Source organism: Ruegeria sp. H3, assembly GCF_056533095.1.
In genome coordinates this window covers 113,551-170,534 of sequence record NZ_JBQFOD010000010.1, presented here as the reverse complement: position 1 = coordinate 170,534, position 56,984 = coordinate 113,551, and the positions used below count along the sequence as shown (strand labels likewise).

52 protein-coding genes, 1 pseudogene and 1 riboswitch (2 of these 54 only partly in view) are annotated in these 56,984 nt (G+C 58.1%); of the genes and pseudogenes, 32 read left to right on the top strand and 21 right to left on the bottom strand.

Annotated elements, in window-relative coordinates:
• Positions 1 to 68, bottom strand: partial view of an IclR family transcriptional regulator gene (locus tag ACR0JE_RS13500; protein ID WP_480547990.1) — the 5' end (the start) only. 739 nt of this gene lie to the left of the window's left edge; 68 of the gene's 807 nt are visible here — the first part of the coding sequence; the start codon lies at positions 66 to 68; its stop codon lies beyond the left edge, outside the window.
• Positions 69 to 208: 140 nt separating this feature from the next.
• Between ACR0JE_RS13500 and ACR0JE_RS13495 the strand changes: the two genes are divergently transcribed.
• The 10 genes from ACR0JE_RS13495 (at position 209) to ACR0JE_RS13450 (ending at position 11,462) form a co-directional block, all read left to right on the top strand.
• Positions 209 to 1,468 carry an ABC transporter substrate-binding protein gene (locus tag ACR0JE_RS13495; RefSeq protein ID WP_170534866.1) on the top strand — a complete coding sequence of 420 codons (1,260 nt, stop codon included), beginning with the start codon at positions 209 to 211 and terminating at the stop codon, positions 1,466 to 1,468.
• A gap of 94 nt (positions 1,469 to 1,562) precedes the next feature.
• The gene (locus tag ACR0JE_RS13490) at positions 1,563 to 2,489 is read left to right on the top strand and encodes a carbohydrate ABC transporter permease (protein WP_170736103.1); all 927 of its coding nucleotides are present in this window, start codon (positions 1,563 to 1,565) and stop codon (positions 2,487 to 2,489) included.
• A gap of 1 nt (position 2,490) precedes the next feature.
• Positions 2,491 to 3,339 (top strand): carbohydrate ABC transporter permease, encoded by an 849-nt coding sequence (locus ACR0JE_RS13485; protein ID WP_480547991.1) that lies wholly within the window; start codon positions 2,491 to 2,493, stop codon positions 3,337 to 3,339.
• A gap of 23 nt (positions 3,340 to 3,362) precedes the next feature.
• On the top strand, positions 3,363 to 4,703 hold the full coding sequence (gene melA / locus ACR0JE_RS13480; protein ID WP_480864512.1) for an alpha-galactosidase: 1,341 nt from the start codon (positions 3,363 to 3,365) through the stop codon (positions 4,701 to 4,703).
• Between the two features lie 12 nt (positions 4,704 to 4,715).
• Positions 4,716 to 6,425 (top strand): IlvD/Edd family dehydratase, encoded by a 1,710-nt coding sequence (locus tag ACR0JE_RS13475; protein WP_480864511.1) that lies wholly within the window; start codon positions 4,716 to 4,718, stop codon positions 6,423 to 6,425.
• A complete protein-coding gene (locus ACR0JE_RS13470; protein ID WP_480864510.1) occupies positions 6,425 to 7,192 on the top strand; it encodes an SDR family NAD(P)-dependent oxidoreductase in 768 nt (255 codons plus the stop codon). The genes ACR0JE_RS13475 and ACR0JE_RS13470 overlap by 1 nt, the downstream gene beginning before the upstream one ends.
• 4 nt (positions 7,193 to 7,196) lie before the next feature.
• The gene (locus tag ACR0JE_RS13465) at positions 7,197 to 8,090 is read left to right on the top strand and encodes a 2-dehydro-3-deoxygalactonokinase (protein WP_480864509.1); all 894 of its coding nucleotides are present in this window, start codon (positions 7,197 to 7,199) and stop codon (positions 8,088 to 8,090) included.
• Positions 8,087 to 8,692 (top strand): 2-dehydro-3-deoxy-6-phosphogalactonate aldolase, encoded by a 606-nt coding sequence (locus ACR0JE_RS13460; protein WP_480864508.1) that lies wholly within the window; start codon positions 8,087 to 8,089, stop codon positions 8,690 to 8,692. The genes ACR0JE_RS13465 and ACR0JE_RS13460 overlap by 4 nt, the downstream gene beginning before the upstream one ends.
• Positions 8,689 to 9,549, top strand: a complete 861-nt coding sequence (locus tag ACR0JE_RS13455) for an SMP-30/gluconolactonase/LRE family protein (protein ID WP_480864507.1) — start codon at positions 8,689 to 8,691, stop codon at positions 9,547 to 9,549. The genes ACR0JE_RS13460 and ACR0JE_RS13455 overlap by 4 nt, the downstream gene beginning before the upstream one ends.
• Complete coding sequence (locus ACR0JE_RS13450) at positions 9,546 to 11,462, top strand: beta-galactosidase (protein ID WP_480864506.1); 1,917 nt, start codon at positions 9,546 to 9,548, stop codon at positions 11,460 to 11,462. The genes ACR0JE_RS13455 and ACR0JE_RS13450 overlap by 4 nt, the downstream gene beginning before the upstream one ends.
• A gap of 39 nt (positions 11,463 to 11,501) precedes the next feature.
• Here ACR0JE_RS13450 and ACR0JE_RS13445 read toward each other — a convergent pair whose 3' ends face one another.
• The 9 genes from ACR0JE_RS13445 to ACR0JE_RS13405 all read right to left on the bottom strand — a co-directional run bounded on the left by ACR0JE_RS13445 (position 11,502) and on the right by ACR0JE_RS13405 (position 22,968).
• Positions 11,502 to 12,770, bottom strand: coding sequence for an ABC transporter permease (locus tag ACR0JE_RS13445; protein ID WP_480864505.1), 1,269 nt, complete (start codon positions 12,768 to 12,770; stop codon positions 11,502 to 11,504).
• Positions 12,767 to 13,687 carry an ABC transporter permease gene (locus tag ACR0JE_RS13440; RefSeq protein ID WP_480864504.1) on the bottom strand — a complete coding sequence of 307 codons (921 nt, stop codon included), beginning with the start codon at positions 13,685 to 13,687 and terminating at the stop codon, positions 12,767 to 12,769. The genes ACR0JE_RS13445 and ACR0JE_RS13440 overlap by 4 nt, the downstream gene beginning before the upstream one ends.
• Before the next feature lie 12 nt (positions 13,688 to 13,699).
• Complete coding sequence (locus ACR0JE_RS13435) at positions 13,700 to 14,812, bottom strand: ABC transporter ATP-binding protein (RefSeq protein WP_480548000.1); 1,113 nt, start codon at positions 14,810 to 14,812, stop codon at positions 13,700 to 13,702.
• Positions 14,813 to 14,928: 116 nt separating this feature from the next.
• Positions 14,929 to 16,053, bottom strand: a complete 1,125-nt coding sequence (locus tag ACR0JE_RS13430) for an extracellular solute-binding protein (RefSeq protein ID WP_480544024.1) — start codon at positions 16,051 to 16,053, stop codon at positions 14,929 to 14,931.
• A 561-nt stretch (positions 16,054 to 16,614) separates the two neighbouring features.
• Complete coding sequence (locus tag ACR0JE_RS13425; RefSeq protein WP_170534840.1) at positions 16,615 to 17,706, bottom strand: sn-glycerol-3-phosphate ABC transporter ATP-binding protein UgpC; 1,092 nt, start codon at positions 17,704 to 17,706, stop codon at positions 16,615 to 16,617.
• A 3-nt stretch (positions 17,707 to 17,709) separates the two neighbouring features.
• Complete coding sequence (locus ACR0JE_RS13420; RefSeq protein ID WP_480864503.1) at positions 17,710 to 19,365, bottom strand: alpha-glucosidase; 1,656 nt, start codon at positions 19,363 to 19,365, stop codon at positions 17,710 to 17,712.
• Positions 19,366 to 19,374: 9 nt separating this feature from the next.
• Positions 19,375 to 20,523, bottom strand: a complete 1,149-nt coding sequence (locus ACR0JE_RS13415; protein ID WP_480864502.1) for a carbohydrate ABC transporter permease — start codon at positions 20,521 to 20,523, stop codon at positions 19,375 to 19,377.
• A gap of 12 nt (positions 20,524 to 20,535) precedes the next feature.
• Positions 20,536 to 21,543: a carbohydrate ABC transporter permease gene (locus tag ACR0JE_RS13410; protein WP_480499858.1), complete on the bottom strand. Its 1,008-nt coding sequence runs from the start codon at positions 21,541 to 21,543 to the stop codon at positions 20,536 to 20,538.
• Positions 21,544 to 21,609: 66 nt separating this feature from the next.
• Positions 21,610 to 22,968: an ABC transporter substrate-binding protein gene (locus tag ACR0JE_RS13405; RefSeq protein ID WP_480864501.1), complete on the bottom strand. Its 1,359-nt coding sequence runs from the start codon at positions 22,966 to 22,968 to the stop codon at positions 21,610 to 21,612.
• Positions 22,969 to 23,258: 290 nt separating this feature from the next.
• On the opposite strand from ACR0JE_RS13405, the gene ACR0JE_RS13400 reads away from it, so the two are divergent.
• From ACR0JE_RS13400 to ACR0JE_RS13360, 9 genes and pseudogenes are all read left to right on the top strand, one after another.
• Positions 23,259 to 24,290: a LacI family DNA-binding transcriptional regulator gene (locus ACR0JE_RS13400; protein WP_480864500.1), complete on the top strand. Its 1,032-nt coding sequence runs from the start codon at positions 23,259 to 23,261 to the stop codon at positions 24,288 to 24,290.
• Between the two features lie 2 nt (positions 24,291 to 24,292).
• Positions 24,293 to 25,597: pseudogene (locus tag ACR0JE_RS13395) on the top strand (GH1 family beta-glucosidase); the annotation flags it as partial.
• Positions 25,598 to 25,660: 63 nt separating this feature from the next.
• A complete protein-coding gene (locus tag ACR0JE_RS13390; protein ID WP_480864523.1) occupies positions 25,661 to 26,620 on the top strand; it encodes a glucokinase in 960 nt (319 codons plus the stop codon).
• 34 nt (positions 26,621 to 26,654) lie between these two features.
• On the top strand, positions 26,655 to 27,581 hold the full coding sequence (locus ACR0JE_RS13385; RefSeq protein ID WP_480864522.1) for a carbohydrate kinase family protein: 927 nt from the start codon (positions 26,655 to 26,657) through the stop codon (positions 27,579 to 27,581).
• A 19-nt stretch (positions 27,582 to 27,600) separates the two neighbouring features.
• Positions 27,601 to 28,266 carry a D-lyxose/D-mannose family sugar isomerase gene (locus ACR0JE_RS13380; RefSeq protein ID WP_480548006.1) on the top strand — a complete coding sequence of 222 codons (666 nt, stop codon included), beginning with the start codon at positions 27,601 to 27,603 and terminating at the stop codon, positions 28,264 to 28,266.
• A gap of 58 nt (positions 28,267 to 28,324) precedes the next feature.
• Positions 28,325 to 28,541: riboswitch (cobalamin riboswitch) on the top strand.
• A 98-nt stretch (positions 28,542 to 28,639) separates the two neighbouring features.
• The gene (locus tag ACR0JE_RS13375; protein WP_480864499.1) at positions 28,640 to 28,996 is read left to right on the top strand and encodes a DUF1636 family protein; all 357 of its coding nucleotides are present in this window, start codon (positions 28,640 to 28,642) and stop codon (positions 28,994 to 28,996) included.
• Positions 28,993 to 29,769, top strand: a complete 777-nt coding sequence (locus ACR0JE_RS13370) for an ABC transporter ATP-binding protein (protein ID WP_480864498.1) — start codon at positions 28,993 to 28,995, stop codon at positions 29,767 to 29,769. Before ACR0JE_RS13375 ends, ACR0JE_RS13370 begins: the two co-directional genes overlap by 4 nt.
• Positions 29,770 to 29,781: 12 nt before the next feature.
• Positions 29,782 to 30,735, top strand: coding sequence for an ABC transporter substrate-binding protein (locus ACR0JE_RS13365; protein ID WP_480864496.1), 954 nt, complete (start codon positions 29,782 to 29,784; stop codon positions 30,733 to 30,735).
• Between the two features lies 1 nt (position 30,736).
• Positions 30,737 to 31,747: a FecCD family ABC transporter permease gene (locus tag ACR0JE_RS13360; RefSeq protein WP_353011184.1), complete on the top strand. Its 1,011-nt coding sequence runs from the start codon at positions 30,737 to 30,739 to the stop codon at positions 31,745 to 31,747.
• Between the two features lies 1 nt (position 31,748).
• Here the strand turns inward: ACR0JE_RS13360 and ACR0JE_RS13355 are convergent, their stop codons facing one another.
• Positions 31,749 to 32,768 (bottom strand): LacI family DNA-binding transcriptional regulator, encoded by a 1,020-nt coding sequence (locus tag ACR0JE_RS13355; RefSeq protein ID WP_480864495.1) that lies wholly within the window; start codon positions 32,766 to 32,768, stop codon positions 31,749 to 31,751.
• Positions 32,769 to 32,995: 227 nt separating this feature from the next.
• Here ACR0JE_RS13355 and ACR0JE_RS13350 point away from each other — a divergent pair, with 227 nt between their 5' ends.
• From ACR0JE_RS13350 to ACR0JE_RS13330, 5 genes are all read left to right on the top strand, one after another.
• Entirely contained in the window at positions 32,996 to 34,300 is a 1,305-nt protein-coding gene (locus tag ACR0JE_RS13350) for an extracellular solute-binding protein (protein ID WP_480864494.1), read from the top strand.
• Positions 34,301 to 34,372: 72 nt separating this feature from the next.
• Positions 34,373 to 35,254, top strand: coding sequence for an ABC transporter permease subunit (locus ACR0JE_RS13345; protein WP_170534813.1), 882 nt, complete (start codon positions 34,373 to 34,375; stop codon positions 35,252 to 35,254).
• An 11-nt stretch (positions 35,255 to 35,265) separates the two neighbouring features.
• Positions 35,266 to 36,159, top strand: coding sequence for an ABC transporter permease subunit (locus ACR0JE_RS13340; protein WP_480548013.1), 894 nt, complete (start codon positions 35,266 to 35,268; stop codon positions 36,157 to 36,159).
• Positions 36,160 to 36,170: 11 nt separating this feature from the next.
• Entirely contained in the window at positions 36,171 to 37,217 is a 1,047-nt protein-coding gene (locus ACR0JE_RS13335; protein WP_353011176.1) for an ABC transporter ATP-binding protein, read from the top strand.
• Positions 37,217 to 38,224, top strand: coding sequence for an endonuclease/exonuclease/phosphatase family protein (locus ACR0JE_RS13330; RefSeq protein ID WP_480864521.1), 1,008 nt, complete (start codon positions 37,217 to 37,219; stop codon positions 38,222 to 38,224). Before ACR0JE_RS13335 ends, ACR0JE_RS13330 begins: the two co-directional genes overlap by 1 nt.
• A 44-nt stretch (positions 38,225 to 38,268) precedes the next feature.
• On the opposite strand, the gene hutU is transcribed toward ACR0JE_RS13330, so the two are convergent.
• The 4 genes from hutU to hutI are packed head-to-tail and all read right to left on the bottom strand — an operon-like array spanning position 38,269 to position 43,482.
• Positions 38,269 to 39,951 carry a urocanate hydratase gene (hutU, locus tag ACR0JE_RS13325; RefSeq protein WP_480864493.1) on the bottom strand — a complete coding sequence of 561 codons (1,683 nt, stop codon included), beginning with the start codon at positions 39,949 to 39,951 and terminating at the stop codon, positions 38,269 to 38,271.
• A complete protein-coding gene (hutG, locus tag ACR0JE_RS13320; RefSeq protein ID WP_480864492.1) occupies positions 39,948 to 40,742 on the bottom strand; it encodes an N-formylglutamate deformylase in 795 nt (264 codons plus the stop codon). The genes hutU and hutG overlap by 4 nt, the downstream gene beginning before the upstream one ends.
• On the bottom strand, positions 40,739 to 42,277 hold the full coding sequence (gene hutH, locus ACR0JE_RS13315) for a histidine ammonia-lyase (RefSeq protein WP_480864491.1): 1,539 nt from the start codon (positions 42,275 to 42,277) through the stop codon (positions 40,739 to 40,741). Before hutH ends, hutG begins: the two co-directional genes overlap by 4 nt.
• Positions 42,274 to 43,482 (bottom strand): imidazolonepropionase, encoded by a 1,209-nt coding sequence (gene hutI / locus ACR0JE_RS13310; RefSeq protein ID WP_480544008.1) that lies wholly within the window; start codon positions 43,480 to 43,482, stop codon positions 42,274 to 42,276. The genes hutH and hutI overlap by 4 nt, the downstream gene beginning before the upstream one ends.
• Before the next feature lie 79 nt (positions 43,483 to 43,561).
• Here hutI and ACR0JE_RS13305 point away from each other — a divergent pair, with 79 nt between their 5' ends.
• The gene (locus ACR0JE_RS13305; protein ID WP_480544007.1) at positions 43,562 to 44,926 is read left to right on the top strand and encodes a formimidoylglutamate deiminase; all 1,365 of its coding nucleotides are present in this window, start codon (positions 43,562 to 43,564) and stop codon (positions 44,924 to 44,926) included.
• An 81-nt stretch (positions 44,927 to 45,007) separates the two neighbouring features.
• The gene (locus ACR0JE_RS13300; RefSeq protein ID WP_480544006.1) at positions 45,008 to 45,709 is read left to right on the top strand and encodes a GntR family transcriptional regulator; all 702 of its coding nucleotides are present in this window, start codon (positions 45,008 to 45,010) and stop codon (positions 45,707 to 45,709) included.
• A gap of 14 nt (positions 45,710 to 45,723) precedes the next feature.
• Here the strand turns inward: ACR0JE_RS13300 and ACR0JE_RS13295 are convergent, their stop codons facing one another.
• Entirely contained in the window at positions 45,724 to 46,341 is a 618-nt protein-coding gene (locus ACR0JE_RS13295) for a TetR/AcrR family transcriptional regulator (protein ID WP_170534794.1), read from the bottom strand.
• A gap of 187 nt (positions 46,342 to 46,528) precedes the next feature.
• Here ACR0JE_RS13295 and ACR0JE_RS13290 point away from each other — a divergent pair, with 187 nt between their 5' ends.
• From ACR0JE_RS13290 to ACR0JE_RS13270, 5 genes are all read left to right on the top strand, one after another.
• The gene (locus ACR0JE_RS13290) at positions 46,529 to 47,458 is read left to right on the top strand and encodes an AEC family transporter (RefSeq protein WP_480544005.1); all 930 of its coding nucleotides are present in this window, start codon (positions 46,529 to 46,531) and stop codon (positions 47,456 to 47,458) included.
• Between the two features lie 102 nt (positions 47,459 to 47,560).
• Positions 47,561 to 48,394, top strand: coding sequence for an S-formylglutathione hydrolase (gene fghA, locus ACR0JE_RS13285; protein WP_480864490.1), 834 nt, complete (start codon positions 47,561 to 47,563; stop codon positions 48,392 to 48,394).
• A gap of 3 nt (positions 48,395 to 48,397) precedes the next feature.
• Positions 48,398 to 49,849, top strand: coding sequence for a Si-specific NAD(P)(+) transhydrogenase (gene sthA / locus ACR0JE_RS13280; protein WP_480864489.1), 1,452 nt, complete (start codon positions 48,398 to 48,400; stop codon positions 49,847 to 49,849).
• A complete protein-coding gene (locus ACR0JE_RS13275) occupies positions 49,846 to 50,301 on the top strand; it encodes a YaiI/YqxD family protein (RefSeq protein WP_480864488.1) in 456 nt (151 codons plus the stop codon). The genes sthA and ACR0JE_RS13275 overlap by 4 nt, the downstream gene beginning before the upstream one ends.
• Before the next feature lie 143 nt (positions 50,302 to 50,444).
• Complete coding sequence (locus ACR0JE_RS13270; protein WP_480544001.1) at positions 50,445 to 51,065, top strand: HAD family hydrolase; 621 nt, start codon at positions 50,445 to 50,447, stop codon at positions 51,063 to 51,065.
• On the opposite strand, the gene ACR0JE_RS13265 is transcribed toward ACR0JE_RS13270, so the two are convergent.
• Positions 51,062 to 52,303 carry an MFS transporter gene (locus ACR0JE_RS13265; protein ID WP_480544000.1) on the bottom strand — a complete coding sequence of 414 codons (1,242 nt, stop codon included), beginning with the start codon at positions 52,301 to 52,303 and terminating at the stop codon, positions 51,062 to 51,064. The genes ACR0JE_RS13270 and ACR0JE_RS13265 overlap by 4 nt on opposite strands.
• A gap of 153 nt (positions 52,304 to 52,456) precedes the next feature.
• Here ACR0JE_RS13265 and zapE point away from each other — a divergent pair, with 153 nt between their 5' ends.
• Entirely contained in the window at positions 52,457 to 53,515 is a 1,059-nt protein-coding gene (gene zapE / locus ACR0JE_RS13260) for a cell division protein ZapE (RefSeq protein ID WP_480864487.1), read from the top strand.
• Between the two features lie 76 nt (positions 53,516 to 53,591).
• On the opposite strand, the gene ACR0JE_RS13255 is transcribed toward zapE, so the two are convergent.
• The 4 genes in view from ACR0JE_RS13255 to ACR0JE_RS13240 are tightly spaced (at most 59 nt apart) and all read right to left on the bottom strand, a layout consistent with a single transcriptional unit that may run on beyond the window.
• Positions 53,592 to 54,866 carry a bifunctional folylpolyglutamate synthase/dihydrofolate synthase gene (locus ACR0JE_RS13255; RefSeq protein WP_480864486.1) on the bottom strand — a complete coding sequence of 425 codons (1,275 nt, stop codon included), beginning with the start codon at positions 54,864 to 54,866 and terminating at the stop codon, positions 53,592 to 53,594.
• Positions 54,863 to 55,795 carry an acetyl-CoA carboxylase, carboxyltransferase subunit beta gene (gene accD, locus ACR0JE_RS13250; protein WP_480548028.1) on the bottom strand — a complete coding sequence of 311 codons (933 nt, stop codon included), beginning with the start codon at positions 55,793 to 55,795 and terminating at the stop codon, positions 54,863 to 54,865. Before accD ends, ACR0JE_RS13255 begins: the two co-directional genes overlap by 4 nt.
• A 59-nt stretch (positions 55,796 to 55,854) precedes the next feature.
• Positions 55,855 to 56,748, bottom strand: a complete 894-nt coding sequence (locus ACR0JE_RS13245) for a CPBP family intramembrane glutamic endopeptidase (RefSeq protein ID WP_480548029.1) — start codon at positions 56,746 to 56,748, stop codon at positions 55,855 to 55,857.
• On the bottom strand, positions 56,738 to 56,984 hold the end of the coding sequence (locus tag ACR0JE_RS13240; RefSeq protein ID WP_480864485.1) for an ABC transporter transmembrane domain-containing protein. It continues 2,861 nt past the right edge of the window; 247 of the gene's 3,108 nt are visible here — the last part of the coding sequence; its start codon lies off the right edge, out of view; the stop codon is at positions 56,738 to 56,740. Before ACR0JE_RS13240 ends, ACR0JE_RS13245 begins: the two co-directional genes overlap by 11 nt.

Here is a 56,984-nt window from a genome sequence, read left to right as displayed (position 1 = left end):
GGGCGTTCGAACGACGCCACCTGATCCAGCACATCACATGCTTTGCCTATTGTTCCGTCACCTGCCACGGGTGCGTGATCTCCTCCGTTTGACCCTCTCCATCCTCACGAGGGTCTTGACAAGACTAGCCGAGTCGATGTGTAGTTTTCAATATATAAAACTAGGTTTCAATATATGAAACCAAAATGGAAGCTTAAGGGAGGAAACCATGCATTCCATGTTCAAGCGCACTGCGGCTGCTCTAGCGGCTAGTGTGGCACTTGCTGCGCCCGTAGCGGCCGAGCTGACCGGCGAGCTGCGGATTTTCCTCGATACATCGAACCCGGCGCCTCGCGCGACCATGGAAGCGATGATCGAGCGGTTTGCGGCCGAGCACCCGGGGCTTGAGATCGAGACCACCGTGATCGACCGCGAAGCCTACAAGACCCAAATCCGCAACTTCTTGACGGCGGACACGCCTGATGTGGCAACATGGTACGCGGCCAACCGCATGAAGCCTTACGTCGAAGCTGGTCTGTTCGAAGACGTCTCGGACCTTTGGGCCGAGCCTGAAATTGCTGATAACCTTGCCTCGACCAAAGGCGCGATGACCATCGACGGCAAGCAATGGGGCGTGCCCTATACCTACTACCAGTGGGGTGTTTACTACCGCAAAGATATCTTTGATGAGCTGGGCCTGAGCGAGCCGACCACCTGGGAAGAAGAACTGGCGAACTGCCAGAAGATCGTCGACTCCGGCCGTGCCTGCTATACCATTGGCACCAAGTTCCTGTGGACCGCCGGTGGTTGGTTCGACTACCTGAACATGCGCACCAATGGCTATGACTTCCACAATCAGCTGGCCAATGGCGAAATCAGCTGGGAAGACGACCGGGTCAAGCAGACCTTCGCCAACTGGAAGCAGTTGATCGACATGGGTGCTTTCATCGACAACCACCAGACTTATAGCTGGCAAGAGGCCCTGCCCTTCATGGTCAACGGCGAAGCCACTGCGTACCTGATGGGCAACTTTGCTGTAGCGCCGCTGCGCGAAGCAGGTCTGACCGATGATCAACTGGACTTCTATCAGTTCGTTGCCATCAACCCCGATGTCGAATTGGCAGAAGACGCACCGACCGACACCTTCCACATTCCGGCCAACGCCTCGAACAAGGAAGCCGCGCGCGAGTTCCTGCGCTTCGTTGTTTCGGCCGATGAACAGACCGAGATCAACAATGGTGCAAACCTGGGTCAGCTGCCTGTGAATGCGCAATCCTCGGTGGATGACGACAAGTTCCTGCAGCAGGGCTTCACCATGCTGTCGTCGAACAGCCCAGGCGGCGTTGCTCAGTTCTGGGATCGTGACGCGCCTGCGGAAATGGCCAAAGTGTCGATGGAAGGTTTCCAGGAGTTCATGGTCAAGCCGGACGATGCTGACCGTGTTCTGGCCAAACTGGAACGAGCGCGCCAGCGCATCTACGACAACTAAACGGATCAGGCCGGGCTGAAGCCCGGCCTACCCAAAATGCTATCGCAAGGCGGGCGTCGGCCCGCCTTCACCACAACAAGCCCGGAATGCCGACATGACCATCGCCGCAGACGCTCCAGAACAGGAAAGCTGGTTCCACCGCAACCAACAGCGCATCGCGCCGTGGCTGTTTCTGGCCCCGGGTCTGCTGTTCTTTATGGTCTATGTGATCATCCCGGTTTTCCAGTCCTTTAACCTGTCGCTTTATGAATGGGACGGGCTGGGGGCTGCGGAATATGTGGGCTTCCGCAACTACGAGGACCTTTACTGGGAATGGGTTGATCGGGATGCGTTCTATATCTCGCTGAAAAACAACCTGATCTGGCTGCTCCTTTACTTGCTGGCCATCCCGGCGGGCCTGTTCATTGCGCTGTTCCTGAACCAAACGGTCTGGGGCATTCGCCTGTATAAATCGTTGTTCTTCTTCCCTTTCGTGATTTCTCAGGTCGTTGTCGGCCTCGTTTTCACATGGTTCTATGATCCGACCTTTGGCCTGCTGAACGAATTCCTTGGCTTCTTTGGCATGGGCCCGTTAAACGTTCTGGGCGATGAGAGGTTCGTCACCTACGGCATCATCTTCGCTGGCCTTTGGCCGCAGACCGCATACTGCATGATCCTGTACCTGACCGGCCTGAACGCCGTGGACCCCGAACAGATCGAGGCCGGACGTCTGGACGGCGCAAAGGGCGGGCGGATGCTGTGGCACATCATCCTTCCGCAACTGCGCCCTGCGACCTTCATCGCCTTTGTTGTCACCATCATCGGCGCATTGCGGTCTTTCGACCTGATCTCGATCATGACCCAGGGCGGTCCCTTTGGATCGTCTCGCGTGCTGGCCTACTACATGTTCGAAGTCGCCCTATCCGAATATGGCTTCCGCATGGGATATGGCGCTGCCATCGCGGTGATCCTGTTCCTGATCATGCTCTGCTTCATCGCCTACTTCCTCTGGTCGATGTACCGCGAAGAAAAGGGGCACTGAGATGTTTCCCAAACCCATCGAAAAACAACCCCGAGCGGCGCAGATTACCTATCAGGCCATGCTGCCATTGGCGTTGCTACTGTGGCTAGGGCCACTTCTGGCGGTTGCCCTGTTCTCGGTCAAACCCGCCGCGGATTTCACCAACGCAAACTACTGGGGTATGCCCTCCAGCTTTGAAGGCGCGTTCAACTACGGGCAGGTTTTCTTCAACTCGGACATGCCACGCTATCTGATGAACTCGTTCCTGATCACCGTTCCAACGGTGATCGGCTGTGTCGCGCTCAGCAGCATGACCGGGTTCGCTCTGGGCATCTACAAGTTCAAATCGAACCTCTGGATTTTCTTCATGTTCGTTGCGGGTAATTTCGTGCCCTTCCAGATTCTGATGGTGCCTGTACGTGACCTGACGCTGGAGCTGGGTCTCTACAATACAAAAACCGGCCTTGTTCTATTCCACATCGCCTTCCAGACCGGGTTCTGTACCCTCTTCATGCGCAACTTCATCCGTGCCCTGCCTTTTGAGTTGATCGAGGCCGCACGGGTCGAAGGCATCAGCGAATGGCGCATCTTCTGGTATGTTGTCCTGCCGCTGATGAAACCTGCAATTGCCGCGCTCAGCGTGCTAATTTTCACCTTCATCTGGAACGACTATTTCTGGGCTGTGGTTTTGACCCAAGGCGCTGAAAGCCAACCTGTCACTGCAGGCATCACCAGTTTCAACGCACAATTCCGCGCCGCCTATCAATTGATGAGTGCCGGTTCTATCGTAGCGGCCCTGCCGCCGGTAGCCATGTTCTTCCTGATGCAGAAACACTTCATCGCGGGTTTGACCCTCGGTGCCGTAAAATAACGTCAAACCAAAGGTTTGCCTCAATGACAAAGATCGCCTTCATTGGTGCGGGCTCCACGATCTTCATGCAGAATATCGTGGGCGACGCGCTGCTCACCCCTGCGCTGGCCGACAGCCATTTCGCGCTGATGGACATCAATCCAGAACGTCTGGCCGAAAGCGAATCCGTGGCCCGCGCTATGATCCGCTCGGTCGGCACGGGTGCGACCGTTTCCACACACACCGACCGCCGCGCGGCGCTGGACGGGGCGGATTTTGTGATCACCGCCTTCCAGATTGGCGGGTACACGCCTTGCACGGTCGCCGATTTCGAGATCCCAAAACAATACGGTTTGCGCCAGACTATCGCTGATACGCTGGGTATTGGTGGCATCATGCGCGGATTGCGCACGGTTCCGGTTCTGTGGGACGTCGCGCGCGACATGATGCAGCTCTGCCCCAACGCGACACTGCTGCAATATGTAAACCCGATGGCGATCAATACATGGGCGCTGGCTGAACGTTTCCCGACCCTGAAGCATGTTGGCCTCTGCCACTCGGTCCAGAACACGGTCGAGGAACTGGCTCATGACCTGGACCTGCCCAAGGATGAATTCCGCTACAAGGTCGCGGGCGTCAATCACGTCGCGTTCTTCCTGAAACTGGAACATCAGGGCCGCGACCTTTACCCCGCTCTGCGACAAGGATATGCCAGCGGGCGCTTGCCCAAAGCTCCACTGTTGATGCCCCGTTGCCCCAACAAGGTGCGGTACGAGGTAATGGATCATCTTGGCTACTTTTGCACCGAAAGCTCCGAACATCTTGCAGAATACGTTCCGTGGTTCATCAAGGACGGACGCGAAGATCTGATCGAGCAGTTCTCGATTCCGCTGGACGAATACCCCACCCGCTGCATCGAGCAGGTTGAAAGCTGGAAAGAACAAGCCAAGACACTGACCGATGGTCGGGATATCGAAGTCTGCCGCAGCCATGAATTCGCTGCCGACCTGATGAACTCCATCGTCACCGACGCGCCCTATACGGCCTATGGCAACTTGCCCAACACTGGCCAAATCCCACAATTGCCTTTGGGTGCCGCGGTCGAAACCCCCTGTCTGGTAGACAGCAACGGCGTTCAGCCTACGGTGGTTGCCGATATCCCGCCTCAATTGATCGCCCTGATGCGGACCCAGATCAACGTGCAGGAACTGACGGTGCGCACGCTGGTTGAGCAAAACCCAGAACACATCTATCACGCCGCAATGATGGACCCGCACACCGCCGCCGAACTGGACTTGAGGCAAATCCGCAGCCTTGTCACCGACCTGCTGACAGCTCATGCCGACTGGCTGCCGGATTGGTGCCGCCCGGCCCGCGCCGCTTGAAAGGCCCCGCATATGACGAAGAAACGCCGTTCACAGCATTGGTACGGAAAACTCGACAAGGATGGCTTCATCCACCGATCGTGGATGAAGAACCAAGGCTTTCCCGACCACGCCTTTGACGGGCGTCCAGTTATTGGCATCTGCAACACCTGGTCCGAGCTAACCCCCTGCAATTCGGGCCTGCGTGATCTGGCCGAGGGCGTCAAACGTGGCGTTTGGGAGGCCGGGGGCTTCCCGGTCGAATTCCCGGTCATGTCGCTAGGCGAAACCCAGATGAAGCCCACCGCCATGCTGTTTCGTAACCTGCTGGCGATGGATGTCGAGGAATCGATCCGCGCCTATGGCATCGACGGCGTCGTGCTGCTGGGCGGCTGTGACAAGACCACACCGGGGCAGTTGATGGGCGCGGCCTCGGTCGATCTGCCCTCGATTGTCGTCAGCTCTGGACCGATGCTGAACGGCAAATATCGCGGTCAGAATATCGGCTCGGGCACCGATGTCTGGAAGTTTTCCGAGGCCGTCCGGGCCGGAGAGATGACCCTGCAGGACTTCATGAACGCCGAATCCGGGATGTCCCGCAGTGCAGGTGTCTGCATGACCATGGGTACGGCCTCGACCATGGCCTCTTTGGTCGAGGCGATGGGCATGTCCCTGCCCACCAACGCCGCCCTGCCCGCCGTCGATGCGCGCCGTATGGCGCTGGCGCATCTGACCGGCAAACGGATTGTCGAGATGGTGGACGAAGACCTCAAACCGTCGGACATTTTGACGATGGAAGCATTCGAGAACGCCATTCTGGCGAACGCTGCTGTGGGCGGTTCGACCAACGCTGTGGTGCACCTGTTGGCGTTGGCTGGTCGTGTCGGCGTCGATCTGACGTTGAAAGATTTTGAGATCGGCTCGGAAATCCCCCTGCTGGTCAACTGTATGCCTTCAGGCAAATACCTGATGGAAGACTTCTGTTACGCAGGCGGAGTGCCAGTTGTTCTGAGCGAACTCAAATCCTTCCTGCGACCGGCCAAGACAGTTTTGAATAAGGATATCTCGGCCCATTACGATGGGGCTGAATGCTTCAACACAGACGTCATCCGCCCCTTCAACGATCCGGTAAAACCTGCAGCAGGCTTGCGTGTTCTACGCGGCAACCTTGCACCCAACGGGGCCATCGTGAAGCCTTCGGCAGCCACTGACGAACTGCTCGAAACAGAGGCCGAGGCCTATGTGTTTGAGAACATCGAAGACCTCAAAGCCAATATCGACCGCGACGATCTACCGGTGACGCCCGAGACCATTCTGGTCCTAAAAGGCTGCGGCCCAAAGGGCTATCCCGGCATGCCTGAGGTCGGCAACATGCCGATCCCGGCAAAGCTGGTGAAAGAAGGCGTGCGCGACATGATCCGCATATCCGATGCGCGCATGTCGGGCACTGCCTATGGCACCGTCGTCCTGCATGTCAGCCCCGAAGCGCAGGCGGGCGGCACCTTGGCGCTGGTCAAAACCGGTGACCGCATCCGTATCTCGGCCAGCAAGGGCGAGATGGAACTGCTGGTCGATGAAAAGGAACTGGACGCCCGCCGCGCCGCGTGGCAACCGGACGAACCTCACTATACCCGCGGTTATGCGAAACTTTATGTCGACCACGTTCTGCAAGCCGATCAGGGCGCTGATCTTGATTTCCTTGTCGGCAAAGACACCCGCCTTGTGACCAGAGAGAGCCACTGATGACCCAACCCGCTACATTCCACGATCTGAACGGGGCCTCGGTCTATATCACTGGCGGCGGCTCGGGCGTTGGTGCGGCGCTGACCGATGGGTTTCTTGCGCAAGGTGCAAACGTGGCCTTTATCGGCCGCTCGGATGCCAGCGCCTTTGTTGAGGAGATGCGCGAGAAACACGGGCGCGCGCCGCTGTTTATGCAGGGTGATATGACCGACACAGAACTGCTGCATGCCACGATGCAAAAGGCAGCCGAGGCGCATGGCCCCTTGGACGTTCTGATCAACAACGCCGCCAACGACAAACGTCATTCGCTAGACGAATCCACAACCGAGTTCTGGGACTGGATGATCGAGGTGAACCTCAAAGCCTATTACTTTGCCTGCCAGGAAGCCGCACGCCAGATGCAGGACAAAGGCGGTGCGATCGTCAATTTCAGCTCGATCAGCTATATCATGGGCAATGCGGGCTATCCGATCTACACAACCTCGAATGCGGGCATCACGGGCATGACACGGTCGCTGGCGCGCGAATTGGGCCCGCAAAACATCCGCGTGAACGCGCTGGCCCCCGGTTGGGTCCTGACGCAGAAACAGCTGGATATGTGGGCCACGCCCGAGGATCTGGCCGCCCATCTGGACCGCCAGTGCCTGAAAGAACATCTGACACCAGAGGACATTATTGCACCAACGCTGTTTTTGGCCTCAAACGCAAGCCGCGCCATGACCGGTCAGTGTATGGCCGTTGATGGTGGCGTGGTCGTATCGGGGTGAGGAAATGAAGTCGGAGTGGATTGCTGTCGATTGGGGAACGTCTCACCTGCGGGCTTGGGCCATACAGGGCGACAGGGTTGTGGATCAGGCGCAGTCCGATCAGGGCATGTCGCGCGTGGCCAACGGAGGGTTTCAGGCTGCACTTCTGTCTCTAGTCGAGCCATGGCTGGGCGATGCTCCGGTCGACGTCATCGCCTGCGGCATGGTCGGCGCGCGGCAAGGTTGGGTCGAGGCACCCTACGCTGCCGTTCCGTCAGAACCGGTGCCCAATGTCCCGGTTCGGGTGTCAGACACAGACCCTCGCATTCGCGCCTTTGTTGTACCCGGCCTGAAACAGACAGAACCGCCAGATGTCATGCGCGGCGAAGAGACACAAATCGCCGGTTTTGTGGCTGCGCGACCCAATTGGGATGGGGTTTTGTGCCTGCCCGGTACACACACCAAATGGGTACAACTCAGCGCGGGTGAGGTTGTCAGCTTTCGCACCTTCATGACAGGAGAGATGTTTGAACTGCTGCGCGGGCAATCCGTTCTGAGGCACTCGGTCGGTGAAGGGTGGGATGATGCCGCCTTCGCCGAAGCGCTGGCGGACACCCTGTCTAAGCCCGAAAACCTTGCGGGTCGCCTGTTTGGGTTGCGTGCTGCGGATCTGCTGCAAGGGCAAGATGGGGCAATCGCAAGAGCGCGGTTGTCAGGCTTGCTGATCGGCGCTGAACTGGCTGCCACACGAGCCTATTGGCTGGGGCAACAAATGGCCATTATCGGCGCCGATCATATCGCCAATATCTATGCACAAGCCCTGAACCAACAGGGCGCGTTTGTGGAAACCGCCGATGCCACAGAGGTCACCCTGGCCGGGTTGGCTCTGGCCCGCAACCTGACGAGGCAAACCGCATGAGCCGCCCTATCATCGCCATTCTGCGCGGATTGCAACCGTCCGAGGCCGAAGCGGTTGGCCGCGTTATCATCGATGCGGGTATCGACCAGATCGAGGTACCGTTGAATTCGCCCGACCCGCTGGACAGCATCGGCCAATTGGCCTCGGCCTTCGGAGACACAGCACTGGTTGGTGCCGGGACAGTCCTGACTGTCGAACAGGCCGAAGACGTTGCCCGTGTGGGCGGCAAACTGATCGTTTCACCAAACTACGATGCCGAAGTGATTGCGCGTAGCGTAGAATTGAACATGCAAAGCTGGCCGGGCGTCTTCACCCCCACCGAAGCTTTTGCGGCGCTGAAGGCAGGTGCGACCGGGCTAAAACTGTTCCCCGGCGTGATGGCCGGGACAACGGGTTTGACCTCATTGCGCCCTGTTTTGCCAACAGGCACGCTGGTCTACGCTGTCGGCGGTGCGGGTCCAGAGAACTTCGGCGACTGGATCGCCGCTGGTGCGGATGGGTTTGGCATCGGCTCGGCGCTCTATAAACCGGGGATGAGTATCTCAGAAATTGCCGACCGCGCGCAGCAGATCGTCAGCGCCTATGACACGGCCATCGGATGAGTCAGGTATTTGACAACCGCCCCTGTGATTTGGGGGAAGGGCCTTTATGGCACCCGGAACGGCAGCAGCTTTTCTGGTTTGATATCAACAACAAACGTCTGATGACCCGCGAGGCGGACGAACAAAACAGCTGGGATTTCGCGGAACATGTGTCGGCAGCGGGTTGGATAGACAAAGATACTCTGCTGATCGCATCCGAGACCGGTTTATGGCGATTTGCGCTAACCAGCGGCGAGAAGAAACCCGTCTGCCCGTTGGAAGCGGACAACTCCGTCACCCGGTCCAATGACGGGCGTGCTGATCCGTGGGGCGGGTTCTGGATTGGAACCATGGGCAAACAGGCCGAGCCACAAGCCGGGTCGATCTATCGGTTCTGGCAGGGTGAGCTGCGCCGTCTGGTTCCAAACGTCACGATCTCAAACGCGATCTGCTTCGCGCCCGACCGCTCTTGCGCGTACTATACCGATACGACGACACAGCAGGTCATGTATTGGAGGTTGAACCCAGAAACCGGTTGGCCTGAGGGTGAGGCTTCGGTTTTTCTGGATCTCCGTAGTGAAGCCCTGAACCCGGATGGCGCAGTTGTCGACGCAGCGGGCCATATCTGGATCGCACAATGGGGCGCGGCGCGGGTTGCGTGCTATGATCATTCGGGGCGGTTTCAGCGCGCGGTGACATTTGACGCCGCACATACTTCGTGTCCCGCCTTTGGCGGAGACGATTTGAACACGCTTTTCTGCACAACGGCCCGCGAAGGGCTGAGTGCCGAGGCGCTTCGAGACCAACCCACGAACGGAATGACCTTCTTTGCCCCGAATGCGGGGCAAGGCCAGGCAGAACACAGAGTCCTTTTATGAAACCCGAACTTGGCGTTTGCTATTACCCCGAACACTGGCCCGAGGCTGTTTGGGCCGAAGATGCCGCACGCATGGTTGAGACCGGCCTGCGCTGGGTCCGGATCGGAGAATTCGCCTGGAGCCGGATGGAGCCGCAGCCCGGCAATCTGCAGTTCGACTGGCTGGACCGCGCAATCGAAACACTGGGTGCGGCAGGGTTGAAGGTAGTTCTTGGCACACCGACGGCCACGCCACCCCGCTGGATGTTGGACAAGCACCCCGACATGCTGGCGGTCGATGCGCAAGGCCAGCCGCGCAAGTTCGGGTCGCGCAGACATTATTGTTTCAGCCATGCGGGCTATATCGACGAATGCGCCCGCATTGCCCAGATCATGGGTGAACGCTACGGGCAAAATCCGCATATCGCCGCCTGGCAGATCGACAATGAATATGGTTGCCATGACACGACGCTCAGCTACAGCGCGCCTGCTCTAGGTGCGTTTCGGCAGTGGCTGGCAGATCAATACGGGACAATTGAAGCGCTGAACGAGGCGTGGGGCAATGTATTCTGGTCGATGGAGTATAACCACTTCGACCAGATCGACCTGCCCAACCTGACTGTGACCGACCCAAACCCGTCTCATGTGCTGGCCTTCCGTCGTTTCAGTTCGGATCGGGTTGTGGCGTTCAACAGGGCTCAGGTGGATGTGCTTAGGCCGCTGACCGATGCGCCTTTGCTGCACAATTATATGGGCCGCGTGTTGGAGTTTGATCATTTTGATGTCGGGGCTGATTTGGATATCGCCACCTGGGACAGCTATCCGATCGGGTTCCTTTCGGATCGGCTGGAGGATGATCTGGACCACAAGACCAGATATCTGCAACAGGGTGATCCCGATATGCAAGCGTTTCACCATGACCTGTATCGCACAGTCGGGCACGGGCGTTGGTGGGTGATGGAACAACAGCCCGGCCCTGTGAATTGGGCCCCCTACAACCCCGCGCCCTTGCCCGGAATGGTCCGCCTATGGTCGCTTGAGGCTGTGGTGCACGGGGCCGAGGTGGTCAGCTATTTCCGCTGGCGGCAGGCCCCCTTTGCGCAGGAACAGATGCATGCGGGCCTGTTAACCTCAAACAATGCGGATGCGCCTGCGATGGCCGAAGCGCGCCAGACAGCCGATGATCTGACGGCGTTAGGCACGGTAGAACAGCAGCAAGCACAGGTTGCCATTCTGTTCGACTATGCCTCGGACTGGGCCTGGACCACACAACCGCAGGGGGCCGGGTTCGACTATTTCCGGCTTGTGTTCTCGGCCTACCGGACCCTGCGGCGCGCCGGACTGTCGGTAGACATTGTGCCGGCAAAAGACATTCCACAGGGCTACAAACTGATCCTGGCACCGGGTCTGGCAACGGTGGAGGATGATCTGGAACAGCGACTGACAGATGCTTGCGATCTTGCCATCCTCGGCCCCCGCAGCGGAGCGATTGCCCATGATTTCCAAATTCCGAAATCCGGACGGCCGGGTTTGGCGGGATTGGATTGTGATGTCGCACTGGTCGAAACCCTTCCGCCCAACGTCGACCGACCCGTGACCGGAGGCGGCGCTGCACAACATTGGATCGATAGGCTGACAGGCAGCGCGGCGGATGTGCTAAGTTTCGCGAACGGGACACCAGCGATGAAAGGAGCAGGCGGACTTTGGTATCTGGGCGGGTTCCCGGATACCCAGCTTTGGGACCGTATTATTGCGATGGCCGCAGAACAAACCGGCCTGACCCTTACGCCAATGCCCGAAGGCCTACGCCGCCGCGACACGTCAGAGCACACGTTCCTGATCAACTATGACGCCAATGTGGTGGAATGGGACGGCCACAAGATCGCGGGTTGCGATGTGGCGATCCTGAACCGCATACCGCCCGAGCAGAGCTAAATCCGTTCGGACGGCAGCAGGTTCTCTTAGGCCAAAAACCTAGTCGTTTTGCAGGCTGTTGGGGTCAAAGACCCCACCAAACCCACTGTTGTTCGACGGCTGGCTTTCAGTGTCCGAGCTTTCGTCACCGCTCGCGTCATCATCCCCACCTAGCGTGTTGGGGGCAAAGACATTCCCAAAACCGCTGTTGTTTGACGGCTTCGGTGCGGTTTGAGTGCTGCCTTGCTCGGCCTCTTCCGCCTCGCGCTGTTTGCGACGCTCTTCGCGTTCCTGACGCAGCTGCTGGATACGCTGTTCAGCCTCCAACTGCTTTTGCGCGCGCACGTCCGCGATACACTGACCCGGATCATATGTGGTGGCGGTGCCAACCACAGTGATCGTCGCCACCGCAAACACCACAACCAGAACCGCAGCCATATTCCCCGAGAAGAAGCCGGGCAATTTGATCTTGCCTGCCAGTTCTTCCACCGTGGCCTTTTTGCGGGCCGCGGCAACCAGTTCCTGACGTTTCAGCTTGGCTTCGTTCAGCAGGGCGAAGAACACGGTCAGCGCCACGATGATAAAGGCCAAGGCCGAGATCGAGGGCGTGATGCCATACCGCACCTTCTGAGCCAGCTCGATAGTCAGCGTCGGATATTCACCAAAGGTGAATGTGGTGGTGTTGTAGTTCTCGAACGAAGCGAGGAACGCCAGCACCGCCGCCGAAGCAATCGCCGGGCGCATGAAAGGCAGCAGGATCTTACGAAACGCCTGCGCATGGCTGGCTCCCAGGTCCAGGGCCGCCTCGGTCAGCGCGATGTCATAACGCTGCAGCCGCGCCACCAGCACCAGCATGCAATAGCTGGCGATAAAGGTGGATTGGCCAATCACCGTCAGGAAGATGCCATTGGACAGGAAGCTATCCGCCCCAAGCCCCAGCATCCGGTTGATCCGGTCCCAAAAGACCAGTGTCGATATACCCAAGACAACGCCCGGTATCAGGATCGGCGCGATGATGACCGTGTAATAGGTCGCGCGCAGCTTGGGCCAAATCTGCGTCAACATCAACGCGCCCGCCAGACCCATCGCCACCGACAGAACAACTGTCCCGGCCCCAATGATCAGCGAGTTCTTGATGCCGTTCAGGATACGTTGATCCTGAAACAGCTCACTGAACCACTGGAAGGTCAGGCATTCCCACGGGGTCATCCTTGGAAAGCTGGGAGAGTTGAAGGCCGTGACCGACATGATCACCAGCGGCCCCAGCAGGTACAGGAAGAAGATTGCCAGATAGACCCAGATGCTTATGCGGAGGAAGGAATTGTTCATTTCCCGATATCCCCCATATTCACCTTGAACAGGCGCATCACCGCCAGCACGAACAGGATACAGGTCACCAGCAGCACGATGGCGTAGGCGGCCCCCTGCGGCCAGTCATTGTTGTCGTTGAACTGCTGGTAGATCAGTTGCGTGAACCACAGACTGGACGGCCCGCCCAAGATTTGTGGTGCGGCCAGCGCCCCCGCAGACAGCATGAACACCATGGTACAGCCCGAACTGATCCCTGGCTTGGCATAAGGAATGACTACACGCCAATGTATCCGCCACCAGGGTGCGCCCAGATCCCGTGCAGCCTCGATCTGATTGCCGTCTAGGCTCTCGATCACATTATACATCGGGAAGATCATCAGCAGGATGTAGGCATAGCCCAAACCGGCATAGAGCGCGATGTCATTGCGGATGAAGTCAAAGGGCACATCCCAGATGCCCAGACCCATGAACAATGTGTTCAGTACGCCGGTTTCACCGAAGATAATCCGCAGAGCAAAAGCCCTCAGAATCTCGTTAATCCAGTAGGGAATAATCAGCATGATCGCGAAGATGCGGATGTGATTGCCCTTGGATTGCCCCAGATAATAGGCGATCGGGTAGCAGATGATCAGGTTAAAGATCGTCACGCAGACCGCCGCCAGCAGCGTGCGGAAAAACACCCTTAGGTCGACTGCGTTGTAATCCTGGCTACCACCTTCTGGCCCGTAGATCAGGTATTTATAGTTCTCCAGCGTATAAACGTCCTTGGGCCCCCCAATCTCGGGCGGGGGCAGGTTTGGACGGAATGAAAAGTCCAGCATCGATAGCTGAGGCAGAATGATCAGGCCGATGGTCCAAAAGAGGACAAGGCCCAGGATCAACAACCCCATGCCGGTGCCATTTCGGTTGAAGAATTCTTTCAGAAACTGGGGCATCTGTCTGACCCCTTACTCTGCTGCCAATTCACCCGCTGGAACCAGAACCGCGTTGCGGGTCTCGTATTCCAGCGTGATCATCTGGCCGGTGTGATCTTCGAAGGACTGGCCGAGGTTGGGCAGCGAGACTTTGATCTCTTTGCCTCCATCCCCTTCGGTGAAGATGTTGAAGACATTGCCTTCAAATTCTTCGTGCTTCACCTGCGCGGTCACGAAATGATTGCCGGTGCTTCCTTCAGGCGCGATGGCAAACGCCTCGGGCCGGACGAACATCATTGCCTCGTCACCCTCTTTCAGCTTACCCTGATTTGCGGTCGAGATGCGGGCCACCAGATCGCCGGACCGGTTGGTCGCGATCATCGCCTCATTGCCCATGACCTGCTTGATCTTACCACGGAACACATTGTTTTCGCCCACAAAAGAGGCCGCAAAAGCCGTGTTGGGATCGTTGTAGATGGTCTTGCCATCTGCGATCTGGTCGATCACTCCGGCACGCATGACGGCGATATTGTCCGACATGGTCAGCGCTTCACCTTGGTCATGAGTGATATAGATAAAGGTAATGCCGACGCGCTGCTGAATTTCGCGCAATTCCGTCCGCATATGTTGGCGCAGCTTCAGGTCCAGCGCAGAAAGCGGTTCGTCCAGCAGCAGAACATCAGGTTCCGCGCACAGCGCGCGCGCGATGGCAACCCGTTGGCGCTGACCACCGGAAAGCTCACTTGGCAGCTTGTCGCCCTGCCCCGGCAGAGCAATCATGTCCAGCAGCTCATCCGCGCGCTTGCGGCGTTCGGCGGCGCTGGCGCCATTGATCTCCATCGAAAAGGTGATGTTCTCCCAGACTTTCATCAAGGGAAACAGCGCGAGGTTCTGAAAGATCAGAGCGGTCGGGCGCTTGTTCGGCCCGATACCGCGCATGTCATTGCCACCGATCAGAACCTTGCCTTCGCTGGGGTCCAAAAACCCCGAAACCGCGCGCAGGATCGTGGTCTTGCCACAACCCGAGGGGCCAAGGAACGAAAAGAAATCGCCCCCGTTGATATTCACATTGGCATCACGTACGGCGACAAAATCACCGAAACGGATCCACAGGTTTTCCAGATCTACTCCGACCCCTGCACTCATCTTAGATATCTCCGACTGGCGCGCGTCGTGCTGGCACGCGGATAGGGCCTGAGGCGACATTGCGACGCTCAGGGGTTAGTCCCTCGCCCAATGGCGAGGGACCAGATGTTACGCAATCAGGCGCTTTTGAACTTGTTGACGAACTCGGTCCGCGTTTCTGCGTACCAGGGTGCTTCGGCCGGCCACGGGTTAAGGTTAGCAAGTGAGTCACCCGGATAGGCTTCTGCAAAGTTCTTCTTGTAGGTGTCACCCGAATACTGGTCGGCACCCAGAACAGGCGAGTTGTAGCCGTGGCTATCAATCGCAACGCCTGCTGGTTTCGCCTGATAGGCAAAATCGATGAAGGCATAAACCTGTTCGACATTCTGTGCACCGGTCGGCATCGAGATACCATCGACCCAGGCCATTGCACCTTCGACCGGTGCCTGATAATGCACAGGCTCACCTGCGGATTTCAACGCCAGCGGCGGTCCGTCCCAGGTCTGGCCAACGACCACACCTTCGTTCAGCAGGCCGTTCTTTTGAGTATCAGCGTCGTTCCAGATCAGTTTGATGCGATCCTTGCGGGCAACGCACCAGTCCGTGATCTGACCCCAGACCTTGCGCATGGTGTCTTCGTCACCATAAGCCGCCCAGACCGAACCGGGCTCCATCTCGCCCGCGCGCTCCATGTAAAGACCAGCGCCCAGCATCATCGAATGCGCGCGGCCCATGGTTTTGCCCGCATTCGCTTCGGACCAAACGTCGCCATAAGATGGCGCATCACCTTCTGGCAGCCACAGGTCAGTGCGGTAAGCGATACCTTCCGTTCCCCAGATATGCGGCAGCCAATGCGCACCGCTATCGCCAAAGTTCCACGCATCCGTACCAATTTGCGCCATCGCCGGGTTCACCAGATCAACCGGCACCTTGTTCATGTCGAACGGCTGCAGCAGCTCCAGCGGCTCCCACTGAAGCGAGCGGTTGTTGGTGGGCGACACGATGTCAAAGCCCTGACCTTTGGTGGCCTTCATCTTGTTGATGATTTCTTCGTTCGATCCGATACCGGTATAGTTCACCTTGATTCCGGTCAGCGTTTCAAACTCTTGAATGAAGCTGGGCGGCAGGTAGTCCGACCACATCAGAATGTTGATTTCGCCCGACGATGCAAGCGCAGATTTGCTGTAAAGCGGGGCAGCCAAAGCAGCAGCGCCTGCGCCTTTCAGCACCGTACGTCTGGAAAGATTTTTCCGATCGACCATTTTGTATCTCCCATGGTTAGTCGTTAGATTTTTTTGTTTTGATTGCAGGCCAGAACTTCGCGGCAGAGCTGTCTACTCAAAAGTGACAGTTGGAAATTTTAATAAGTCCAGTTTGCAACCCCGTCGTGCTTCTTTCGCTTCCGGGTATGAAAATACACCGGACGGCCTCACCTTAGGCTGTGATTGTGAAAGCACCAACAAGATACTTATGTGTTGTAAAAAATGAGGGGTATTGCAGCCTTGATAAAGGTCTGGCACTCGCGCGGGCCATCCCACCATCAAGCTGCCCCGACATATAAATCATTGAAAATAAATGGGTAAATACTATAGTCTGATAGCGCTGCGGCCAGATGCCTCAATCTGCACCGATTTTTCGAATCGATTCACGCGAAAAGCGCTCAAGTGTGGTGGCTCACCATATATTGGTAGCTTTAGTGGGCACATGCTTGAAATCGACCGTGAAGTCTCGTGCCAACAGCTCGCTCCCATGCGCTCTATCTGGCACTATAAAAAAGCGTCGGCACCCCACAAATCAGCGCGCCATCGCGATGCGTTACAAGATCAGGCTGAATGCCGGCGCATCGACACGCCATTGTGGAACAGATGCACCTTGTCCGGTGCCGCTGTTACCGAAACGGACTGCCCACGCAGATTACGCTGCACGCCGGGAAGCTTTGCGATGACAGACTCGACCCCCTCGGATTTCTCGAAATAAAGCAATGTCACCTCACCCAACGCTTCGGTGAAGTCTACGGTACCAGTCAGAATCGGAGACTCTTCGGTCAGCACAAAATCTTCGGGACGTACGCCGATATTCACTTCTCGCCCTTCATCACTGGCCTCAGTCGGGATCGACGAAACCGCAGTGCCGCCGGATGCCAGAGCGATGGTGGTGGTTGCCCCGGTGCCGGTAATCCTACCCGGAAGCAGGTTCATCGAGGGCGATCCAATGAACTGCGCGACGAATTCATTGTCCGGTGTCTCATAAAGCTCCAGCGGCGTACCGACCTGTGCGATACCCTTGTTAGCCAGCACAACGATGCGGCTGGCCAACGTCATCGCCTCAACCTGATCGTGGGTCACGTAGATCATGGTACTGTCGGGCATCGCCTCCTTCAGGCGCGCGATCTCGATCCGGGTGGCTACGCGCAGCGCGGCATCAAGGTTCGAAAGCGGCTCGTCAAACAGATAGACCTTTGGGTCGCGCACAATCGCACGGCCAATGGCAACACGTTGGCGCTGACCACCCGACAGGGCCTTGGGCAGACGATCCAGGAACGGTTCAAGCTGCAAGATCTGCGCGGCACGCTCGACCGAGGCATCAATTTCCGACGCGGGCATCTTGGCGATCTTCAGGGCAAAGGCCATGTTTTCGCGCACCGTCATATGCGGATAAAGCGCGTAGCTTTGAAACACCATGGCAATGCCGCGCTGCGCGGGCGGGACATCGTTCATGACCTGCCCTTCAATTTCCAGCGTGCCGCCAGTGATCTTTTCCAGCCCGGCGATCATCCGTAGCAACGTGGATTTCCCGCAACCCGAGGGACCGACAAAAACGATCAGCTCGCCTTGATCGATATCCAGATCGATATGTTTCAGGACATCAATGGGGCCATAGGATTTGGCAACATCCGTCAGTTTGAGTTCAGACATGGTTTACCCCTTTTCCTTGACCATCAGGCAGAATTGCGCTGCATCCAGTGTGATCTGACCTTCGCCCTCGACCGCGCCCAGATCCTGACCAATGGCGTGCCATTGGCCCTGAGGCAGCGAGATTTCCGCAGCCTCCGATCCCAGATTGAAGGCGCAAAACACCTGTTCAGTCTCATTTTCGCGCAGGAAGGTCAGAACCGTTCCGGTCTGCTCCATCTGTGTCTGTGCGCCGGTCGCCAGGGCCGGATGCGCGTGGCGCAAAGCAATGGCACGGCGATAATGGTTGAGCATCGAGTGCGGATCAGCTTCTAACCGGTCAACAGCCTGTTCGGCCTGTGCAGCGCTGACCGGCAACCAAGGCTCGCCTGCGCTGAACCCGGATTGCTCATCCTGTGACACCCAGACCATCGGTGTGCGGCAGCCGTCACGTCCTTTGTATTCAGGCCAAAATTCGATTCCATAAGGGTCTTGCAGCTTCTCGAATGGAACATCTGCTTCGTGCAGGCCCAGCTCCTCGCCCTGATACAGGCAGGCCGAACCGCGCAGGCACATCATCAGCACCGCATATTGCCGGGCCGCAGCCTCACTGAGGTCCCAGCGCGACGCATGGCGCGCAACATCGTGGTTCGAAAACGCCCAGCAGGGCCAGGCATCCCGCGCCTTTGCGGCCAGCTGGTCAAAGACCTGTTTGGCATAGCTTGCGGTCAGTGCCCGCTTTTCGAGAAACTCGAAGGCATAGCACATGTGCATCCGCTTATCGCCAGTGGTGTATTCCCCCATGATCTCAAGGCCACGCTGCGCGTCGCCGATCTCACCCAGACAGGCACGGCCCTCGTATTCATTCGTCAAGGCGCGCAGGCGCTCCAAAAACGCGATGTTTTCCGGCTGGCTTTTGGAATACAGGTGGTTTTGGTGATTATAGGGGTTCACGGCCGGTGCGATCGAGGCATTGCGCTGCTCGATCGAAAGGGCTGGGTTGTCGCGCAGCTCTTTGTCGTGGAAGTAAAAGTTGATCGTATCCAGACGGAAGCCATCAACCCCCAGTTCCAACCAAAACCGTGCCATATCCAGCAGGGCATCCTGTACCTCACGGCAATGGAAATTCAGATCGGGCTGCGAACTCAGGAAATTATGCAGATAATATTGCAGACGGCGAGAATCCCATTGCCAGGCCGAACCGCCAAAGATCGACAGCCAGTTGTTCGGTGGTGTGCCATCGGGCTTGGGATCGGCCCAGACGAACCAATCGGATTTCGGATTGTCCCGGCTGGCGCGGCTTTCACTGAACCACGGGTGCTGATCCGACGTATGCGACAGGACCAGATCGATCATGACCTTCAGTCCCCTGGCATGCGCCTTGTCCAAAAGCTCCTGAAAATCAGCCAGTGTGCCGAACATCGGGTCCACGTCCCGATAGTCACTGACATCATAGCCAAAATCCTTCATCGGAGATTTGAAGAACGGCGATATCCAGATCGCATCCACGCCCAGCGACGCGATATAATCGAGCCGTTGCGTGATACCCTTCAGGTCACCAATACCGTCGCCATTGCTATCCTGAAAGCTGCGCGGGTAGATTTGATAGATCACCCCACCGCGCCACCACTCGGACGACACTTTGGTTGCTTTGGAAAGTTCTGTGGTGTTCTGCACGTTCATCAGACGCCTCTATTTGACAGATCCGGCCAGCAGGCCCCGGACCAGGTATTTTTGCATTGCGAAGAAGACAGCCAGCGGAACGGCAATCGAAACAAAGGCCGCCGTGGCAAGAATTTCCCAATTACCGCCGCGTGTGCCCAGCAGCTCGACGATGCGGTTGGTCATCACCGTTGTCTGACCGGATGAGTCGATCAGGAATACCTTGGCAACCAGCAGATCGTTCCATGTCCACAGGAATTGGAAGATCGCAAAGGACGCCAGCGCCGGAAAGCTGAGCGGCAGGATGAGTTTGGTGAAAATCTGGAACTCAGTCGCACCATCCACCCGCGCATTTTCGATCAGATCGCGTGGCAATCCGGCCATGTAGTTGCGCAACAGGTAGATCGCCAATGGCATCCCAAAACCGGTATGGGCCATCCAAACCCCCAGATATCCTTTGCCGATCCCGATATTGAGGTGCAGTTTCAGCAGCGGGATCAAAGCCAGCTGCAACGGCACCACCAACAGACCAACAACGGCAGCGATCAACAATGCCCGCCCCGGGAAATCCATCCAAGCCAGCGCGTAAGCCGCAAAGGCCGCAACTAGGATTGGGATGATCGTCGCCGGTATCGTCACCGTCAACGTATTGAAAAACGCCTTAGCCATGCTGTCGGCACTGTTCGCGTTGAACAGAACATGGGCATAATTCTCGGTCGTGAACTCGGGCGGCAAGGTGGTGGTAACAAACACTCGGGGACCGCGATTGCCAGAAAACTCCTCTGTGTTCTCCATCCGGTAGTCGCCGTTGGCCTGAACCGTTATTGTCCCACCGCGGCGCAGCTCGGCAGTTTCGCCGGGGGCAAAGGCATCGATGGCCCGAGAGTTGACCCCCCATCTGCTGATGTCCGAGGCGCTTTCACCGTCAAAAACATTGCCTTCGATGACATACATCCCGTCGGTTGAGACCTGCGCACCTGGCCCGGCAGCGCGTAGGGTCAGGTTCTGTTCTGACGGAAACAAAGCCCGCCACCAGCCGCTGCTGGCAATCTGATCCCCCGTTCGGAAAGACGAGATCAACAAGCCCAGCGTCGGGAACACCCAAAGCACGACAAGAAACACCACCGAGGCATGAACAACCCAGCGAAGGGCTGGCCGGGTTCCTGCAATATCGCTCATATCCCCAACCTCCTACTGCATTTCTTTGCGCGCATTGCGCACGTTCCAGACAAGGATCGGAGTGACCAGCAACATGATCACCATCGCCGAGGCCGACCCCACGCCCCAGTCATTGGCACGGAACATCTTGTCGTACATGTAATTGGCCAGAACCTGCGTCTCCCACTGACCGTTGGTCATGGCAAAGACGATGTCAAAGACCTTGAGAACGACGATTGTGATGGTGGTCCAGACAACCATGATCGTGGTTTTGATCTGCGGCACTTTGATCTTGAAGAAGATCTGGAAAGGGTTGGCCCCGTCCAGAATGGCGGCCTCGATGGTCTCTTCCGGGATACCGCGCAGGGCGGCAGACAGGATCACCATGGCAAAGCCGGTTTGAATCCAGACCAGAACGACCATCAAGAAGAAATTGTTCCAGAACGGAAGCGTCAGCCAGGTGTGCGTCTCGGTGCCACCGAAGAAGATATAAATCGCGTTCAGGACGCCGATCTGATCCTGATCGATGGGCCGCGCATCGTAGACCAGTTTCCAGATCACCGAGGCACCGACGAATGAAATTGCCATCGGCATGAAGATCAGCGATTTGGCGACGTTGCCCCAGCGGATGCGGTCGGTCAGCTGTGCAACCAGCAAACCAAATGCTGTGGACATGGCCGGAACCACGATCAGCCACAACATGTTGTTGCGCATTGCCTCCCAGAACTTGGGTTCGGCAACCATTTGCACGTAATTGTCGAATCCGGCCCATACATAGCCGCCACCCGCAACGCGATCTGTCAGCGACAGGCGTAGGGTTTCAACAACCGGATAGGCCAGGTACACACCCAGTGCGAGCAAGGCGGGCAACAGAAACAGCCAGGGCCGGATCATGTTGGCGCGGTTGATATTGCGCCCTGCATTTGGGCCACGCGCTGGAAACAGAAATTTATCCAGAACTTGGTTGGATAGGTAGAAGTAGCCCACACATCCCGACACACCAATGGCGATCGTCAGCAGGCCTTGTATTGCCGGATGCATGCTATCCTCCCTCGCGGCGACAGGCATGGGCACCCCGGCGTGCGGGATGCCCAAAGGGTTGTCAGATTATTTGATGGCGTCCCAGGAGGACTGGATCTCACCCGTGACCTCTTCGGCGGATTTGCCACCGGTATAATCAACCATGCCAGTCCAGAACGTGCCTGCACCGACAGCACCTGGCATCAGGTCCGACCCGTCAAAACGGAATGTGGTCGCGCCCAGCAGGATGTCGCCGAGACCGCGCAGCGTGTCATCCTTGTAAGCTTCGGTGTTGACGCCCTTGTGCGGTGTCAGGAAGCCGGTCTGCGCCATCATGATCTCATGCGCGATAGGTTGTTTGAGGAACTCCATGAACGCGGTTGTCGCGTCGGAGGGGTTGCTCACAGCCATCAATGTCCCGCCACCCAGAACCGGGTTGCCCAAGTCCTTGTCAGCAAAGGCCGGCATATAGAAGAAATCTGCATCCAGACCAAACTCGACATCTTCCGGGAAGAAGGCCGGAACGAAGGACGCTTGACGATGCATGTAGCATTCAGGCGGTGAGGCAAACATGCCCTTGGGACTGTCGCGGAAATCGGTGGAGGCAACTGCACCTGCACCGCCGGAGACTTTGGCATCATCGCGCGCGAACCAACCGAATTCGTCGATTGCAGCGATAACGCGTGGGTCGTTGAACGGAATCTCGTTGGTGACCCATTGGTCATAGACTTCCGGCGGCTGGGTGCGCAGCATCATATCCTCGACCCAGTCGGTCGCAGGCCAACCGGTTGCGGCACCGGACCCCAGACCGATACACCACGGCGTTTCACCATCGGCGACGATCTGTTCAGTCAAAGCCTTGAGCTCTTCCATGGTCGTCGGCACTTCATATCCGGCGTCTTCGAAGTTCTCGGGGTTGTACCAAACCAGAGACTTGACGTTCACATTGTAGAAGAAGCCGTACATCTTGTCGTTGCCATCAGCGTCTTTATAGGTGCCCAGATCGACCCAGGAATCACCTGCAGCGTAGTTGTCACCAACCCAGGCAGCCATGTCGTCGCCCAGCGGGGACAGCTGTCCTTTGGACGCCATGATCGAGGCCAGACCAGGCTGCGGGAATACTGCAACATTGGGGGCCGAACCTGCCTCGGCATCGATAACGATCTGCTGCTCGAAACTGTCCGAGCCGGTGTAGATCACATCCGCGCCTGTGGCCGCCTCGAAATAGGCGGTCATGTTGTTGAAATAGCCATCTTCCGGCGTAAGCCAGGGCCCCGCAACAGTAACGGTCTGGCCGCTCAGGTCCGGGGCTGTTTCCGCCCAGGCATTGTAGCTGTCCCAATTGAACGGGCCTTCGCCCGGCGTGAATGCCAGATCAGCCTGCGCCAATCCCGTCCCCGCACTCAGCGCCAATGCCGCAGCACTGGCGTAAAACGACTTCTTCATGATGTCCTCCCACAGCTTATCAAGCTTTTAGTTGTTCGGGCCCGACCCGATCCGCGACGTACCTGCCATGCGTTCCGACACGAGAATCACGGCAATATAGCTTACTACCGCAATCCAAAGCGCTTTGGATAGATGTAAAGTTGCGCGTTTACGCATCAAAGTCAACGATTCCGAATACTCTTGGATTTATCACTCAATAACCTTTACTTTTATGGCTCTTTTTATGAGTATGGCGAAACGCAACAGATGAGTTCAACGAATTCAAAGCGCTTGCAGTATATGAGCACCTTATGACGCTAAAAGAACTTTCGGATATGCTTGGGTTGTCGCCGACCACTGTCAGTCGCGCCCTAAACGGTTATCCGGAAGTGAATGAGACCACGCGCGCGCGCGTTCAGGCAGCAGCTGCCAAACATGGCTATCGTCCAAACAGCCGCGCCAAAGGGTTGGCGACAGGCAAATCCATGGTCATCGGTCATGTGATCCCCAGCTCGTCTCAGCACGAGATGGTGAACCCCATCTTTGGAGATTTCGTCGCGGGTGCCGTGAAAACATATGCCGAGCATGGCTATGACATGATGTTCACCAACGCCGATGACACCTCGATCGAAGAAGCCTATCGCAGCCTGTTCCAGCGCGGTGCAGTTGATGGTGTGGTTCTGCAGGGCCCCAAAGTGAACGAGCATCGAATCTCGGTACTCAGCAAGATGTCAGTTCCATTCATTGTGCATGGCCGTTCGACGGGTGTTGACCTGCCCTATGACTGGATTGATGTGAACAACAAAAGCTCGTTCCTGCGGGCAACCCAATTCCTGCTGGATCTAGGCCATCGGCGCATCGCATTGATCAACGGCCTTGAAGAGATGGATTTCGCCCAGCGCCGCCGTGATGGCTATCTTGCTGCATTGGCGCAGGCAGGGATCGCACCTGAACCTAGTCTGATGCGCAGCGCCGAGATGACCGAAGTCTATGGTCACCACGAAACACGCACGATGCTTGCCCTTGATGATCCGCCAACCGCAATCCTGATTTCTTCGATGATTTCTGCTATCGGCGTTCGGCGCGCGATTGACGAAGCGGGCTTGCAAATGGGGCGCGATATATCCGTCATCGCCCATGACGATGACCTGTCCTATCTTAAGAACGGGCAAGATGTTCCGATCTTCACCGCCACCCGCTCCTCTGTTCGCAAGGCCGGGGAGATAGCGGCCAATATGCTGATCGAACGTATCAAATCCCCGGATGCGCCGACCAAAACTAGATTGCTGGAAGCTGAACTGGTAGTAGGCAGATCAACAGGCCCGGCGCCCAACAGGTACTAGCAATGAAATATACTCGTTCTGACTTTCCCAAAGACTTCCTCTTTGGTGTGGCAACCTCTGCTTATCAGATAGAAGGTCACGCCCAAGGTGGGGCTGGTCAGACCCATTGGGATACCTTCGCCGCCTCGCCCGGTAATGTCGTGCGGCAGGAAAACGGTGATCTGGCCTGTGATCATCTGAACAGGTTTCCGGAAGATTTCGATCTGGTGCGCGAGGCTGGTTTCGATTGCTACCGCTTTTCCACCAGCTGGGCTCGGGTGCTGCCCGATGGACGCGGCTCGGTGAACCAATCCGGGCTGGACTATTACGACCGCCTCACCGATGCCTTGCTAGAGCGCAATATCCGCCCCTGTGCCACGCTTTATCACTGGGAATTGCCCTCGGCCCTTGCTGATCTGGGTGGCTGGCGCAACCGCGATATCGCCGGGTGGTTTGCAGATTTCACCGAGATCATCATGGGCCGGATCGGGGATCGCATGTATAGCGTCGCCCCCATCAACGAGCCCTGGTGCGTCAGCTGGCTGAGCCATTTCGAAGGCCACCACGCCCCCGGCATGCGCGATATCCGAGCTGCTGCGCGAGCCATGCATCACGTGCTGCTGGCCCATGGCCGCGCCATTCAGGCGATGCGCGGGCTTGGAATGTCCAATCTTGGTGCGGTGTTCAATCTGGAATGGGCCGAACCCGCCGATGACAGCCCCGAGGCTCGCAAGGCCGCGGATCTGTATGATGGGATCTATAACCGGTTCTTTCTGGGCGGTGCGTTCAAGAAAGCTTATCCAGCGAATGTTCTGGAGGGGCTCGCGCCTCATTTGCCCACGGGCTGGCAGGACGACTTTGACACCATAGGCGCACCCGTCGATTGGTGTGGGCTGAACTATTACACCCGCAAGCTGATTGCCCCGTCTGATACCGCCTGGCCCAGCCTGAAAGAGGTTCCCGGAGCTTTGCCCAAAACCCAAATGGAATGGGAGATCGAACCAGCCGCCCTCACCCGCTTTTTGACCCGAACGGCGCAGGAATACACTGGCGACCTTCCCCTATTTGTGACCGAAAACGGCATGGCAAGTCCTAAACGGGATCAGGACGATGATCGGATCGACTACCTAAACCAGCATCTTGCGGCCGTTCAGGATGCATTGGATCAGGGCGCCCCAGTCAAAGGCTATTTTGCCTGGTCTCTGCTCGACAACTACGAATGGGCCTTTGGGTATGAAAAGCGGTTCGGTCTGGTCGACGTGGATTTCGAGACGCTGGAGCGTAAGCCTAAAGCCTCATATCTCGCCCTAAAAGCCGCGCTGGCCAAAGGGAACCCTGTTGCCCTGCCGCTCGCGCAGCCAGCAGGGGCAGTCCACGAGCATTGGAACCTGGTGGCCGATATCGGTGGCACCAATACCCGGCTTGGGGTTGTCGAGAACGGTGCGCTAACAGAATTGCGCAAACATCCAACCGGCTCCTTGTCCGACTTACTTAACGCATTTCACAGTTTGCGAGATGACGTCGGAACTGATCCTCAGGCAGTTGTTGCCGCAGGTGCAGGCCCGGTTCAGGCTGGCGTGATTCAACTGACAAACGCAAATCTGGACTTGTCCGAGGCCGAGCTGGCCGAAGCCACCGGTGCCAGGCACACTTATGTCATCAACGACTTCACCGCCGCTGCATGGTCGGTGGCCGAGGTTACGTCCGATGATGTTACCGTCTTGCAGGGGGCGCCCACACCGCCACTCGGCACGCGGCTGGTGGTCGGACCCGGAACTGGGCTGGGCGTCGGGGCGTTGCTATATTCCGAAGGGCATTATCACACCGTCTCGGGCGAAGGAGGCCATGTTGGCCTTGCGCCGCGCCACCGGGATGAGGTTGATATCTTCGACGCGGCCCGGCGTATTGCGCCCGAGTGTTTTTTTGGCGACAGCCTGAGTTTGGAAGCTGAGATGTTCCTCAGCGGCACCGGATTACCGATCTTGTACCGAGCAGTAGCAATGGCGGCGGGTCAAACCAATATCTCCGCGCGCCCGGCGCGGGATATCCTGCAGGATGCGCGATCCGGCACTGATCCACACGCGGTTCAAACCGCATCGCTGTTCACAACGCATCTGGGCGCTTTGCTAGGGGATATGGCCGTTACATTGATGCCAATTGGCGGCGTCTTTCTGGTCGGTGGCGTGGCGGAAAAAAACCGCTGGCTGTTCGGAGACAGTTTTCTGGATGCCTTCAACAATGGTGGCCGGTTCAGCGAGCTGCGGCGCGGAATGGACCTCTATGTCTCAGAACAGGTCGAATTTGGCATTGTTGGCGCTAACAACTTCTGCAAAAATGCCCTCATGCGGTAGAACCGCCTGACAATTCTCAATGAAGGGACGCGGGATGATCCTGTGCTGCGGAGAAGCGCTGATCGATATGATCACCGAGCCTACAGTCTCGGGTGCCCAAGGGTATGTTCCCCATTCTGGAGGTGCAATTTTCAACACGGCGATCGCGTTGGGGAGATTGGGCGCGCCTGTTGGCATGTTGACCGGCCTGTCGTCCGATATGTTTGGTGAACAATTGGCGGATACGCTGAAAGCGAGCCATGTGGATACCTCCCATGTGATCACCAGCGACCGCCCAACCACTTTGGCGTTTGTGAAACTGGTCGATGGTCATGCATCGTACAACTTCGTTGACGAGAACACTGCCGGGCGCATGCTTCGGCCCGAGGATATGCCCGACCAACTGCCCGCCATCTCGACCCTGTATCTAGGCGGTATCAGTCTTGCCTGCGAACCCTGCGCCGATGCTTATGCTGCCTTGCTAAGCCATCACGGGACGGATCGAGCGGTGATGTTGGACCCCAACATCCGACCGGGGTTTATCCAGGATCAGACCAGATACCGCACCCGTTTGAATGCCATGATTGCGCAGACCGATATCCTCAAAGTCTCGGATGAAGATCTGGACTGGATCATTCCGGGGCCCGAAACCCATGCCGAGAAAGTGCCTTTGTTGCTGCAAGCCGGTCCCGCGGTTGTGATTGTTACACGTGGGAGCCAGGGGGCTTCGGGTTATCTACGCGATGGCTCGGAAACCACGATACCGGTTAAAGCGGTTCAGGTTGTCGATACGGTGGGGGCGGGCGATACGTTCAACGCTGGCGTGCTGGCGGAACTTCACCGTTCCGGACATCTGACCAAAGCCGGGCTGCGCGATCTGACAAAAGAAAGCCTGCGTGCAGCTTTAGCGTTGGGTGCAGATGTTGCAGCAGTCACCGTATCGCGTGCCGGGGCCAACCCGCCCTGGGCGCACGAGCTCTAGTCCCAAAAAGGGAAGTCACATGAAACGTTCCGACATCAACCACATCAAGACCGATGCACAGGCCTTTATCCAGTCTTTCGGTTTCATCCTGCCCCCCTTTGCCGACTGGTCTCCGGATCAGATGCGCAGCGCCAAGGCCGACACGATCCGCGCCCGGGGACTGGGATGGGACATCACCGACTACGGGCAAGGCAAATTTGATGAGCTTGGCCTGTTCCTGTTCACCCTGCGCAATGGGGATGAGAACGATCTGAGCCAGGGTCGTGGGATGCTTTATGCAGAAAAACTGCTGATCTCGCGCGACAAGCAGCTGTCGCCGATGCATCGTCATATCGTCAAAGCCGAGGATATCATCAACCGGGGCGGCGGCGATCTGGTGATGGAGATCTATGCCTCGAACCCCGATGGCAGCGTAGACCGCGACACACCGGTTGTGGTGCCCAGCGACGGATGCGATATCACCATCACTCCGGGCGAATTGCTGCGCCTGAAACCCGGCGAAAGTGTAACCCTTATGCCCGGAATCTGGCACGCCTTCTGGGCCGAGCGTGGGGATTGCCTGATCGGCGAGGTCTCAACCGTAAACGACGACCGCACCGATAACGTGTTCGAACAACCCATTCCCCGCTTTGCCACGATCGACGAAGATACCGAGGCCGAGTTCCTGCTGGTTGCGGATTACTGATCTACCCCGAGATTGACCCGAGCCTCTCAGCGATTGCTTGACAAGCGTGTCTTGTCCAGAATAGCTGACCTGTGATGGTTCCCGCAGCTTTGGGTGCGGGATGAAAATGGGAATACGGTGCGGCCCCCGGAATATCGGAACAGGCCAAGTCCGTAACTGCCCCCGCAACTGTAAGCGGTGAGTGACGCCAAATCACCACTGGCCCGAGAAGGCCGGGAAGGTTGGCCAAGCGATGACCCGCAAGTCAGGAGACCTGCCATCACCTGTGAAACCAACCCGGGACGGGGCGTCCCGCAAGGAGGATTGATGGCATATTCGCGTCCTATCGGGACTGGCACTTTCGACACGGGCATTCTGCGCGTTGAGGATGGCCATGCATCGCGCGGCTGATCATTTTGTGCTGATCTGCTCGACCTGTCAGGGTGAGATCGAGGCCAGCACAGCTCAGAGCATCCTGGACGCAGCCCTGCCCGATGGGTTTGCAACGCGTCTGATCCCGTGCATGGCGGGATGTGAACGCCCGATGACCGTAGGGCTTCAAGCCGAAGGCAAAGCGCAGTACCTGTTTGGCGATATCCAAAGCACCACTGATCTGGATGCAATCGCCGCATTCGCCCATCAGTTCCACAACAGCGAAAGCGGCTGGACCAGCGCTACAGACCGGCCCCCTGCCCTGCTCTTCAAAACACTGGCCCGCCTGCCCCGGCTGCCCCAAAGGGACAAGGCATGAGCTTTCTGGTCGCCGACAATTTGGAATACTACGCCCTGAATGGCGATGTGCTGTTGCAAGATGTCTCCTTCTCTTTGGACGAGGGGGCGATCCTTGCCATCGCGGGCCCCAACGGCGCCGGGAAAACAACGCTGCTGAACCTGCTCTGCGGGGTCGAGCGTCTGGCGCTGGGAGACGTTCGGATCAACGGTCAAAGCCTACGCAGCCTGTCTGCGCAGGAACGCGCCCGGACCATTGCGGTTGTTGGTCAGCAGGAACTGCCCGATGGCCGCCTAAAGCTGCGCGACTACGTTGCGCTGGGCCAGATTCCCATTCAAAGCGACCGCTCGGCAGAAGACCACAAGATGGATCTTGCACGCGTTCTGCGCACAACCGAGCTGACCCATCTGGCGGACAAGCCGATGCAGCGGCTCTCGGGCGGCGAACGCCAACGCGCCCATATCGCGCGTGCATTGGCGCAGAACCCCTCGCTGTTGTTTCTGGACGAGCCCACCAATCATCTGGACCCCGATGCCAAGGGGCACATGCTGTCGCTGGTGGCCGAACTGGGCGTAACAGTGGTGATGATCGTACACGACCTTGTCATGATCCCGGAATTCGCCAGCCATGTCGCGCTGATGAAATCCACACGCATGACGGGCTTTGGGCCAGTCGACCAAATACTGACGCCGGATCAAGTGCGCGACACGTTTGGTGTTGACTACCTGTGCTTCCAGCACGAAGGGCGCGTGATCCCGGCGCTGGATATCCGAAAACGAACGCTTTCATCTTAACAGGAGAGAACGATGAAACAGAAGCTTTGGTCAGCTTTGATGATCACCGGTTTGGCCAGCGGCGCAGCAGCGCATGAGGTGACCGTGGACAATTGCGGAGAACCGCTGGTGTTCGACGCGAAGCCGGAACGGCTGGTGGTGCATGACATGAACATGACCGACATGGCCTTTGCGCTGGGCCTGCAAGAACACATCGTTGGCCTGACCGGTATCACCGGTTGGTACAAGACAAGCCCTGATTTCGATAAGCTGCGCGGTGAAATCCCGGAACTGGCGCCGAAATACCCAACCGTCGAAAACCTGGTTGCGGCAGAACCTGACCTGTTCTTCGCAGGCTGGTATTACGGCATGAAGCCCGGTGGTGACGTGACCCCGGACACTCTGGCCCCGTTCGGCATCAAGACAATGATCCTGACCGAAAGCTGCGTGCATATGGACAAGGACCGCCCTGAGGCCAGCATGGACCTGTTGTTCAACGATGTGCTGCGCCTGGGTCAGGTCATGCATGTCGAAGAAAAGGCCGAGGAACTGGTTGCAGGCTGGAAAGAACAGCTTTCTGCCATTGAAGCCAAAACCACCGATCTGGCCAAACCCCGTGTCTTCCTGCTGGACGGCCCGGCAGATGCACCCTTTACCGCTGGCAAATTCGCCATCCCCGATGCGATGATCGCAGCGGCTGGCGGCGAAAACGTCACCCATGACATGGATACCAGCTGGGGCCGCACCTCGTGGGAAGCGGTTGCTGCATCGAACCCGGAATTTCTGGTGCTGCTTGACTATCAGACCGGCAACGGGGCAGAGGACACGTTCAAGTTCCTGCAAGAGCACCCGGTGATGTCCCAAACAGACGCTGTGAAAAATGAACGCTGGATCGGTCTGCGCTACGAAGAGCTGACACCGGGACCGGCAAACATTGACGCGATCCAGAAGATGGCGGATGCGATGCACCCGACGGCGACCAACTGATATGGTCCATACGGGCCGGATAGTTGTGCTGGGGGCGGTCGTTCTGACCGCCCTTTTGCTGCTGTCGACAGTCTACGGTACAACCCCGATCCCGGTGGCAGATGTCATTGCCGCCATCGGCCTGGGCACAGGTCTGTCAGAAGGCGAGATGTCGCCGCTGCATCGGATCGTGTTTGATCTGCGCCTGCCGCGTGCGCTGTTCGCCGCTGTCATCGGTGCGGGGCTTGGTGTTGTGGGGGTGGTTCTGCAGACCACCACGCGCAACGACTTGGCAGACCCATTTCTATTCGGTCTCTCGTCGGGCGCGGCTGCGGGCGCTGTTCTGGTCATCACGGTCACCGGCGATGTGCTGGGCATCTGGACCCTGCCGCTGGCTGCGTTTTGCGGTGGCTTGATCGCATCGGGCATTGTGTTGGCCTTGGTACAGGGGTTGCGCACAAGCGCACCGGAAAAACTGATCCTGGCAGGGCTTGCCGTGTCTTTCCTGTTCTCCGCCATCACTAACTATCTGATCTTTTCCGGAGACAACCGCGCCGCCCATTCCGTGATCTTCTGGATGCTGGGCGGACTGGGCCTTGCGCGGTGGGAGACATTTCCACTGGTCCTGATCGGACTAGCCCTGATCCTGGGCTATGCACTCTATCGAAGCCGCTGGCTTGACGCCCTTCTGACCGGAGATTTCACCGCTGCCACCTTGGGTATCCCGGTTCAGGGTCTGCGCTTTCGCATGTTCTTTGTTGCAGCTTTGGCCACGGCAAGCTTCGTGTCGGTCGCGGGTGTCATCGGCTTTGTCGGTCTGATGGTCCCTCATATCGCGCGGGGGATCGCAGGAACGCTACACCGCAACCTGCTGATCACCTCGGCCATCGTTGGAGCCATCCTTCTGACCGCCTCTGATATCGTGTCCCGACTGCTGCTGGCCCCGCAGGAGTTACCAGTCGGCATCGTGACCACATCAATCGGGTCGCTTTTCGTATTCTTGTACCTGTTCAAATCGGCGCGAAACGTTTGACCTAATGCGTTCCACGCGGGACGAAAAACGGATCAATCATAATGGTTTCGCTTTGCTTGCCCGGCTCTGCCAGCCTGCGTTCAAGCAACGCAATGACCTGATCAACCGCATCATCAATCGGGTTGTTGACGGTACTGAGATCGAAATTTGGCCATCTGGCCATTTCGATATCGTCAAACCCGATCAGTGAAAGATCACTCGGAACGTCCAAACCCAACTCTCGCGCGGCGGTCAGCGCGCCGATCGCACTGGCGTCGTTGGCACAAACCAACGCGTCCAGCTTATGCTCGGCCAACAGTTTCAACGCAATCTCGTGCCCTGTCTCAACAGTGAAATCCCCTGTGGCTTCGGCAATCAGCTTTAACCCCGCTTTGTCCAAAACACCGATCACACCCAATCTACGCTCGGCCGATGACGAGAAACTGGGGGCGCCACCCAGATACCCAAACCGTGTGCGCCCCTTGTCGACCAGCACCTGGGCCGCAAGCCCCGTACCGTCGGCATTGCGGCAACAGACATTGTCGACACCCGGTGCCTGGACGATTCGGCCTGTGGAAATCATCGGCACACCGAACTTGGTGCACCGCGTGACCAACGCGCGCGGCATGCTGCCACCACGCAGGATCAAAGCGTCCAATGGATAGCGCAAAACCTGCTCGATCGCGTCTTCTGCACGCTGATCCCCGCCATCGATGAGAATCGGCCATTTGTTCAAAGCGTTCAGTTCCCCGACCAAGGCGCTCACGAATTCGGAATCATATGTACTGCGCATATTGCCGACAAAGACGGCCACCAGATGCGAGCGCCCGTCCTTCAACCCGGCAGCCAATGCATTTGGCTGATAGCCCATTTGATGGGCCACTTTCTCGATGATTTTTCTTTTGCTTTCATCAAGATACGCACCTGGCGTAAAAGCGCGTGAAACCGCTGAACGCGACACACCAGCCGCATCTGCAACGGCTTGCGCGGTCACCCGGCGGCGCCTATCGGCAGGTTTATCATGATCCTGAGCCACGCCCATCCTGTCCTTCGATTTGGTAGAATTTGTCAATATTGCTAGAAATCTTTCACTGAACTGTCATACGTTAACAGTATGTGACCACGTGTGCAGAATCCACGCGTGACACGTGATGCGGGTCGGAGGCTGCGCGTGAGACACGCCGCAGGGGGGCCCTGCAAAACAACCTGGCAGAAACCTGCCATCGGGTGCTTCGCTGCAAATGCCCGAGACCGAACCGGAGGATCAAAATGACCAACCTTAAGTTCTGCGCAACTGCTGCCGCCGTCGCCTTTACCGCGACCACAGCCTTTGCCGAAACCGAAATCACCTGGTGGCACGCAATGGGCGGCCAGCTGGGCGAGACCGTCAACAAAATTGCAGAGGATTTCAACGCCTCGCAGGACGAATACAAAATCACTCCGGTCTACAAGGGCAGCTACGAAGAAACGCTGACCGCCGGTATCGCTGCATTCCGCGCGGGCGAACAACCCAACGTCATGCAGGTGTTTGACGCCGGTGCCGCCACAGTGATCGGTGCCAAGGGTGCGACCATCCCAGTTCAGGACCTGCTGGCTAACAATGGCGTTAATTTCGACATCAATGACTATATCGCTGGCGTGCGCTACTTCTACGCAGACAGCGATGGCAAGATGATCGGCATGCCGTTCAACTCGTCAACACCTATCATGTACTACAACGTAGACGCACTGGAAGCCGCAGGCGTCACACCCCCGAAGACATGGGAAGAGTTCCAGTCCACCACCGCTCCGGCACTGAAAGAAGCAGGCTATATCCCGCTCAGCCAGTCGCACCTGCCCTGGATCTTCACCGAAAACTTCATGTCGCGTCATAACCTGCCGTTTGCGACCAACAACAACGGCTATGACGGCACCGACACCGAAATCCTGATCAACAACGACGCCATCAAGGCCCATTTCCAGGCTGTGAGCGACTGGAAAGAAAACGGGTTGTTTGAATGGTACGGCACCGGCTGGGGCGACAATGCCAAGCCGTTCGAAGAAGGCAAAGTTGCCATGTGGCTTGGGTCTTCGGGCTCGTTTGGCGGCCTGCTGCAGAAAGACCTGCCATTTGAGTTCAGCGCGACCGAGCTGCCCTATTGGGAAGCCGTAACAGCCGAGCCGACACAGACCTTCATCGGTGGTGCGGCCCTGTTCGCCATGGCAGGCAAGTCGGATGAAGAAAACAAGGCAACGGCCGAGTTCTTTAACTTCCTGACCGCGCCTGAAACCCAGTATTTCTGGCATCAAGAAACCGGTTATGTGCCGATCACCGAAGCTGCATACGAAGTCGCCAAGAAAGACGGCCACTATGACCGCTTCCCGGCAGCCGAAGTTGGCGTCAACCAACTGTCCGCTAAGGCTGGCGACAACACCAAAGGCTACCGCATGGGCTTTTACGTCCAGATCCGCGACATCATGAACCGCGAATATGGCCGTATCCTGACCGGTGAAACCGACGTGGAAACCGCGTTCCAGAACATCGAAGCAGAAGCCAACGAATTGCTGGCCCGCTTTGCAAAGACTCAGGGTTAATCCCTGGGATCACCCCCAGGATGGTCGCGCCTTCGGGTGCGGCCATCCCCCATTTCTGCAACTGGAAGACCTATGAAACGCGCGGGTTTTGATAATATCTGGCTTCCTGTGGCTTTGCTGCTGCCACAGTTGATGATCATCGCCATCTTCTTTTACTGGCCTGCTGGATGGGCGCTGCAATCGTCCTTCTTTCTGCAAGACCCTTTCGGATTTGGGTCAACCTTTGTCGGGGCCGACAACTATACGTCGTTAATTGGCAATGATCAGTATAAGCGCATTGCCTGGTTCACGATTGTCTTCTCGGTTCTGGTTACTTTCTTCTCACTGGCCATCGCGCTGCTGCTGGCGGTCAAGGCCGATAAGGTTCTGCGCGGCGCCAAGACCTATCGAACCCTGCTGATGTGGGTCTACGCGATTGCGCCGCCGGTTGCCGGGTTTCTGGGCATCCTGTTCTTTGACCAAAGCACCGGTCCAATGACCAAGTTCTTCCAGATGTTTGGCTGGGATTTCAAACTGGGCGTGGACTATAACGCCACCGCGACCGCGATGATCATCGTATCGGTCTGGAAGCAAATCCCGGTCAATTTTATCTTCTTCCTTTCGGGCCTGCAATCGATCCCGCGCTCGGTGCGCGAGGCAGCAATGATCGACAACCGCTCGGCCACGGGGCGATTCTGGCAGGTCACCTTCCCTTTGCTCGCCCCCACCGCGTTCTTCCTGCTGATCATCAATATCACCTATGCGCTGTTCGACACGTTCGGCGTGATTGACGCGCTGATGAAGGGTGAGCCGGGAAACAATCCGATGACTCTGGTCTACAAGGTCTATCTGGACGGGTTCCGAGGCAACGATCTGGGCGGCTCTTCTGCGCAATCCGTCATTCTTATGGGTCTGGTTCTAATCCTGACCGTCTTTCAGTTCCGGCTGGTTGAACGCCGGATCCACTATACCTGAGGGGGCGAACCATGGCTGATACCACCCTTGAGACGACCGAAATCGCCCACCGCCCCCGCAAAATCCGCTGGGAAACCATCGGTGATCACTTTGTGCTGATCCTGGGATCATTGCTGATGATCCTGCCACCCTTGCTGGCGCTGACCACAGCCAGCCATGATGCCGTGACCATCCACCGACAGGGCATTCAGGTGGGCCTAGGCGACGATCTGGGCAAGAACTTCCACGCCGCCATGTTCGAGAAAGGCGGATTTACCCAAACCGTTGACGGCACATTGATGCTGATGAATTCGTTCATCCTGGGGATCGGCTTTGCCGTCGGCAAGATCATCATCTCGATGATGGCCGCCTATGCCATCGTCTATTTCCGCCTGCGCTTTGCAACGCTGGCCTTCTGGGTTATCTTCACCACCCTGTTGCTGCCGCTCGAAGTCCGCATTCTGCCTTCCTATGAGGCGATCCAGAAGCTGGGCCTGACCAACACCTACACCGGCCTGATCGTTCCCCTGATCGCGTCGGCCACCGGTACATTCTTCTTCCGACAGTTCTTTATGTCCGTCCCCGAGGAATTGGCCGAGGCTGCGCGGATCGATGGTGCAGGTCCGTGGAAGTTCTTTGTCGACATCCTCGTTCCGCTCAGCCGGACGATGATCGCGGCGATCTTCATTATCATGTTTGTCTTTGGCTGGAACCAGTATCTGTGGCCAACACTGATCACGACAGATGAAAGCTTCTTCACACTGGTCCGGGGCATCAAACAGATCGTGCTGACCTATACCGACAGTCAGATCCCCGAGCATGGACAGGCGCTTGCACTGGCCATCGTTGCGATGATCCCGCCGGTGGCGATTGTCATCTTCTTCCAGAATTGGTTCGTCAAGGGCCTCACAGAATCCGATAAATAAGGAATACGCGCATGGCTCAGGTATCATTAGAGGGCATCCGCAAGGTCTATCCCAATGGCTTCAAAGCGGTTGAGACCACCAGTTTCACCATTCAGGATGGCGAGTTCGTCGTTCTGGTCGGCCCTTCGGGATGCGGTAAATCCACTTTGTTGCGCATGATCGCGGGGTTGGAGGATATCACCGAAGGTACGCTGAAAATCGGCGACCGGGTGGTTAACAACGTGGACCCGGCGGACCGGGACATCGCGATGGTGTTCCAGAACTACGCGTTGTATCCGCATATGACGGTCCGCAAGAATATTGGCTACGGGTTGAAGAACCGCGGCACGCCCGCTTCCGAGATCGCGGCCAAGGTCGAAGACGCCGCCAAGATGCTGAACCTGACAGAATATCTGGACCGTAAACCGGCGCAATTGTCGGGCGGCCAGCGTCAGCGCGTCGCCATGGGCCGCGCGGTTGTGCGCGATCCGGCGTTGTTCCTGTTTGACGAACCGCTGTCCAACCTCGACGCCAAGTTGCGCAACCAGATGCGGATCGAAATCAAGGCCCTGCAACGCCGCCTTGGCACGACGGCCGTCTATGTGACCCACGATCAGGTCGAAGCCATGACCATGGCAGACCGCATCATCGTGCTGAACGCCGGCCGGATCGAACAGATCGGCACGCCTTCGGAGATCTATCACAACCCGGCCTCGACCTTTGTCGCCTCGTTCATGGGTGCGCCGCCGATGAATTTGATTGAGGCGCAGGTCGATCAAGGCCAGGTGCGGATCAACGGCTATGACGGGATCATGACCGCGCCAACATCTGCCAATGGGCCGGTGACACTCGGCATCCGACCCGAAGATATCGAACTGGATGGTCAGGGTTCCGTGCCGTTTCAGGTGGATATCCTTGAAGAACTGGGCGCGCATCGGTTGCTGCACGGTCAGCTTGGTGGCCAGCCCTTCACCGTTCTGGTCAGCAAAGATCACGCGGCCCAAACAGGCGAGACCCAGATCACCCTGAAACCTGACGCGTTGCGTCTGTTTGATGTGGAAACAGGAAAAGTCATTTGATCACAGACGTTTTGGATGTGCTTCCCGCTGTGACACCGGATCAGCGGATAGGCATATTGTCCGCCCCGCGAACCGCCGCTGCACATCGAGAGTTGTTGCGCGATATTCCAGCGATGAACGCGCTGCAGCTTGGCGGGCGGGCACAGACCACCATGCTGCCTGCACGGTTCACCGTGGCCGCATGGAATGTGGAGCGCTGCCTGTTCCCCGAGGCAACCGCCGCACATCTTGGTCAGATCAGCCCCGATGTTGTTCTACTGTCCGAGGTCGACCACGGCATGGCGCGTACATCGCAACGGCACACGACCGAGGCGATGGCAGATGCCCTTGGAATGGTCTACGCCTTTGGGGTCGAGTTTCATGAGCTTGATCTGGGCGGCCCGACCGAGCGCCATTTCTGCAAAGACGACTTCAATACACTGGGATGGCACGGCAACGCGATCCTGTCTTCGGTGCCATTTGAACGCACCGCTCTGATCCGGCTGGACGATCATGGCCACTGGTTTTCCTGCGACGAAGGTGCCGCAGATCCCGACCAGCCACGCGTTGGTGGCCGAATGGCCATTGCTGCTGTTTTGCCAACGGAAAGTGGCCCCGTTTGCGTCGTTTCCACCCATCTGGAAAGCAACGCCGACGCAGCGCATCGCCACACGCAGTTCGATGTCTTGCTAGGTGCTATCGACAGCTTCGCGCCGGGACTGCCGGTTCTGATCGGTGGGGATTTGAACACCGGTAACCACCTGCCGCCGGATTTTAACTGGCAGAACGAGAGTCTTTTTGGTCTGGCCGAAACACGCGGTTATAATTGGGGTTTCACAATCGACGGAACGACCACGCGCCCCAGCCTGATCACCCCACATCCTCAGCGTGTGATGAAGCTGGATTGGCTGGCAGGTCGCGATCTGCGATGTGAAGAGAAGGGGCTTTTGACATCGATCTCGGATGAGGGAACACCGCTTTCCGACCACGATTGCGTCTGGTGCCGCGCGGCGCTGTCGTCTGTCTGATCACTTGAGCCGGGCCTGGCTCAGCCCGGCTCTCTTGCCTACGATCAACCCAGAATACCCGGCAAACGCAGCCCATGCTCGCGGGCGCACTCCTTAGCGATGTCATACCCCGCATCAGCATGACGCCAGACGCCCGAGGCCGGATCGTTCCAAAGCACCCGCTCCAGACGTTTCGCAGCTGCGTCGGTACCGTCAGCACAGATCACCACGCCCGCATGCTGGCTAAAGCCCATACCGACCCCTCCGCCATGGTGCAGGCTGACCCAAGTCGCGCCCGATGCGGTATTGACGAGTGCGTTCAGCAACGGCCAATCCGACACGGCGTCCGAGCCATCTTTCATCGCCTCGGTCTCGCGGTTCGGCGAAGCGACTGAGCCACTGTCCAGATGGTCCCGACCAATCACCACGGGTGCTTTTAACTCCCCGTTCCGAACCATTTCATTGAAGGCCAATCCGGCCTTGTGACGATCACCCAATCCGATCCAGCAGATACGCGCTGGCAGGCCCTGGAAGGCGATCCGCTCCTGCGCCATATCCAGCCAGTTGTGCAGATGGGTGTTCTCTGGGAACAGCTCTTTCATCTTGGCATCGGTTTTGTAGATATCTTCCGGATCACCGGACAGCGCGCACCAGCGGAACGGACCGATGCCTCGGCAGAACAAAGGGCGGATATAGGCGGGCACGAAACCGGGGAAGGCAAAGGCGTTCTCCAGACCTTCATCCTGCGCCACTTGCCGGATGTTGTTGCCGTAATCCAAAGTCGGAACGCCTGCATTCCAGAAATCGACCATGGCGGCGACGTGTCGCTTCATCGACGCGCGTGAGGCTTTCTCGACAGCCTTTGGATCGCTTTCACGCTTGTCCTTCCACTGCGCCATGGTCCAGCCAATGGGCAGATAGCCGTTGACCGGGTCATGTGCGCTGGTCTGGTCGGTGACGATATCGGGACGCATGCCACCGGCACGCATCCGCGCGTAGATCTCGGGGAATATCTCGGCGGCATTGCCCAACAGGCCAACCGACTTGGCCTCGCCCGCCTTGGTCCAGCGGTCGATCATCTCCAACGCTTCGTCCAGCGTCTCGGCCTTTTCATCCAGGTATTTGGTGCGCAGACGGAAATCGATACTGTCCGGGTTGCACTCGACCGCCAGACAGCAGGCACCGGCAAATACAGCGGCCAGCGGCTGCGCGCCGCCCATGCCGCCCAGACCCCCCGTTAGAATCCACTTGCCGATCAGGTCACCGCCATAGTGCTGACGCCCGGCCTCGGCAAACGTCTCATAGGTGCCCTGTACGATGCCTTGCGTGCCGATGTAAATCCACGAGCCAGCGGTCATCTGGCCGTACATCATCAGGCCCTTCTTATCGAGCTCGTTGAAGTGATCCCAGTTGGCCCAATGCGGCACGAGGTTTGAATTGGCGATCAGCACCCGAGGCGCATCCGTATGCGTCCGCACAATGGCCACTGGTTTGCCGGATTGAACAACCAGCGTTTCGTCCTCTTCCAGATCCTTGAGGCTGGCGACGATGGTGTCGAAATCCTTCCATGTCCGCGCCGCGCGCCCGATGCCGCCGTAGACCACCAGCTCATGCGGGTTCTCGGCCACATCCGGGTGCAGGTTGTTCATCATCATCCGCAGGGGTGCCTCTGTCATCCAGCTTTTGGCGTTCAGTTCTGGGCCGGTGGGCGAATAGATATCACGCGTGTTTTTGCGAGGGTCGGTCATCGGGCAAGCTCCAATGCAGTGTCGTGGATAGCGTCGAGTAGGTCTTTGAGCCAACGTCGCAGACGATCGGCTTTTTGGGTGTCATAAGTCCATGGTGCCGTTTCGGCGTGCAGATAAGTGGACTGGGCCAGTTCCATCTGGATGGCGTGGACGCCCTTAGCAGGGCGGCCATAATGCCGGGTGGTCCAACCGCCTTTGAAACGCCCGTTCAGTACGGTGCTGTAAGGTGAGGAGGCCGCAAATTCATGGGCAATGGCCTCAATCTGCGGCGCGCAGGTGACGCCGCCATTTGTGCCGAGATTTATGTCTGGCAGAGTGCCGTTAAACAGGAACGGGATGTGGCTGCGGATCGAATGGCAATCATACAATACCGCCACCCCGTGGATCGCCTTGACCCGCGCCAGTTCAGCCTCAAGGGTGGCGTGATACGGCGCGTGGAACATCGCCCTGCGTTCGGCGATTTCAGGCTCAGACGGCGGCTGATCCCAGATGCCGTGGCCGTCAAAATCCGTCAACGGCACAAGCGTTGTGGTGTTCTGACCGGGATAAAGCGACACGCCCGCCGGGTCGCGATTGGCGTCGATCACATAGCGATGAAAAGTGGCGCGCACCGTCGTGGCACCGGGGATCAGCCCATCATAGAGCCGGTCAATATGCCAGTCGGTGTCTGCCAGCCCCCTGCCCCGGTTGTTCAGCTTGGCTTCGATCTGAGGCGGCACATAAGTGCCGGTATGAGGCAGGCCCAGCACGATGGGGCTGTCGCCTTGAGTGACTTCAACTGGATCGATCATGCGCCCAGTTCCGGCATATCGACGCCTGTGTTGTGTGCAATCTCACCACTGGCAATCAGACTATAGGCGGCCTCGATATCGGGCGCGGTATAGCGGTCTTCACCAAGCGGCGGCACTAAGGCGCGCAGCCGCGCCATCACGCCCTGCAAGGTCTGGCTGGTGGGCAAAGGCGCGCGGAACTCGACCCCTTGCGTGGCGCATAACAATTCGACACCCAGAATACGTTCCAGATTGGTCACCATCTGCCCCAGGCGCCGCGCGCCATGGGCCGCCATGCTGACATGGTCCTCCTGATTGGCCGAGGTCGGTGTGCTATCCGTCACACAGGGGTTGGCCAGATGTTTGTTTTCACTCATCAGGGCCGCCGTGGTGACCTCGGCGATCATCAGACCCGAGTTCAGGCCCGGATTGGGTGTCAGAAACGGCGGCAGATCGAAGCTGAGTACCGGATCGACGATCAGCGCGATACGGCGTTGGGCAATCGCCCCGATCTCGGCCACGGCCAGCGCGATCATGTCAGCAGCAAAACCCACCGGTTCCGCATGGAAGTTACCACCTGAAACGATCAGACCGGTTTCAGACAACACCAAAGGGTTGTCGGTGGCGGCGTTCGCCTCAATCTCAAGCGTTAACGACGCCTGACGCAGCACATCCATCGCCGCGCCGACGACCTGTGGTTGACAGCGAATGCAATACGGGTCCTGAACCCGCGTATCGCCCTCGCGGTGGCTTTCGCGGATCACCGATCCAGCCAATAGCGCGCGCATGGTTGCCCCTGCTTCGATCTGGCCGCGATGGCCGCGCAGAGTGTGGATCTCGGGCTGCAAAGGCGCAGTCGATCCCATGATGGCATCGGTGGTGAGCGCCGACGTGACCAACGCGCTTTGCGCCGCCTGCCATGCTCCAAACAAACCCGCCAGTGCAAACGCGGTCGAAAACTGGGTGCCATTGATCAGCGCCAGACCTTCTTTCGGGCCCAGTTCCACCGGCGTCAGACCGGCAGCCACCAATGCCGGACCGCCCGCCATGACCTGACCGTCAAACTCTGCCTCACCCGCACCCATCATGACCGCCGCCATATGCGACAACGGGGCGAGATCGCCCGAAGCACCGACCGACCCCTGCGCGGGAATCACCGGGGTCACGCCTTTGTCCAGCATCGCCTCCAGCAGATCGATCAGCTCCAGCCGCACGCCAGATGCGCCGCGCCCAAGACTGAGCAGTTTCAGTGCCATCATCAACCGCGCATGCGCCCGCGGGATGGCAGGCCCAACGCCACAGCAATGCGACAGGATCAGGTTGCGCTGGAGGGTCGCCGTGTCCTCGGCCGCGATCTTGACGCTGGCCAGTTTGCCAAAGCCGGTATTGACCCCGTAAACCGCCGCCTCACCCGCCGCCGCATCGGCAATGCGGGCATGGGCGGCTTTGATATCAGGCCGGCACACCGGGTCCAGCCTGACAGCGCATTCTTCGCGATAGACCTGTTCCAGCTGCGCCAGTGAAACAGCGCCGGGCGTGAGTGTCAGGGTGGTCAAACTGCACCTCCGATGATGCGGGCATGAAGCGGGTTAAATCCGATGCGATAGGCCAGCTCGGCCGGGTGGGCCACATCCCAAACGGCCAGATCTGCGCGCAAGCCGGGGGCAATCTGGCCGCAGTCCTTTAGCCCCAAGGCACGGGCGGCATGGGTGGTTACACCCCGCAATGCCTCTTCGGGTGTCATGCGGAACAGGGTGCAACCCATATTCATGGTCAACAGCAACGAGGTCATCGGAGCCGAGCCAGGATTGCAATCCGTTGCCAGGGCCATCAGCACATTGTGTTTGCGCAGCAAGTCGATGGGTGGGGCCTGCGTCTCGCGCAGGGTGTAGAAGGCGCCGGGCAGGATCACACCGACGGTGCCCGCCTGGGCCATGGCGAGCGCCCCGTCTTCGTCCAGATATTCAATGTGATCCGCCGACAGAGCACCATTTGAGGCTGCCAGCTTAGCCCCGCCTAGATTGGACAACTGCTCGGCATGGAGTTTGATCGGCAGGCCAAGCTCCTGCGCCGCATCGAATAAAGGCACCAGCTGGTAAGGTTGAAAGGCAATGCCCTCACAGAACGCATCCACCGCATCCACCAGCCCTTCGGCTTGGGCCGCACGCAGCGTCGGGATACAGACCTCGGCAATATAGGCGTCGGGGCGTCCGTTATACTCTGCTGGCACAGCATGTGCACCCAGAAAACTGGTCACAACCCTCACTGGACGATGCTGCGGCAATGCACGGGCGGCGCGCAGCATGTTCAGTTCGGTGTCTCGATCCAGCCCATAGCCTGATTTAACCTCGATTACCGCCACACCTTCGCCCATCATGGCGTCCACGCGCGGCAAGGCCTGCGCGATTAGATCGGCAACGCTGGCGGTACGGGTTGCAGTCACGGTCGAAATGATACCGCCACCCGCGCGCGCAACCTCTTCATAGCTGGCCCCGTTCAGGCGCATCTCAAACTCAACCGCGCGATGGCCGCCATGCACCACATGAGTGTGACAATCGATCAGCGCAGGGGTTACCAATCGACCTTCGAGCGCGCGCTGAGGCAGTGCCGCATAGGCATCTGGCACATCCGCTCGCGGACCAACCCAAGCGATTTTTCCCGCCTGAACGGCAATCGCGGCATCGTCAATCAACCCATAGGCATCCGCGCCTGACATCGTCGCGGCACGCAAATCAATCAAAAGATGATCCTGGGGCTGCATGGGACTCTCACATCACAATTTCTCTCTTTTCCAGTATATGCATTTATGTTTATTGTCTATCCATATTTAGGAGAGTCTCATGACTGCCGTTTTCGCACAGAACGCCTTGCTGGGTTCGGGCTGGGTCCGAAATCTGAGGGTGCAGATCAAGGATGGAAGGATCAGAACGCTAACGCAGGACACCACGCCGCAAGCTGGCGACTCGTGTGTCGACACTCTGCTGCCTGCGCTTTCCAACCTGCACAGCCATGCGTTTCAACGCGCCATGGCCGGGATGACCGAATACCGGCTCGCAGGGCGCGACAGCTTCTGGACGTGGCGCGATCTGATGTATCGCTTTACTGCACATTTGAACCCGGATCAGGTTCAGGCGATCGCAGCACTTGTCTATCTGGAGATGCAAGAGGCCGGTTATGCGGCAGTCGGCGAATTCCACTACTTGCATCATCAGCCGGATGGCCAACCCTATGATCACCTGGCTGAGCTAAGCGACCGCATCATGGCTGCCGCCGAAGAAACAGGCATCGGCCTGACTCATCTGCCCGTGCTCTATACCTATGCAGGCGTCGGAGGGCACCCTTTGGAGCAAGGCCAGAAACGGTTTGGCAATGATGTTAATCGGTTCTGCACACTGGTCGATCAGGCGCACGCGGCGGCCACGAACCTGCCCGGTGATTGCCGGGTTGGCATCGCCCCACACTCTTTGCGCGCCACCAGCCCGCGCGATCTGGCAGAAGTCCTGCAGGCGCAGGGCCAGGGCCCAATCCATATTCATATAGCAGAACAGCCCAAAGAAGTGGCCGAAGTACAGGCCGGGCTAGGCGCCCGCCCGGTCGAATGGTTGCTGGCCAATGCTCCGGTTGATGCCAACTGGTGCTTGATCCACGCCACCCATATGACCGATGCCGAAACACAGGCCATGGCCCGGTCCGGCGCTGTGGCCGGGCTGTGCCCGGTGACAGAGGCCAATTTGGGCGACGGGCCTTTCAATGGCCCACGCTTTCTGGCAGCGGATGGTGCATTTGGCGTTGGCTCGGATTCGAATGTGCTGATCTCATTGACCGAGGAATTAAGGACACTGGAGTACTCGCAACGCTTGCGCGATCTGTCACGCAATGTGTTGGTGACGGGCGAAGGATCGGTCGGGCAGTCGCTGTATTCCAAAGCCGCTTTAGGCGGGGCGCAAGCGCTTGCCCGTGATGCAGGGCAGATCGCACCGGGTAATCTGGCTGATCTGGTCGCCATTGACAGCCAGCATCCGTCGCTTTGCGCGCTGCGGCCTGATCAACTGTTGGATGGTTTGGTATTTGCCGCCAAAGATCATGTTGTCACTGACCTGTGGTCCGCAGGTCGACATCAGGTTCAAAGCGGGTGGCATGTTCAACGTGACAGGATCATCGCGAACTACCGCAACGCGATGCGCACCCTTTTGGCTGCGCTTTAGGCAATTGACGGCCAAATTCTCTGCCTATGCAAATACACAGACATAAATTACTTATGAATATCACTAAGGACCGAACAAGCTGTGAGCGCACAAAAGAACATGGGATTTCAGGATATTCGGGATGAGGTGCTGAACCGCATTCAAACACGCATCTGGCCACAGGGCAGTCTGTTACCAACCGAACTGGAACTCGCGGCCGAGTTTGGCTGTGCCCGCGCCACTGTCAACCGTGCCCTGCGCGAACTGGCCAATGAGGGCATCATCACGCGTCGGCGCAAAGGTGGTACCCGTGTTGTGACCACCCCAGTCAAACAGGCAAAACTGCCGATCACCGTGGTACGCCAGACCATCGAGGATATGAATGCGGAATACCGCTATGCTCTGGTCAGTCGCAATATGATCAACTGCCCACCCTGGCTGCAGGCCAAGCTGGGGCTGCAAGAGGGGGCACAGGTGTTGCATCTGAACTGCATGCATCACGCGGACAACCGCCCTTTTCAGTTCGAAGAACGCTGGATCAACACGGATACGGTGCCCCATGTGGTCGATCAGGATTTTCTGACTGTCGGCCCGAACGAATGGCTTTTATCCGAAATTCCGTTCTCAAATGCAGAAATCGCATTCTCTGCGGTACCTGCCACGGGCCAGCTACAGGAGTTTCTGTCAGTGCCGCCCGGAACGCCTCTGTTTCAGTTGGAACGCACCACTTGGTTTCAGAACAAACCCGTGACCTTTGTCAGGATGACATTTCATCAGGGCTATCAGATGCGGACAAAATATTGACGCCGGTTTAGCTTTCAGGCTCCGTAGCGCGCAAGGAACATATCGACCGCGTGCAATGCAACCTCATCAATCTCGTCCTGACTGAACTCTTTCTGGATCCCGAAAGCGGCACGCAGCCACAAGCGTACCTTACATAGTTCAGCAAACTGTTCTGCGGCAATCTGAATATCCTCGATCGCCAGCTCGCCCTTGGCCACGGCCTTATCCAGATACTCGGCCATCCTGCGTTGCCCGTTTTGTGGCCCGGCCTCATAAAACGCCCGGCCCAATTCAGGGAAACGATCACGTTCAGCAACGCAGACCCGGAAGACCTGTTGGTTGAAATCGGAAACAAAAAAGCTGACCAACTGAGTTGCCGCAATCGTCAGAACCTCACGTACGGGTTTGGTCTCATCGACCATGGCGATAACGCGCTCTGCCATCCGGCTGCACTCGGTCTGCGCCACTTCGACAAACAGCAGGCGCTTATCGGGAAAATAGCTGTACAGCGTTGCCTTTGATACGCCCGCCGCCCGAGCGATATCATCCACACTGGCCCCTTCAAACCCATCCGCCATAAAAACCTCTCGGGCCCCGCTCAGAACCTGTTCAAATTTTCGGCCTGTGCGCAGGATCGTAGCGGTCTGGGTCATGTCGTCTCCTAGTCTGAGGTGCTCCGAGTTTATAAACCGTTCGGTTTAGATACAAGGATTCTCGGCATGCTCAAGTGAATTGACCTCACAATTCTGTTGAAACACCACTTTGCACGACCCGCTTCACTAAGGGTGGTAAACCAAATGTCCGTACTTGCGACGGACCAAAACCATGTTAGGACAGGCCATGGTCGAGATCTTTCTGCGCACCCTGCCCTTCTTTGCGATCATCGGCCTGGGCTATTGGGCCGGACGCAGCCGGTTTTTCAGCGCCGAAGCCACGGCTTACCTGACCAAATTTGTGTTCTTCTTTGCCCTCTCGGCGATGCTGTTTCGCTTTGCCGCGACCCTGCCATTTGCTGAGATCTTCAATGGTCGCCTGATCATTGGCTATCTGATCGGAACGCTGGCCGTTTATCTGATTGCGACCTTGATCGCCTGGTTCCGAGGGCTGGACATCCCCACAGCAGCGGTCGAGGCACAATGCGCCGCAATCGGCAATGTCGGGTTTCTGGGCCTGCCGATGCTGGCGTTACTGCTGACCGAAGCTGCTATTGGACCGGTAATGTTGGTTCTGGCCGTTGATCTTGTGGTGTTTTCCTCGCTCATCGTGATCCTGATCAATGGGGGGCGAGATGGTAAACTGACCCCAGCCACTCTGCACCTGATTGGAGTAGGGCTGCTCAAGAATCCCATGATCGTATCGATTTCCGCCGGTCTGATTTGGTCCGCCTTTCAGGTACCAGTCCCCGGCCCACTGAACGATTTTCTCACCATTCTGGGCGGCGCGGCAACGCCCGGCGCGTTGTTTGCAATCGGGGCGTCTCTGGCTGGCAAATCCGCCGAGCGTATTCAGGTCGCTGCCTGGTTGAGCTTTTGTAAACTGGTAGTCCACCCGGCCTGCGTCGCGATTGCGGTACTCTGGCTGGTGCCCATCGACACGTTCCCGGCTGCCGTAGCAATTGCCGCCGCCGCCCTGCCAGTGGCGGGCAATGTCTACATGCTGGCCGCCCATTATGGCGTCGCACCCCATCGCGCCTCGGCAGCGATCCTGTTGTCGACCGTAGCCAGCATCCTGACCGTACCGCTTGTAATTGCTTGGGTCACTGCGCTCTGATTTTCATCCTTTAAAAAATACGTGCGCCGAACGCACCCGGGCTTTACGTGAAGCCCTTGGATCGTTAGCCCTTAGCCGACCCTAATGCGAGGATAAGACTAGATGGAAACCGTTTCGGAGAACGCCTGTTTCGGTGGCGTGCAAGGCGTCTATCGCCATGCGTCAACAGCTTGCCAATGTGATATGACCTTTGGCCTGTTCCTTCCAGCCGAGGCAAAGGACGGCCCGGTTCCGATCCTGTGGTACCTATCCGGCCTGACCTGCACCCATGAAAACGCGATGACCAAAGCCGGGGCACAGGCCTGGGCGGCCGAGCAAGGGATTGCCGTGGTCTTTCCTGACACCTCGCCCCGTGGCGAAGCCGTGGCCGATCACGAAGACTACGATCTGGGTCAGGGCGCCGGGTTCTATGTGAATGCAACGCAATCCCCATGGGCCCCGCATTTCAACATGTGGGACTACGTAGCCGAGGAACTGCCCGCCCTTCTGGCCGAGAATTTCGCCATCGACATGGATCGTCAGGCCATCACGGGCCATTCCATGGGGGGCCATGGCGCCCTGACGCTGGCGATGAACCTTCCGGGTCGGTTCCGCTCGGTTTCAGCCTTCGCTCCGATCTCGAACCCGACCGGTGCGGATTGGGGTCGCAAACAGCTGGCTGCTTATCTGGGTGAGGATGAAGGGCTTTGGAAAAAGCACGATGCGTCCCTGATGATGAAAGAGGTTGGGTTTGACGGCCCGATCCTGATCGATACGGGCGCCAATGATCAGTTTATCGATCTGCTGCGCCCCGAAGCTCTGGCAAGTGCCATTGCTGAACGCCGCCAGCAGGCCAGCTATCGTCTGCAACCGGGCTATGATCATTCCTATTTCTTTGTCTCCACCTTCATGGAAGACCACATCACCTTCCACGCCGAAGCACTGTACGGAGAGTAACGCATGAGCAAATATGACTATGACCTGATCATCATCGGGTCGGGCCCTTCGGGGCGGTCTGCGGCAATCCAGGCTGGTAAGCTGAAGCGTCGTGTGCTGGTGATCGACCGCAAGGACCGGCTTGGTGGTGTTTCGGTCCACACGGGCACAATCCCTTCGAAAACCCTGCGCGAAACAGTTCTGAACCTTTCTGGCTGGCGCGAACGCAGCTTCTACGGCCGCTCGTACCGGGTCAAAGACCAGATCCGCGCCGAGGACCTCAAGGCGCGTCTGCACATGACACTGGATCATGAAGTTGACGTGTTGGAACATCAGTTCAACCGCAACCATGTGGAAACCCTGAACGGGCTGGCAACATTCACTGGCCCGCACGAGATCGAAGTCGCAACGGATGCGGGCGAAAAAACCCGCCTGACTGCAGCCAAATTCCTGATCGCCACCGGAACTAAGACCTATCGCCCCGATTATGTGCCTTTCAACGGCAAGACCGTTGTGGATGGCGATGATTTTCTGGAAATGGCAGAGATTCCACGCTCACTGATCGTGATCGGTGCCGGGGTGATCGGTGTGGAATACGCGACCATGTTCTCGGCCCTGGACGTGCGGGTCACGCTGATTGAACCCCGCGAGAGCTTTCTAGATTTCATTGACAGCCGCCTGATCCATGAATTCACCCATCAGATACGCGAAAACGGTGTCGATCTGCGCCTCGGCTCTGCTGTTGAGAAAATCGAAGATGCGGGTGAACATGTCGAGGTCACGCTGGAGAACGGCCGCCATGTCCGGGCCGAAATGCTGCTGTTTGCAGCCGGTCGCATGGGCGCAACCTCGGCGTTGAACCTGGATGCAGTCGGGCTGGAAACCGATCATCGCAACCGGATCAACGTGGATCGCAAGACCTATCAGACCGACGTGCCGCATATCTATGCGACAGGTGACGTGATCGGGCATCCGTCACTCGCCTCAACGTCGCTGCAGCAGGGCCGTGTCGCTGCTTGCCACGCGCTGGAAACGCCGACACTGCCGGAAAGCCCCTGGTACCCTTATGGCATCTACTCGGTGCCCGAGATTTCCACCTGTGGCATGTCCGAAGAGGAATTACAGGAGCGCGGCATTCCCTACGAGGTTGGCGTGGCGCGATTCCGCGAAACCTCGCGTGGGCATATCATGGGGTTGGAGCATGGCATGCTAAAGATGCTGTTTTCGCTGAAAACCCGCCGGGTTCTGGGTGTGCAGATCGTCGGTGAAGGCGCGACCGAGCTGATCCATATCGCGCAGGCCGTGCTGAACCTGAAAGGCACCGTGGACTACTTTGTCCAGAACACGTTCAATTATCCAACGCTGGCCGAAGCCTACAAGATCGCCGGTCTGGACGCGTTCAACCGGATGCCGATCCCGGACGAGTTCAAGGTGAAAAAGAAGCCAGCGGCGACGAAAGAGGCAAAAAAGGCGTGACAACGCTCTATATCGATGGCGATGCCTGCCCGGTAAAGGCCGAGGCCGAGCGGGTGGCAACCCGCCACAAGGTTCCGATGGTGCTGGTGTCGAATGGCGGGCTGCGGCCGTCGGCGAACCGTTTGGTGCAGGTGGTCATTGTCTCGGAAGGGGCTGATGAGGCCGACAAGTGGATCGCCGAACGCTGCGGGCCGGGAGATGTGGTGGTCACATCCGACATCCCCTTGGCCGCAAAATGTGTCGAGGCCGGCGCGCGCGTGCTGCGCCCCAACGGCGAGGCGTTCACCGCTGCCAATATCGGTCAGCAACTGGCGATGCGCGACCTGATGGCCGACTTGCGTGCGGCAAACCCGTTGGGTGCAGGGGGCGGCGGTAAACCATTTGGCAAAGCCGACCGATCTCGGTTTCTGGATACGTTGGAACGGGAACTCAGGGCTGCAAAACGGGCATAAGGCTCCCGCCTGGCGGCGACGCATCACAGATGCGTCGTCTCCGGTTGGGGCAGGCTGCGCAGCGCGCTGCGGGTGGTGCTTGAACTTGAGCGCTTAGCTTGGTTCAGTCGGCGCGCAGAACGAACTCAGCACAGGATCACGACATGTCCATTCAAGCGGTCATCTTTGATATCGGCAATGTCCTGATCGAATGGCAACCCGAGCGCTATTATGATCGCGTGATCGGCGAAGATCGCCGTCGGGCCATGTTCGAAGAGGTTGATTTGCACGGCATGAACGATCTGGTGGATCAGGGCTATCATTTCACCGATACGATCTACGACTGGGCTGAGAAATACCCCAAATGGCGCGATGAGATCCGCATGTGGCACGACAAATGGATCGAGCTTGCTGCACCTGAAATCCCACATTCGGTCCGGTTGCAGCGGGCGTTGCGAGCCAAAGGCGTGCCGGTGTTCGCATTGACAAATTTCGGCGTGCAGAATTTCGACTATGCCACCACCGTCTACCCGTTCCTGAACGAGTTCGACCGGCAATATGTTTCGGGCCGGATGAAGATGGTGAAGCCTCATATTCCGATCTATGAGCAGGTCGAAGCGGATTGTGGCCTGCCGCCCGCGTCACTTTTGTTTGCAGATGATCGGATCGACAATATCGAAACGGCACGCGGGCGTGGATGGCAGACGCATCACTTCAAAGGCACGGACGGCTGGGCAGATCGACTGGTGGCAGAGGGTTTGTTGACCGTCGATGAAGCCCGCTAAGCCGGAGCGGGTGTCGCACTACGGTTCTCACGGATCGGCAGGTGGACAATGGCGCTGAAGGCTCCGACCGCGACGCCGATCCACCAGACCATGGTGTAGTCACCATAGACATCGTACATCCGTCCGCCCAACCAGACGCCAAGGAACCCTCCGATCTGGTGGCTGAGGAAGATGAAACCGTAAAGCGTGCCCATGTAGCGCAAGCCGTAGAGGTGTGCGACAAGACCCGAGGTTAGAGGCACCGTGGCGAGCCACAGTGACCCCATGACGATTGAGAAGATGATCACCGAAGTCGGCGTGATCGGCATGAGAATGAACGCCGCAGCCGCGACGGTTCTAGCTGTGTAGATGGCGGCCAGCAGGTATTTCTTGGGGAAATGATTGCCCGCCCAACCGGCCAGTAGCGTGCCGCCGATATTGGCCAAACCTACCAACGAAATCGCAACCGCACCCAAGGCGGACGTGGTGGTGATACCCAGGGAGTGCAGGACGCCTCCGGGTTGGATCGGGCCGCACATCTCGGTCACGAAGGCAGGAAAATGGGCGGTGATGAACGCCAGTTGATAACCGCAGCTGAAAAAGCCCAGAAAGATCAGCGCATAAGACGGATCTCGGAACGCTTTTCCAAGAATCTGTCTCATGCTTTCTTCCAACTCGGCTTTGCTGACCGGCTGCGGGGCACGCATGAAGGGCAGTGTCAGCACAAGGGCAAGGATTGCGATGGCGAAAACGATGAAGACCTGTTGCCAAGGCAAGAAGGTGAGAAGCCATTCGGCGGTTGGTGCGCCGATCACTTGGCCGAAGCTGCCAGCCGCAGTTACAATCGCCAAAGACATGGACCGGTTCTTGTCTGATGAGGCCCGACCAACCACCGCAAGGACCACGCCGAACCCGGTTCCCGCGATGCCAAACCCCACCAGCCAAGCATACATCTGATGCCCAAACGGGGTGATAGACCAGGCCGACAAAACCATGCCTGCCGCATAGGTCAGCGCCCCAAGAATGATTGCCTTACGATCCCCAATCTTTTCGGCGATCGCGGCGAAGATGGGTTGCCCGATGCCCCAGGCCAGATTTTGAATCGCAATCGCAAGCGAGAAATCCGTGCGCAGCCAGCCGAACTCATCCGCAATCGGGATCTGGAACACCCCGAACGAGGCACGCACAGCGAAACTGACCGTGATGATGATACATCCGACAATCAGGATTGGATTTATTAGGCGGGCAGAATGCGGCATTGGGAGGCCCCGGTCCATAAAACGTTTGCCGACGGTACAGGATTCACTCTGGCCGTCAATTCAACAGATTTGCGGTCGAGGATAAGGAATTTTGATGTATCGGCAGAACTGCTTGCTTTTCAAGTCGCCGTCTCATCGGTAAGGCTCTGACTTATGACGGATTTGATCTCGCTTTATGACACCCGCATCGACGCTGGAGAGCTGACCCGCGACGATGCGCAAGAGGCCGTGCTGCCGCATTTCGAACGGATCCGCGCAGCACTTGCAGCTCCGGTAAAGCGTGGTTTGTTTCGCAAAGCACCGCCTGCGCCCAAAGGGTTGTACCTGTGGGGCGGTGTTGGGCGTGGAAAATCCATGTTGATGGATATGTTCGTCGACAGTTTGCAGGACATTCCCGCGCGCCGCGTTCACTTTCATGCCTTCATGCAAGAAATCCACGCAGGTATGCACAAAGCGCGCAAGGACGGTGTTGAGGATGCGCTGGCACCGGTGGCGCAAGAAGTGGTCAAATCCGTCCGGTTGCTGGCTTTTGATGAGATGCAGATCACTGATATCACCGATGCGATGATCGTTGGGCGTTTGTTCGACATGTTGCATGCAGGCGGTGTGGTGGTCGTAACGACATCGAACCGGCATCCGGATGATCTGTACAAGGACGGGCTGAACCGGCAGCTGTTCCTGCCCTTTATCGCGCATATCAAAGAGCAGCTGCAGGTGTGGGAACTGGTCTCGCCCACCGATTATCGGCAGAACCGGTTGGAGGGCGCGCCGGTCTATTTCACCCCGATTGGCCCCGAAGCCCGCCAGAGTATTCGCGCGGTCTGGACCGATTTGGCCGGTGGTTCGGCTGATCCGCTGGTGCTGCAGGTCAATGGGCGCGCGGTTGAGCTGCCTCAGTTCCGCAACGGTATTGCCAGGGCGACCTTTTATGATCTGTGCGGCCGGATGCTGGGACCTGCGGACTATCTGGAGATTGCCGAAACGGTGAAGGTTTTGGTGCTGGAAGACATCCCGCGCCTGTCGCGGAACAATTTCAACGAAGCCAAGCGCTTTGTCACTTTGATCGATGCGCTCTATGAGGCTCGGGTGCGGTTGATCTGTTCTGCCGCGGCAGAGCCCGAGATGCTTTATGTCGAGGGGGAAGGCACGTTTGAATTCGAGCGCACCGCCTCGCGCCTGAGGGAGATGCAGGCTGAGGATTGGGGCGTTTAGGGGGCTCTGCCCCCACCGCCTTTGGCGGTTCCCCCGGGATGTTTTTGGCCAGATGAAGCCCTGCGGGCGGATGCCCTTAGCCGTTTTCGCGCAGGATATGGCCAGCAAGATAAAGTGAGCCGCAGATCAGCACGCGGGCCTGTGGGTCCTGAGTAACGATTGAGCGAAGCGCATCACCAACGCTGGCGGCGGTTGTGGCTCGCAGATTGACCTTCGCCGCGGCAGCGGCGGTGTCTTCGGCGCTGAGTGTCGCGGTTTCGCCGGGGATCGACACGGCGGTCAGGCTGTCGGCCTGCGTGGCCAGTGGTACGAGATAGCCGGTGACATCCTTGGTGTTCAACATGCCGCAGATCATATGGGTCGGGCGTTTCGGCAGTTTGGCCAGCACATCAGCCAGTGCGATACCAGCAGCGGCGTTGTGGCCGCCATCCAGCCACAGCTCGGCTTGCGGCGCGGCCTGAACCAGAGGGCCCGTTTTCAGCCGCTGCATGCGCGCGGGCCATTCGGCGCGGGTGACAGCGGCCTCGTAGGCGGCATCGCCCAGGTTGAGGTGCCGCAGAACGGCCAGCGCCGCGCCAGCGTTCTGAATCTGATGCGCACCCAGAAGGTTGGGCAGCGGCAGGTCACGCAGGCCGGTTTCGTCCTGATAGATCAGGCGTCCGTTTTCTTCGGCCACATGCCAGTGCTGGCCATAGGCGATCAGCGGCGCGCCGAGGCGGGCAGCGGTCTGTTCAATGACCTCCATCGCTTCTTCCGGTTGCGGACCAACGACGCAAGGCACACCGCGTTTGATGATTCCGGCCTTTTCAGCCGCGATCTTAGCCAGCGTGTTGCCCAGGAATTGTTCATGGTCGATGGAGACCGGCGTGATCACCGTCATCGCAGGAGCATCGATCACGTTGGTCGCGTCAAGACGTCCGCCCAGTCCGACCTCAAGCAGCGTGTAGTCGGCCTGCGCGCGGGCAAAAGCCAAAAGGGACGCGCAGGTGGTGATTTCGAAATAGGTAATATTCTCACCGCCATTGGCGGCGTAGCATTCATCCAGCACGGCCGTCAGATTGGGTTCCGAGATAAGCTCGCCCGCCAAACGGATCCGTTCGTGAAACCGCGCGAGATGCGGCGAGGTATAGGCATGAACCAGAAGCCCTACCCCTTCGAGCCCGGCGCGGATCATGGCCTGGGTCGAGCCCTTGCCATTGGTGCCCGCGATATGGATCACGGGTGGCAGTTTGGCTTGCGGATTGTCCAGCGCATCCAGCAAACGCCAGACACGATCCAAGGTCAGGTCGATGATCTTGGGGTGCAGCGCCATCATCCGGTCGAGGATAGCGTCAGATGTTTGGGGGGTCATTTCTGATCCGTATCGTCAGCAGGCGCGTCCACGGCGGCCTCTTCCGGCTCCGGCGCGGGCAAATCACCCCGGATCGCCGGGGGTTGGTTCATCAGCATCCGGGTGATGGTGATTAGCTCGTCTCGCATCTCGGTTCGTTTGGTCACGCGGTCCAGCATGCCGTGGTCCAGAAGATATTCGGCGCGCTGGAATCCTTCGGGCAATTTTTCGCGGATCGTTTGCTCGATCACGCGCGGCCCGGCGAAACAGATCAGCGCGTTCGGTTCGGAGATATGCACATCACCCAGCATCGCATAAGACGCGGTCACCCCGCCTGTTGTGGGATGGGTCAGCACAACGATATAAGGCAGGTTCGCCTCTTTCAGCATTTCGACCGCAACAGTGGTGCGGGGCATCTGCATCAGGCTCAGGATGCCTTCTTGCATCCGCGCGCCACCCGCGGCGGAAAACAGGATCAGCGGGCGTTTTAATTTCACCGCCTCTTGCGCGGCAGCGATGATGGCATTGCCGACATACATGCCCATCGATCCGCCCATGAATGAGAAATCCTGCGCAGCCGCCACAATCGGCGTGCGCCCAATTTCACCAGCGGCGACCAACATCGCCTCTTTCTCGCCCGTCTTTTTCTGCGCCGCTTTCATGCGATCAGGGTATCTCTTCTGATCTCGGAAATGCAGCGGGTCGTCCTTGGGCGCGGGCACGTCGACCTCGGTGAAAATGCCACCATCAAACAGATGCTTAAACCGGTCGCGCGGGGTGATCGCCATGTGATGGCCGCACTGAGTACAGACATTCTGGTTTTCTGCCAGCTCGCGGTGAAACAGCATGGTTCCGCATTCCGAACACTTGTGCCACAGGTTTTCGGGCACCTCGCGGCGCGAGAAGATCGAGTTGATCCGGGGGCGGACGTAGTTTGTGATCCAGTTCATATCGGAACCTTAATAGAGCGGCTTTGACGTCAAATAAGACGCAACGGAAGGAAATGCAATCAACGCCTGAGTGCAATCCGCGCAGTCAGCCAGCAGACCAGCATTGTTGCGAAATCCACGAACAGCCATTGGCGCAGCATATCGGTCTCTGACATCTCAAAAGGCAGCAGGTAGAGCGCCAAACCGCTCAGCGAATCCGGCAACGAGATAAACACGAGCGCGATGAGATTGTTGAAAAAATGCAAGGCGATGGCCGGACCCAATGTGCCAGATCGCGCTGTCAGGTCTGAGGCCAGAAGGCCAAACACACAGGACCAGACAGCCACGATGAGTGCGTTGTCCCCGGCCAATTCGGGGGCATAGTGGCCTGCTGCAAACAGGGCCGAGGGCACGCCCATCCAGATAAGGGGCGATTGGAATCTGGCCGCCAGCGATTGCTGAATGTAGCCGCGAAACAGGATCTCTTCGGCGCTGGTTTGAATTAAAACTGCACAAGCAGCGAGGGGCAGCAGGATCAGCCAGACTGGCAGTGCCAGGTTTTGGATCAGCGGCTCGCCCATCCCATAGGGTGGCAAAGCAAACATCACCAACCCCAATATCAATAGGGCCAGAAACACACGCCCAAACTGCTGTAGGGCCAAATTGCGTGACCCAAGGATGTGACCTAGAGATCGGTGCTGCATCACCCGCGCCGCCGCCGCGACACCCACGATCAAAAACCCGAAGCTGACCAGCAATAACAACGTGCCTGCCGCAGTCGATCCGCGAAAGAACCCTTCGGCCTGCGCAGGCGGGATCAGGCCGGCGATGAGTGCAAAGATCACCGAATTCAGCGCCATGTAAAGCGCAGCGACGATGACTAGACCGGCCAAAAACCGCCATAGCTCAGGCCGGGCACGTGCCTCAGCGACCAGTGCCTCATGGGCTGCATACGCGCCGGGCTCAGGCGTCATTGGCAACGCTTTCGTCCGAAATTGCCTGAGGCACCTCCGGGAAGATTTCCGAAGGGGTCCGGGCTGTGTTGATCCGCGTCGCCAGCGTGGTCAGATAGCCCGCAACCGTTTGCAACAATTGAACTGCAACGGTTGCATCGTTTTCAATGACTGCGCGCAGTTCCTCGGCGCCGATACGCAGGAACGTACAGTCTGACACCGCAGTCAGGTCCAGCTGACGGGGTTCGCCTGTGATA

What these genes read in the sequence shown, in the direction of transcription:
- ACR0JE_RS13400 (WP_480864500.1), top strand. Translation starts at nt 23,259, where the DNA reads ATGACGCTAAAAGAACTTTCGGATATGCTTGGGTTGTCGCCGACCACT.
- melA (WP_480864512.1), top strand. Translation starts at nt 3,363, where the DNA reads ATGACAAAGATCGCCTTCATTGGTGCGGGCTCCACGATCTTCATGCAG.
- fghA (WP_480864490.1), top strand. Translation starts at nt 47,561, where the DNA reads ATGGAAACCGTTTCGGAGAACGCCTGTTTCGGTGGCGTGCAAGGCGTC.
- ACR0JE_RS13415 (WP_480864502.1), bottom strand. Translation starts at nt 20,523, where the DNA reads ATGAGCGATATTGCAGGAACCCGGCCAGCCCTTCGCTGGGTTGTTCAT.
- ACR0JE_RS13490 (WP_170736103.1), top strand. Translation starts at nt 1,563, where the DNA reads ATGACCATCGCCGCAGACGCTCCAGAACAGGAAAGCTGGTTCCACCGC.
- ACR0JE_RS13485 (WP_480547991.1), top strand. Translation starts at nt 2,491, where the DNA reads ATGTTTCCCAAACCCATCGAAAAACAACCCCGAGCGGCGCAGATTACC.
- ACR0JE_RS13435 (WP_480548000.1), bottom strand. Translation starts at nt 14,812, where the DNA reads ATGAGTGCAGGGGTCGGAGTAGATCTGGAAAACCTGTGGATCCGTTTC.
- ACR0JE_RS13370 (WP_480864498.1), top strand. Translation starts at nt 28,993, where the DNA reads ATGAGCTTTCTGGTCGCCGACAATTTGGAATACTACGCCCTGAATGGC.
- ACR0JE_RS13410 (WP_480499858.1), bottom strand. Translation starts at nt 21,543, where the DNA reads ATGCATCCGGCAATACAAGGCCTGCTGACGATCGCCATTGGTGTGTCG.
- ACR0JE_RS13355 (WP_480864495.1), bottom strand. Translation starts at nt 32,768, where the DNA reads ATGGGCGTGGCTCAGGATCATGATAAACCTGCCGATAGGCGCCGCCGG.
- ACR0JE_RS13475 (WP_480864511.1), top strand. Translation starts at nt 4,716, where the DNA reads ATGACGAAGAAACGCCGTTCACAGCATTGGTACGGAAAACTCGACAAG.
- ACR0JE_RS13375 (WP_480864499.1), top strand. Translation starts at nt 28,640, where the DNA reads ATGCATCGCGCGGCTGATCATTTTGTGCTGATCTGCTCGACCTGTCAG.
- ACR0JE_RS13295 (WP_170534794.1), bottom strand. Translation starts at nt 46,341, where the DNA reads ATGACCCAGACCGCTACGATCCTGCGCACAGGCCGAAAATTTGAACAG.
- ACR0JE_RS13290 (WP_480544005.1), top strand. Translation starts at nt 46,529, where the DNA reads ATGGTCGAGATCTTTCTGCGCACCCTGCCCTTCTTTGCGATCATCGGC.
- ACR0JE_RS13465 (WP_480864509.1), top strand. Translation starts at nt 7,197, where the DNA reads ATGAAGTCGGAGTGGATTGCTGTCGATTGGGGAACGTCTCACCTGCGG.
- ACR0JE_RS13420 (WP_480864503.1), bottom strand. Translation starts at nt 19,365, where the DNA reads ATGAACGTGCAGAACACCACAGAACTTTCCAAAGCAACCAAAGTGTCG.
- hutG (WP_480864492.1), bottom strand. Translation starts at nt 40,742, where the DNA reads ATGATCGATCCAGTTGAAGTCACTCAAGGCGACAGCCCCATCGTGCTG.
- ACR0JE_RS13380 (WP_480548006.1), top strand. Translation starts at nt 27,601, where the DNA reads ATGAAACGTTCCGACATCAACCACATCAAGACCGATGCACAGGCCTTT.
- ACR0JE_RS13350 (WP_480864494.1), top strand. Translation starts at nt 32,996, where the DNA reads ATGACCAACCTTAAGTTCTGCGCAACTGCTGCCGCCGTCGCCTTTACC.
- ACR0JE_RS13385 (WP_480864522.1), top strand. Translation starts at nt 26,655, where the DNA reads ATGATCCTGTGCTGCGGAGAAGCGCTGATCGATATGATCACCGAGCCT.
- ACR0JE_RS13245 (WP_480548029.1), bottom strand. Translation starts at nt 56,748, where the DNA reads ATGACGCCTGAGCCCGGCGCGTATGCAGCCCATGAGGCACTGGTCGCT.
- ACR0JE_RS13255 (WP_480864486.1), bottom strand. Translation starts at nt 54,866, where the DNA reads ATGACCCCCCAAACATCTGACGCTATCCTCGACCGGATGATGGCGCTG.
- ACR0JE_RS13460 (WP_480864508.1), top strand. Translation starts at nt 8,087, where the DNA reads ATGAGCCGCCCTATCATCGCCATTCTGCGCGGATTGCAACCGTCCGAG.
- ACR0JE_RS13455 (WP_480864507.1), top strand. Translation starts at nt 8,689, where the DNA reads ATGAGTCAGGTATTTGACAACCGCCCCTGTGATTTGGGGGAAGGGCCT.
- ACR0JE_RS13425 (WP_170534840.1), bottom strand. Translation starts at nt 17,706, where the DNA reads ATGTCTGAACTCAAACTGACGGATGTTGCCAAATCCTATGGCCCCATT.
- ACR0JE_RS13470 (WP_480864510.1), top strand. Translation starts at nt 6,425, where the DNA reads ATGACCCAACCCGCTACATTCCACGATCTGAACGGGGCCTCGGTCTAT.
- ACR0JE_RS13445 (WP_480864505.1), bottom strand. Translation starts at nt 12,770, where the DNA reads ATGAACAATTCCTTCCTCCGCATAAGCATCTGGGTCTATCTGGCAATC.
- ACR0JE_RS13440 (WP_480864504.1), bottom strand. Translation starts at nt 13,687, where the DNA reads ATGCCCCAGTTTCTGAAAGAATTCTTCAACCGAAATGGCACCGGCATG.
- sthA (WP_480864489.1), top strand. Translation starts at nt 48,398, where the DNA reads ATGAGCAAATATGACTATGACCTGATCATCATCGGGTCGGGCCCTTCG.
- ACR0JE_RS13270 (WP_480544001.1), top strand. Translation starts at nt 50,445, where the DNA reads ATGTCCATTCAAGCGGTCATCTTTGATATCGGCAATGTCCTGATCGAA.
- ACR0JE_RS13360 (WP_353011184.1), top strand. Translation starts at nt 30,737, where the DNA reads ATGGTCCATACGGGCCGGATAGTTGTGCTGGGGGCGGTCGTTCTGACC.
- ACR0JE_RS13405 (WP_480864501.1), bottom strand. Translation starts at nt 22,968, where the DNA reads ATGAAGAAGTCGTTTTACGCCAGTGCTGCGGCATTGGCGCTGAGTGCG.
- ACR0JE_RS13495 (WP_170534866.1), top strand. Translation starts at nt 209, where the DNA reads ATGCATTCCATGTTCAAGCGCACTGCGGCTGCTCTAGCGGCTAGTGTG.
- zapE (WP_480864487.1), top strand. Translation starts at nt 52,457, where the DNA reads ATGACGGATTTGATCTCGCTTTATGACACCCGCATCGACGCTGGAGAG.
- accD (WP_480548028.1), bottom strand. Translation starts at nt 55,795, where the DNA reads ATGAACTGGATCACAAACTACGTCCGCCCCCGGATCAACTCGATCTTC.
- ACR0JE_RS13365 (WP_480864496.1), top strand. Translation starts at nt 29,782, where the DNA reads ATGAAACAGAAGCTTTGGTCAGCTTTGATGATCACCGGTTTGGCCAGC.
- ACR0JE_RS13430 (WP_480544024.1), bottom strand. Translation starts at nt 16,053, where the DNA reads ATGGTCGATCGGAAAAATCTTTCCAGACGTACGGTGCTGAAAGGCGCA.
- hutI (WP_480544008.1), bottom strand. Translation starts at nt 43,482, where the DNA reads ATGCAGCCCCAGGATCATCTTTTGATTGATTTGCGTGCCGCGACGATG.
- ACR0JE_RS13450 (WP_480864506.1), top strand. Translation starts at nt 9,546, where the DNA reads ATGAAACCCGAACTTGGCGTTTGCTATTACCCCGAACACTGGCCCGAG.
- ACR0JE_RS13265 (WP_480544000.1), bottom strand. Translation starts at nt 52,303, where the DNA reads ATGCCGCATTCTGCCCGCCTAATAAATCCAATCCTGATTGTCGGATGT.
- hutU (WP_480864493.1), bottom strand. Translation starts at nt 39,951, where the DNA reads ATGACCGACCCTCGCAAAAACACGCGTGATATCTATTCGCCCACCGGC.
- ACR0JE_RS13340 (WP_480548013.1), top strand. Translation starts at nt 35,266, where the DNA reads ATGGCTGATACCACCCTTGAGACGACCGAAATCGCCCACCGCCCCCGC.
- ACR0JE_RS13345 (WP_170534813.1), top strand. Translation starts at nt 34,373, where the DNA reads ATGAAACGCGCGGGTTTTGATAATATCTGGCTTCCTGTGGCTTTGCTG.
- ACR0JE_RS13335 (WP_353011176.1), top strand. Translation starts at nt 36,171, where the DNA reads ATGGCTCAGGTATCATTAGAGGGCATCCGCAAGGTCTATCCCAATGGC.
- ACR0JE_RS13305 (WP_480544007.1), top strand. Translation starts at nt 43,562, where the DNA reads ATGACTGCCGTTTTCGCACAGAACGCCTTGCTGGGTTCGGGCTGGGTC.